Consider the following 55108-nt stretch of genomic DNA (forward strand, 5'->3'; position numbering starts at 1 on the left):
TCGAGGACATCCTGATCACGCTGGGCCGTCAGTACCACCTGATCCGCCTGCTGAAGGCGAACAGCCGGAGCACCTCCACGTTGTTCCTGTACCTCGTCCTGGACCGGGAACGGTCCAACCTCGCGCTCGCGAGGCACGGCCTCAAGGCCATCGAAGCCGGCCTGATCGTGTGAACGAGGTGACCGCCAGAGAATCGGCGGACTCCGGTGTGCTGCCCATGCGCAAGCGCGGTTCGGCGTTGTCGGCCGGGCTCGCGGTGGCGCCGCCGCTGGACGACGCCGGCAAGAAGACGGTGACCGAGGCACTGCAGGAGATCCACGGCCACATCGATCCCGTCACCATCAACGGGGTGCTGGCCGCGACGCGGGACGGCCTGGTGCTGTGCGCGCTCACCCGCGGCATCGAGAACGAGAGTGTCGCCGCCATGGCCGCGGCGGCGGCCGGGCTCGCGGCCCAGTTCATCGCGCGGGCCAAGGTCGGCGACCCGCGCGTGGTGTTCTTCGAGGGCGATTCCGGTCAGGTCGGCGTGTTCTCCGTGGACGCCGACACCTTGCTGGTGGTGTTCAGCAAACCGAACACCACCATGGGCATGTTCAACGTGGCGGCCAAGCAGGCGTTGGCGCTGCTGCAGGAGGCGATCGCCGGCCAGCGGTGACTCAGCCGCGACCCCGTCCGCACGGGGTCGCGGCCCGAGAAACTCGTTCGTACCCGTAACACCTGTCGGCCGTCCGGCGATCTGCCACGTATGTCCGAGGAAGATCAGTCGGTCGGCAACGACGTCGACGGCGTCGTGAACGGCACGTCGTTCCAGGCCGGGTCGGTCAGCGGCGACGTCTACGTGAACACTCCTGGCAAGCACTTGTGGCGCAGGCGTTCGAGCTACCTGGCCGTGCTCGCGGGCGCCGTCGTGGGCGCCGCGGTGCTGGCCGTGGTGACGCTGGTGGCACCGGACGAGCAGGCGGCGGGGACACCGGCCGCCGCCTCCACACCACCGGAGACATCTCCGACGTCGTCACCGCCCTCCGCGTCGGGCACGCCCGCTCCGCCGACGGTGGCCGGCGCCGCTCGTCCGGCGCCGGCGGGCTCGACACCGCGCCCCACGGCCAACACCCCGGACACGTCTGCTCCCGCGACCACGACCGTCGTCACCAGCGGCCCGCCACCCGCGGCCACCGGCGTGCGGTTCAGCGGCGAGCTGCGGTTCGGCAGCTTCCACCTGGATCTCGCGCAACCACGCGACGTGCCCGGCACGAACGTCTGGCCGCTCGCCCCGGACCGCCTGCACGGCGACGACGGGTACTGGCTCGCGGAGTGGCTCGGCGACGGCGTGCCGGGACAGGCCGAGTGCGTCGCCGAGCTCGGGAAGCGGGCGACGAGGGACGCGGAGCACCTGATCGCCGGCAGCAGGGTGTGTGGGAAGACCCCTGCCGGCCGGACGTTCCTGGTCGACGTCACCGTGCTGGACGGCTCCGCGATCACCGGTCGTGTCACCGTGTGGAACTAAGCAGCTTGCCCCAAATCATGCCCGTTGACCGCTTCGGTTTTTGGCGCGGGCGGCTAGATGTCGTTGGCGGCGATGTATCCGAAAGTCATGGCGGGCCCGATCGTCGACCCCGCACCCGCGTAGCTGTGTCCCATCACGGCCGAGCTGACGTTGCCCGCCGCGTACAGGCCCGGAATCACCGACCCGTCCGGCCGCAGCACCCGCGCCCGCGCGTCCGTCACCATGCCGCCCTTCGTCCCGAGGTCGCCCGGCACGATCTTGAACGCGTAGTACGGCGCCACCCACAGCGGCGCGAGGCACGAGTTCGGGAACACGGCCGGGTCGGTGTAGTAGTGGTCGTAGGCGCTGTCGCCGCGCTTGAAGTCGGCGTCCCTGCCGGTGAACGCCTGGTTGTTGAAGCGGCTCACGGTGTTCTTCAGCGCGGTGCCGGGGACGCCGATGGCCGACGCCAGGCCGTCGAGCGACCAGTTCTTCACCACGGCGCCGGACTGGTACCAGCCGTCGGGCAGCGGCAGGGTCGGGGCGATGTCGGCGAACAGGTACCTGTTGCGGTAGTTCTGGTCGACGATCAGCCACGCCGGGATGCACGGGTCGGTGGGGTTCTTGTCGTACATGACGTGCACGACGTCGCTGTAGGGCGCGGCCTCGTTGACGAACCGCTGACCCGCGGCGTTGATCATCAGGCCGCCGGGCAGCGTGCGTTCGGCGAGGCAGAAGTACGGCGAGCCGGGCGTCGGGATCGCCGGGCCCCACCAGGCGTCGTCCATCAGGTCGAACGCGGCACCGGCGCGCTGGCCCGCGCGGTGGCCGTCGCCGGTGTTCTCCTTGGCGCCGACCGTCCACTGCGTACCGATGGGCTGGCGCTGGTACTGGGCGCGCATGGCCGCGTTGTGCTCGAAGCCGCCGGAACCCATGATCACGCCACGCCGTGCGCGCACGAGTCCGCGTGAGGTCACGACTCCCTTGACGGCACCGTTCTCCACGAGCAGGTCTTCCAGCCCGGTGTTGAGCCACACCGGCACGTTCGCCTGCATCAGGCCCGCGCGCAGACCGCCGGCCAGCGCCTGGCCCATCGTCAACGGTTTCTGGCCCGCCAGAGCCGCTGCCGTGCCCCGTGCCAGCGCCGCTGCCGCCGTGGCCGCGCCCTTCGCGTTGACCAGGGCCAGCGCCAGCCACTTGTAGTCGGCGCCGTAGATGACCATGCCCGCGGGCGTGGCGAGGTACGGCGGGTTCAGGTTGGCGAGCTCGGCGCCGAGGACGCGGCCGTCGAGCATCTCCGGTTCGATCGACCGGCCCTTCGCGATGCCGCCGGGGTATTCCGGGTAGTAGTCGCTGTAGCCGTCCATGTGCCGGAAGCGCAGCGGGCTGTTGCGCATGACGAACGAGATCATCTGCGGCCCCTGGGCGAGGTACGCCTGCTGCCGCGCCACCGGGATGTCACCGACGACGGCCGCGAGGTACTGCCGGGCCTTCTCCGGGGTGTCGGGCACGCCGGCCGCGAGGATGATCTCGTTGTTGGGAATCCAGATGCCCGCACCGGATCTGGCCGCCGAACCACCGAAGGTCGGCGCCTTCTCCAACACCACGCAGCTCAGTCCGCGCTTGGCCGCGGTGAGGGCGGCGGTCATGCCGGCCGCGCCCGAACCGACCACCACGACGTCGAACTCGCCGAGGGGATCCGCGGAGGCGGCGGAGGTCTTGACGAGTCCGGAGGCCAGCGCGAGACCGGCTCCGGCGAGCACCTGACGGCGGTTCAGGTTCATCTTGTCGCTCCCGACATCGTCTTCCGGTGGTCCCAGCTGGCCGTCCTCGTCGGACGGAAGATCACGGCGACGCGCCTGGACATCGCCTTCCGCAACGCTTCCCGCGCGGTCTCGTCGTCACCGACCTCGCCGAAGTTGCGCGCCACCACGGCGTCCACGACCCGCCCGAGGTCAGGCGTGAACTCCGCGACGCCCTCCATGTGCACGCCGCGCAGCTGGTCGTAGGTCTCCCCCGCCTCGGCGAGCACGCTGCACCGCGGGTCTCGCCGCAGGTTCACGATCTTCTGCGACTTGCGGTCCGTGCAGAACACGATGTCGCCGTCCAGCACGGCGAACCACATCGGGGCGAGGTGCGGGAGGCCGTTGCGGCCGATCGTGGCGACGATCAACGTCTTCTGGCCGTCGAGGAACGCCGAGACCTCCTCCGGCGTCATCTTGATCAGATCACGCACGGTCCCTCAGCTTTCGCTTGTACAGCTTGCCGTTGGGGTCACGCGGGAGCTCGGCCAGGTACTCGATCGTGCGCGGCAGCTTGAACTTCGCGAGCCGGGTGCGCGCGAACTCCAGCAGCTCCTCGGTCAGCGCGTCGTCCGCGACGATCCCGTCCGCGGGCTGCACGACCGCCTTGATCTCCTCACCCCAGTCCGCGTGCGGCACGCCGAACACCGCCACGTCCGCGACCTTGGGGTGGCACACGAGCTCGCCCTCGATCTCCGCCGGGTAGACGTTCACACCGCCGGTGATGATCATGTCGTTCTTGCGGTCGCACAGGAACAGGTAGCCGTCCTCGTCCAGGTAACCGATGTCCTGCAACGTGAACAGCTTGCCCACGCGGGCGGCACGGGTCTTCTCCGCGTCCTTGTGGTACTCGAAGGTCGCGTCGCCCATCCGCATGTAGACCAGGCCTCGTTCACCCACCGGCAGCTCCGTGCCGTCCTCGCCGAGGATCTTGATCTCGGACGTCGGCCACGGCAGGCCGACGGATCCGGGCTTGTTCAGCCACTCCTGGGCGCTGATCGCGGTGCCGCCGCCCTCGGTCGCCGCGTAGTACTCGATCACGACCGGCCCCCACCAGTCGAGCATGCGGCGCTTCACCTCGAGCGGACAGGGCGCGGCGCCGTGGATCATCGCGCGCAACGACGACAGGTCGTACTTGGACTTCACGTCGTCGGGCAGCGCGAGCAACCGGTGGAACTGGGTCGGCACCATGTGGCTGTGGGTGACCCGGTGCCGCTCGATCAGCCGCAGCATCTCCTCGGGCGACCAGTGGTCCATCAGCACGGCGGTGTGGCCGAGCTGGAGGGAGATGACGACGAAGTTCAGCACGGCGGTGTGGTAGAGCGGTGACCCGCACAGGTGCACGTGCCCGTCGTGCGGCTTGATGCCGAAGATCCCGAAGAACCACGGCGCCGACGGCGGAACGACGTCCGGATCGTTCCCGGTCAACGGCCTGCGCACGCCCTTGGGCCGGCCCGTCGTGCCGGACGTGTAGAGCATCGGCGAGCCCGCGGTGCGCACGTCCGGCCGCCCCTCCGCGCCCGCGCCGAGATCGCGCAGCGGCAGGAATCCGGGGACGTCGCCGACGGAGTACTTCGCGTTGGCGGGCAGACCGGCCGCGGCTTCCGAAGCGGCGGCAGCGAACCGTTCGTGCCCCACGAAGGCCTTCGCACCGCTGTCCTGCACGAGGTACGCGACCTCGGCGCCGGTCAGGTGCCAGTTCGCCATGACGACGTAGAGGCCGGTCTGGTAGGCGGCGAAGTACACCGCCACCAGTTCGGCGCTGTTGGGCAGCATCAGCACGATGCTGTCGCCGGGTTCCAGCCCCAAGGCCTGGAACCCGCGCCCGTAGCGGTCGGCGTCCGCCGCCAGCTCTCGGTAGGTGATCTCGCGACCGCTCGGATCGACCAGCGCGGTCAGGTCCGGCTGGTCGGCAGCGATGTTCCAGAGTCCAGTGACCACACCCTCAAATTAGAACGCGTTTCACCTACTGGCAAGCCTCCGCGACGCACCTGATCGAGGCGACGTCGCGACAGCCGACGAGCAGCATCGTGACGCCCGCCTTCTCCCACCGCTTCACCTCGTCGCGCACGTGTTCCGCGGTGCCGACGATGGTGATCTCGGAGACCAGCTCGTCCGGAACCACCTGTGCCGCCTCGTCTTTGCGCCCGGAGAGGTACAGCCTGCCGATGTCCTGCACGACCTCGCCGTATCCCATGCGGGTGAACACCTCGGCGTGGAAGTTCATGCCGGGCGCACCCATTCCGCCGATGTACAAAGCGACGAACGGCTTGAGCATGGCCCTGACCGCGACCGGATCGTCCGTCACGACGACCTGACAGGTGGCCGCGACCTCGAAGTTCTCCCTGCTGCGGCCGGATTTCGCGAACCCCTCGGCCAGCCACTCGTCGTACATCCCGGCGAGCCTGGGCGCGTAGTAGATCGCGAGCCAGCCGTCCGCGATCTCCGAGGTCAGCGCCACGTTCTTCGGTCCTTCGGCGCCGAGCCAGATCGGCAGGTCGGCGCGCAACGGGTGCGTGATGGGCTTGAGCGGCTTGCCGAGACCGAGCGCGCCGGGCCCCTGGTACGGCAACGGGTAGTGCGGACCGTCGTTGGTGACCGGCGCCTCCCGCGCCATCACCTGGCGCAGAATGGACACGTACTCCCTGGTCCTGGCAAGGGGTTTCGCGAACGGGCGGCCGTACCAGCCCTCCACGACCTGCGGCCCGGACACCCCGAGCCCGAGCACGAACCGTCCACCCGAGAGGTGGTCCAGCGTCAGGGCGTGCATCGCGCAGGCGGCCGGCGTGCGCGCCGACATCTGCACCACGGAGGTGCCGAGCCGCACCCGTTGCGTCCCGGATCCCCACCACGCCAACGGAGTGAAGGCATCCGAGCCCCACGCCTCGGCCGCGAACACCGCGTCGAAGCCAGATTCTTCCGCCGCCGCCACGAGTTCGGCGGCGTTCGAGGGCGGACCGGCGCCCCAGTAACCGAGCTGCAGACCGAGCTTCATGCGGCCATCTTGCCACCATTTCGAGAACCTGTTTCACTTTGATCTGTGACCAAGCCGCTGAGTGCTCCACTTGACGTCGGCTTCGACTACACGCGCTCGACCGGCCCCACGCTGGGCCGGTTCCTCTCGGATCTGCGCCGCCGGAAGGTGACCGGGATCCGCGGTTCCGACGGCCGCGTGCACGTGCCGCCGCTCGAGTACGACCCGGTGACCGCCGAGCGGTTGACGGAGTTCGTGGACGTGGCGTCGACCGGTGTCGTGCGCGGGTGGTCGTGGATCCCCGAGCCGTTGGAGGCACAGCCGCTCGACCGGCCGTTCGCGTGGGCGCTGATCCAGCTCGACGGCGCGGACACGTCTCTGCTGCACGCCGTCGACGCGGGCTCTCCCGACCGGATGTCGACCGGTGCGCGCGTGCGGGTGCGCTGGCGTGCGGACCGCGTCGGCGCGATCACCGACATCGAGTGCTTCGAGCTCTCCGACGAGCCGTCGGACGAACCGGTCGAGGCCGACGACGTCACGATGGTGACCACGCCGGTGCACCTGCATTACACGCATTCGGCGTCCCCGACCGAGGACCCGTTCCTGCGGGGCCTCATGGACGGGCGGCTCATCGCCCAGCGCTGCCCGGCGTGCGAGAAGGTCTACTTCCCGCCACGACCGGCCTGCCCCACCGACGGCGTGCCGACGACGGACCAGATCGAACTGTCCGACCGCGGCACGATCACGACGTTCTGCGTGGTCAACGTGCCGTTCCTCGGCCAGCGCATCCCACCGCCGTACGTCTCGGCCTACGTGCTGCTCGACGGCGCGGACATCCCGTTCCTGCACCTGCTGCTCGGCGTCGCCCCCGAGGACGTGCGGATGGGCATGCGGGTGGAGGCGGTGTGGAAGCCGCGCGAGGAGTGGGGCCCGACGATGCAGAACATCGACCACTTCAGGCCTTCCGGCGAGCCGGACGCGCCCTTCGACTCCTACTCCCAGCACCTGTGAGGCTCGCATGCGTGACGTCGCGGTAGTGGGGTTCGCGCAGACGCCCTGCGTGCGCGAGACCGACGGCACCACCAACGGTGTCGAGATGCTGGTGCCGATCTTCCACGAGGTGCTCGGTTCGCTGGGGCTGACGAAGTCCGACATCGGTTTCTGGTGCTCGGGCTCCTCGGACTACCTGGCGGGGCGGGCGTTCTCGTTCGTGTCCGCGGTGGACGCGATCGGCGCCTTCCCGCCGATCATGGAGTCGCACGTCGAGATGGACGCGGCGTGGGCCCTGTACGAGGCGTGGGTGAAGCTGCTGTGCGGCGAGGTCGACACCGCACTGGTCTACGGCTTCGGCAAGTCGTCGGCGGGTCAGCTGCGGCGGGTCATGGCGATGCAGCTCGACCCGTACGTGGTCACGCCGTTGTGGCCGGACTCGCTCGGCCTGGCGGGCATCCAGGCGCGCATGGGGATCGAGGCCGGGCTCTGGGACGAACGCGCGATGGCCTCGGTGGCCGCGCAGAGCCGTGCCGCCGCTCTCTCGAACCCGCTGGCACAGCTGTCCGGATCGTTCGAGGTGGACGACCTGCTCGCAGCCGAGTACGTCGTGGATCCGTTGCGGCGCCACGACTGCGCGCCGATCACCGACGGCGCCGCGACGATCGTGCTCGCCGCTGGTGATCGCGCGCGGGAGCTGTGCGAGCGACCGGCGTGGATCACCGGGTTCGAGCACCGCGTGGACTCGCCGTCGTTCGGCACGCGCGACCTGACGACGTCTCCCTCCGCGGTGGCCGCGGGCAAGGCGGCCGGAGCCGACGGTATCGAGGTGGCCGAGCTGCACGCGCCGTTCACGCACCAGGAGATCCTGCTGCGCCAAGCGCTCGGACTCGGTGACGACGTTGTCGTGAACCCGTCCGGCGGGGTCCTGGCCGGCAACCCCATGTTCGCGGCAGGGCTGGCCCGCATCGGCGAGGCCGCCCGCCGGGTGCACGACGGAACGGCGTCGAAGGTGCTGGGACACGCCACGAGCGGACCGCTGCTCCAACAGAACCTCGTCTGCGTGATGGAAGGGCGGGCATAGATGCGACCGGCAGCTGTGGTCGGCACCGGCCAGACGCACCACGCCGCGAAGCGCCTCGACGTGTCGATGGCGGGCCTGTGCCGCGAGGCGATCGACCGCGCGATGGCCGACGCCGGCGTGGACTGGCCGGACATCGACGCCGTGGTGCTCGGCAAGGCGCCTGACCTGTTCGAGGGCGTGATGATGCCCGAGCTCTTCCTCTCGGACGCGCTGGGAGCGGTCGGCAAACCGTTGCTGCGCGTGCACACCGCGGGCTCGGTCGGTGGCAGCACCGGCAACGTGGCGGCGTCACTCGTCCAGTCCGGCGTGCACGACCGCGTGCTCGCGGTGGCGTTCGAGAAGCAGTCCGAGTCCAACGCGATGTGGGCGCTGTCCGTGCCGACGCCGTTCACGATGCCGGTGCACGCGGGCGCCGGCGGCTACTTCGCACCGCACGTGCGCGCGTACATCCGCCGTGCCGGAGCGCCTGAGCACGTGGGTGCGATGGTCGCGGCCAAGGACCGGCGCAACGGCGCCCTGAACCCGTACGCGCACCTGAAGCAGCCCGACATCACGGTCGAGTCGGTGCGCGCGTCGACGATGCTGTGGGACCCGATCCGTTACGACGAAACGTGTCCTTCCTCGGACGGCGCGTGCGCGGTGGTCATCTCCGCCGCGGAGACCTCCGGTCCTGCGGCGTGGATCCGGGCGACCGCGATGCGCACCGAGCCGACGACGTTCGCCGGACGCGACCAGGTCAACCCGCAGGCCGGGCGGGACGCCGCGCGGGCGTTGTGGAAGCAGGCGGGGATCACCGACCCGCTGTCCGAAGTGGACGCCGCCGAGATCTACGTGCCGTTCTCGTGGTTCGAGCCGATGTGGCTGGAAAACCTCGGCTTCACCGACACCGGGCAGGGCTGGAAGCTCACCGAGGCCGGCGAAACCGAGATCGGCGGGCGGCTGCCGGTGAACCCGAGCGGCGGCGTGCTCTCGTCGAACCCGATCGGCGCCTCCGGGCTGTTGCGGTTCGCCGAGGCCGCCATGCAGGTCATGGGCACCGCCGGGGAACACCAGGTCGACGGCGTGCGGACCGCTCTGGGTCACGCGTACGGCGGCGGTTCGCAGTTCTTCGCCATGTGGGTCGTCGGATCGGAGAGGCCATGAAGTTCACTGTCGGCATCGCCATGAGCCCGCTCGACCAGCTGACCGAGTTGGCCCAGTGCGCCGAGGAGTGCGGTTACGCCTCCATCGCCCTGCCGGACTCGCTCTTCTTCTCCGAGAAGGTGTCCGCCGACTACCCGTACACGCCCGACGGCTCCCGCATGTGGAACGCGGACACCCCGTGGGTCGACCCGTTCGTCGCGGCCGCCGCGATGGGCGCCGTGACGTCCCGGATCCACTTCTACACGCAGGTGCTGAAACTGGGCTCCCGCAACCCGTTGCTGCTCGCACGGCAGGTGGGTTCGGTCGCGCACATGACCGGCAACCGCTTCGGCCTCGGCGTCGGTCTCGGCTGGTCGCCGGAGGAGTTCGAGTGGTGCGGCGCGCCGTTCCGCAACCGCGGCCCGCGCGTCGACGAGATGATCGACGTGCTGAAGCTCGTGCTGGGCGGCGGAATGGTCGAGTACCACGGCGAGTACTTCGACTTCGACCGCCTCCAGATGTCACCGGCACCCACCTCCCCGGTGCCGTTCTACGTCGGCGGCCACTCCCCCGCGGCCTTGAAGCGCGCCGCCCGCGTCGGTGACGGCTGGACGTCCGCGATGATCAAGTTCGCGGACCTGAAGTCGGTGATCGCGCAGCTGGAGGACCTGGGGGCGTTCGAGCGGCCGTTCGAGATCCAGGCGGTGTGCGTCGACAGGTTCGGCCTCGACGGCTACCGGCAGCTCGACGAGATCGGCGTGACGGACGTGATCGTGGTGCCCTGGCTGTTCTACGGCGTCGGCTTCGACGGCGGCCTGGAGGCCAAGAAGGACGGACTTCGGCGCTTCGCCGACGAGGTGATCGGAGAGTTCGCATGACCGCGGTGACCTGGAAGGCTTCGAAGACCGAGACCCCGGCCCGCGTGGCGTCGTGGCGCTCGATGGACGCGGTGACGCGCGGCGCGAAGGACGAGTGGCTGGCGCTGTTCGCCGAGGACGCCGTCGTCGAGGACCCGGTGGGGCCGTCGATGTTCGACGCGGAAGGCAAGGGACACCACGGCAAGGACGCGATCGGCGCCTTCTGGGACCTCGCGATCGCCAACGTCGAACGGTTCGAGTTCGCGATGCACGACTCGTTCGCGGCCGGGTCCGAGTGCGCGAACGTCGGCGTGATCACCGCGTTCCTGCCCGGCGGAGCGCGAGTCGACACCGAGGGCGTGTTCGTCTACCGCGTCGGCGAGGACGGCTTGATCAAGTCGGTGCGCGCGTTCTGGGAAACCGAACGCGCGATGGCCACCCTTCGCCACTGAGGGCTCACTTGCGCCGCTCGAACTCGTGGGTAGCGGTGCCGCCACACTCTCTCATCCGCCGGTTCGCCTCGCCGAGCCCGTCGGCGAGGGCCTGGAGCTGGGCGGGCGTCAACGCGTCGATGAACAGCTCGCGGACCATGGCGACGTGGCCCGGCGCGGCTCGTTCGAGCAGAGCCATTCCCTCGTCGGTCAGGCGGGCGTAGACGGCGCGCACGTCGCTCTGGCAGTTGCGCCTGCACACCAGGCCTGCCTGTTCCAGCTGTCCGATCTGGTAGGTCAGCCCGCTCTTCGAGTTCTGCACCGCGTCAGCCAGTTCGGCCATCCGGAGCTCCCGGTCCGGAGCGCCGGACAGCCGGGCGAGGACCATGTACTGCAGGTGGGACAGACCCACGTCCCGTTTGAGCTGCTGGTCCAGCCGCTGGTAGAGCAGTGCGTGCGCGGCGATGAACGCGTTCCACGCACGTTTCTCCTCCTCGTTCAGCCACCGTGGGCGATCCATGTCACAGCCCCGTCCGTTGTTCAAATTTGTACTCAAGTGTAGCGTCCCAGTTGAGTTTAAATTTGAACTCTTCACCGGACCGGGAGTCACCATGCCGACCAGCATCCCCGCCGCCACCGTGCGGACCAGGGTTCGGATCCCGCTGCGCTTCACCGACGGCTACAACACCACCGCCGAGGTCGTCACCTTCCACGGCCTGGTCGACGGGGCCGAGCACCTCGCACTCGTTCTCGGCCGCCCATCCGCCGGTGTCCCACTGGTGCGGATGCACTCGGAGTGCCTCACCGGCGACGTGTTCGGCTCGGCCCGCTGTGACTGCGGCCCTCAGCTGCGGGAGGCCGTGCAGCGCATCGACGGCGCCGGCGGCGTGCTGCTCTACCTGCGCCAGGAGGGACGCGGCATCGGCCTGTACAACAAGCTCGACGCCTACGCCCTGCAGGACGCCGGCCTGGACACCTACCAGGCCAACCTCTCCCTCGGCCTGCCCGAGGACTCCCGTGACTACACCGCCGCCGCCCAGATGCTGGCCGCCCTCGGCGTCGCGGAGCTGAACCTCCTCACCAACAACCCCGACAAGGCCCAGCAACTGCGGGACCTGGGCGTCACCGTCGCCGAGGCCGTGCCGACCAGCGTGCACGCGACCCCGCACAACCTGCGCTACCTGCACGCCAAGGCGGAGCACACCCAGCACACCATCGTGTTGCCCAGCCTGACGAGCCTCGCCGGCTGAGCGGCACCCGTCACGCGTACTTGACCTGGAACTCCTTGATCCCGTTCAGCCACCCCGACCGCAGCCGCCGCGGTTCCGCCACCTGGCTGATGTTCGGCATGGCGTCGGCGATCGCGTTGAAGATCAGGTCGATCTCCAGCCTGGCCAGGTTCGCGCCGATGCAGAAGTGCGCACCGGAACCGCCGAAGCCGAGGTGCGGGTTGGGGTCGCGGGTGATGTCGAACCGCTCGGGGTGGTCGAAGACCTCCTCGTCGAAGTTCGCGGACGAGTAGAACAGCCCGACCCGCTGCCCTTCCTTGATCTCGACGCCGCTCAGCACGGTGTCCTGCATGGCGGTGCGCTGGAAGACGACCACGGGCGTGGCGAAGCGGACGATCTCGTCGGCGGCCGTGGCCGGGCGTTCCGCCTTGAAGCGCTCCCATTGGTCCGGGTGGTCGAAGAACGCCTTCATGCCGTGCGTGATGGCGTTGCGGGTGGTCTCGTTGCCGGCGACAGCGAGCAGCAGCACGAAGAAGCCGAACTCCTCCGACGCGAGTCCCGCACCGTCCACATCGGCCTGGACGAGTTTGGTGACGATGTCGTGGCGCGGGCACTTGCGGCGGTCCTCGGCCATCGTCCACGCGTAGCCGAGCAGTTCGGTGGCCGCGGCGAGCGGTTCGATCTCGAACTCGGGGTCGTCGTAGGCGATCATCTGGTTGGACCAGTCGAAGATCTTGCGGCGGTCCTCCTGCGGGATGCCGATGAGCTCGGCGATCGCCTGCAACGGCAGTTCGCACGCCACGTCCGTCACGAAGTCGCCGCTGCCCTTCTCCAGCGCCTCCGCCACGATGCGTTCCGCCCGGTCGTGCAGGGCGTCCTTCAGCGCGTTGATCGCCCTCGGGGTGAACCCGCGGGAGATGATGCCGCGCTGCTTCGTGTGCGTCGGCGGGTCCATGTTCAGCAGGAGCAACCGCTGCATCTCGATGTTGTCGCGCGGCATGTCGTCGCGGAAGCGGATGATCGCGGTGTTCTCCCGGGTCGAGAACACCTCGCTGTTGCGCGAGACCTCCTTGACGTCGTGGTGCCTGGTCACCACCCAGTAGCCCTCGTCGGGAAAACCGCCCTGACCGAACGGTTTGGAGTTCCACCAGATCGGCGCGGTCCGCCGCAGCTCGGCGAGCTCCTCCACGGGCAGACGACTCGCGTACATGTCGGGGTCGGTGAAGTCGAAGCCTTCCGGGATGCGCGGACTGCCCACAGGGACCTCCTAGATGGAACGCGTTCTATCTGATTCAAACACGCTTGCGCCTTGTGTTGAAGCCCCCAGGCCGCCAATCTGGAGCTGTACAGGAACGTGTTCTAGTTTCTAGGCCGAGGAGGCTCGCGTGGGCAGTCCGGTGATCGTGGGAGCGGTGCGCACGCCCATCGGCAGGCGCAACGGCTGGTTGTCGGGCCTGCACGCCGCCGAGCTCCTCGGTGCGGCACAACGAGGTCTGCTCGACCGGACCGGGGTAGATCCGTCCACTGTCGAACAGGTCATCGGCGGCACGGTGACGCAGGCGGGCGAGCAGTCGAACAACATCACCCGCACGTCGTGGCTGCACGCGGGCCTGCCGCAGACCACCGGCTGCACGACCGTGGACGCGCAGTGCGGCTCGGCCCAGCAGTCCACGCACCTCATCGCCGGGCTGATCGCGGCGGGGGCGATCGACGCCGGGATCGCGTGCGGGGTCGAGGCGATGAGCAGGGTGCCGTTGCGGTCGAACATCGGCGAGGCCGGCATGCCCCGCCCCGAGTCGTGGGCGATCGACCTGCCCAACCAGTTCGTCGCCGCCGAACGGGTCGCGGCACGGCGCGGCATCGGGCGCGAGGAGGTCGACAGGTTCGGCGTCCAGTCGCAGAACCGCGCGCGGGCGGCGTGGGCTGCGGGGAGGTTCACCGCTGAGGTCGTGCCGGTGAAGGTCGGCGAGGACCTCGTGGACACCGACCAGGGCCTGCGCGAGACGTCGCTGGAGGCGCTGGCCGCGTTGAAGCCCGTGGTGCCCGACGGGGTTCACACGGCCGGGACGTCGTCGCAGATCTCCGACGGCGCGTCGGCCGTGATGGTGGTGGACGAGGAGTTCGCGAAGGCGCACGGGCTGCGGCCGCGGGCGCGGATCGTGACGCAGTGCCTGGTCGGATCCGATCCGTACTACCACCTGGACGGACCGGTGGACGCCACCGCGCGGTTGCTGGAGCGCAGCGGCATGAAGATGGCCGACATCGACCTGTTCGAGGTCAACGAGGCGTTCGCGTCCGTGGTGCTGTCGTGGGCGGCGGTGCACCGGCCGAACCTGGACCGGGTCAACGTCAACGGCGGCGCTATCGCGATCGGTCACCCGGTGGGCAGCACCGGCACGCGGTTGATCACGACCGCGTTGCACGAGCTGGAGCGCCGCGACGCGACCACGGCGTTGATCACGATGTGCGCGGGCGGGGCCTTGGCCACCGGCACGATCATCGAACGGATCTGAGGTCGGCCGCCGGGTACGGCGTCCGCCTGCTCTCGTGCTGGAACCGGCGGTAGAAGTCCTTCATCACCGCGGCGACCTCGTTGTGGCGGTTCAGGACCGCGGCGACCCGCGGCGGAACCCCCTGTGACCGCAGCGCGCAGGCGAACCACATGACCAGGTGCGTCGCGGTGTAGTGGCGGTCGTAGTCCTGGTTCTCGGCGAAGAACGCGATCTCCTCCTCGGACAGGTCGAACGCGGAGGAGATCGCGAGGCCGAAGTCGGCGAAGTACAGGCGTTCGCCGTCGGTCAGGACGTTCTGGAAGTGGCCGTCGAAGTGCAGGAGTCCGCGGGAGTTCATGAACTCGACGCCGGTGCGCAGCTCCCGTTCGACCATCTCACAGGCCGGTTCGAGGTCGTCCTGGCCGTTCAGCCAGTCGTGCAGGTTCTGCGGGATGTACTCCAGGAACAGCGCGATGCTCGACTTCGACGCGCGCAGTGCCTCGAGCCGGGGACTGATCACCGGGCCCCAGTAGCCGATCGCCTGATCCAGTTCCCCGGACAGCGTCTGGCCGGGGTGCGGCAGAACGCGCCAGTGGTACATCAGCGGGAAGCCGTCGCGCTCGCCCTTCAGGACCCAGTTCGTGGTCATGGTCTGCACGGCCAGTTCGCGCCACGCCCCGAAACCCACCGCCCCGACCAGCCCGACGCCGTAGTGCAGGTGCACGGGCAGGTCGTAGAGGTTCGCGGTCGACCCGGCGTTCTCCGGCCGCAGCTCCAGATCGGTCAGCGGCAACCGCTTCACGAACACCCGCGTGCCCGCGACGTCCAGCACCGCCGTCGGCCCGCCGATTCCCGATCCGTTCGGCTCGGCCCGTGCCAGCAGGTCGCTCAGCTCGTCATCGCTCAGCCGCGACAACGCGGCCGCGACGGAGGTGTGGGTGGTCAGGCGGGTCACCTGATCGAAGTTACCCACCGGAGGTCGTGGACGCGGAGTTCAGTCGCCCGGCCAGTCGCTCGACGTCGGCGTGCCGGTGCTGGCCCGCGTACAAGGCACGCGCCCGCCGCCACGCCGCACGAGCCTCCTGGTACTGCCCGGCCGCGGACCTGCTCAGCCCGAGCCGGTCCAGCGTGTCGGCACAGTCGTACGACGCACCCGCGGCGTCGTACAACGCCACCGCCTCCTCGAAGTGCCGCACGGCGAGCGCGTACTCGCCCGCGCGGTGCTCGATGTAGCCGAGGCTGTCCAGGATCCGCCCCTGCGCGTCCCGGTCGGCGTGCACGCGGGCGAGCTGCAGCGCGGCGGTGCAGTGGCGGCGGGCCTGCTCCAGGTCGTCCAGCCGGGCCGCGTACCAGCCGGCCTGGTTGAGCGCGTGCGCCTGGCGCATCGGGACGTCGAGATCGCGCAGGATGCGCAACGCGTCGGTGGCGTGCAGCAGCGCCATCCTGTCGTCGCCGCGCTGCTCCCACACCCACGCCAACGCCTGGTGCGCGTCGGGGTGCCCGGACGTGTCCGGTTCGTGCAACGCCTTGTGCAACTCCTCCGTGGCTTCGCTCAGGTTGCCGGCCCTGGCCAGTGCCGCACCGAGCCGCCAGGAACAAACGGCCCGTGCACTCGGCACGGCCTCCTCTGCGGCAGCGGCACTGGCCCGTTGCCACACGGCGAGCTGGTCCTGGATGTGCCCGCGCCGCCGCTGGAAGCTGTCCAACGCCCACGCCAGCTGCCACACCGCGGGACCGGCCGCGATGCTTTGGGCGGCCATGAGGCACGGATACTCGGCTTCCAGCCACGCCAGGGCCTCCGCCTCGTCCGCGAAGGCGTCGTGCACCGGATCGCCGATGCCGCTGGGAGTGCCGTACGGGTAGAGAGTCCGTTCGGCGGCGAGCCCGCGGCGCACGTAGTGATCGATCACCCGGTGCAGCGCCGCGCGATCGGCCTCCTGCGCGCACTCCGCGGCGTAACCGCGGACGAGGTCGTGCATCAGGTACCGGCCGGGGCTGTACCGCCGCACCAGATGCCCGGATTCCAGCTGCCGCAACACTTCGCCGGCCCGTGCGATGGACAGCCCGAGCAACGCGGCGGCCGCATCGGTGCCGATGTCCGGGCCGGGCGCGAGGCCCAGCAGGCGGAACGCCTCCGCTTCGGCGGGCGGCAGCGCCCGGTAGGACGTCTCGAACACGGCGCGCAGCCCGGTGCCCGGTTCGTCCAGCGCGGCCACGCTGTCGGCCTCCCGCAGCTCGTCCACCAGCGAGCTGAGCGGGAAATCTGGCTGGCCTGCCGCGCGAGCGCCGACGAGACCGACCGCGAGTGGCAGGCCGGCGCACCACCGCAGCAACTCGTCGACCGCCGCGGCTTCGTCGTGGAGCCGTTGCCGGGACAGGTGACCGGTCAGCAGGTCACGCATCTCGCCCTCGGTCAGCACGTCCAGTGGCACTGCCGGGACGCCGTGGGAAGCCGCCATCCCGGTCAGCCGGTGCCTGCTGGTGATCACGACCGTGCAGCTGTCCGTGCCCGGCAGCAGCCCGGTGACCTGGGTGGCGTCGCGGGCGTCGTCCAGCACGATCAGCAGGCGTTTGGCCGCGACCACACTGCGGTACAACGCTGCTCGCGCGTCCGGGTCGGCGGGCACGGACGAGCTCGGCACCCCGAGCGCTTCGAGGAACCCCCGCACCACGGCCGTCGGCGTCACCGGTGGTGCCGACGGATCGAAGCCGTGCAGGTCCTGGTAGAGCTGGCCGTCCGGGTAGCGGTCGGCGACCCGGTGTGCCCAGTGCAGTGCAAGCGTCGTCTTCCCGATCCCGGACGGTCCCACGACGGCCAGCACCGGGGAGTCGTCCAGGCACTTCTCCATCCTGGCGAGCTCGTCGGCCCGGCCGACGAACAGACGTGGCGCGGCGGGCAGTTGCCGTGGAGCCGGCACCGAGCGCTCGATCTGCGGGTCACCGGTGAGCACCTGCCGGTGCGCCTCCTGCAACAACGCGCCCGGATCGGTGCCCAGTTCCTCGGCGAGCCGCAGCCGCATCACCTGGTAGTGCCGCAGTGCGTCCGCCTGCCTGCCGTCGCCGTGCAGCGCGAGCACGAGCTGGCTCGCCAGCCGTTCGTCGAGCGGATGGTCCTCCGCCAACGTCGTCAGCTCGGCGACCAGCGCGCCGTGTCCACCCAGCCGCAGGGCGATGTCGTTGCGCCGCAACAACGCCGACCACCGCTGCTGTTCGAGCGAGCGGCGCACCGACTCGGCCCATTCGCCGTCCACCCCGTCCAGTGCCGGCCCGCGCCACAACGCCAGCGCTTCCTCCACCACCGCCAGGTCGTCCGACCGCGCGAGAGCCCGGAAGCGGTGCAGATCCACCGCCTCTTCCGGCACCGGCAGGACATAACCCGCTCTGGTGCGGTGAATGCGCACGCCCGGCACGTCGGCGAACACCTGACGGAGCCGGTAGAGGTAGGCGTACAACGTGTCGCGCGCGTGCTTGGGCGGCCGATCACCCCACACCCGTTCGCACAACAGATCCAGCGGCACCGGACGACTGCGGTCCACCAGCAACGCGGCCAGCACACAACGCTGACGGGCGGGTCCGACGTCGACGGGCGCTCCCGCCACCCGCGCCTGAACCTCACCGAGAATTCCGAAGATCACTGACACCCCGTTCCCCCTCGTCAGTCTGGATAACGACTCGGAGCGTCGCCGGCAAGACCGTTTCCCCGGATCGGCCGCACCAGATCCGGCCCAGATTCCTGCCAGATCACCACGCCACGCTGGTGTCGCTCGAATTCGCCAGCTCGATCGACAAGGGGGAATTGCGTTGCGAACAGCGAGAACACGGATTGCCGCAGTGGCACTGGCACTGGGATTCGCGGTGGCGGGGGCACTGGCGGCGGCCGCACCCGCCGCCGCGGCCGCCGCGCCGTGCGTCACGGCGAGCGAGGTCGGTGCGCTCGGCACGCGTGAAGCCAGCGTCTCCAACAGCGCCGGCGGCCGGTTCAGCGGCACGGTGAACTGGACCGGCACGCTGGAGGCCGAGCTGTGGTCGGGCCGCATCAGCGACGCGGCCGCCACGAAGTCGTACAGCGTCGGCGAGATCCGCTGGCACCAGGGCTACGACAACTGCCAGGGCGGCGTCCGGTGGGAGCCCGAGTACCGGTACTCGAAGCTCGGCACCGCGCAGAACGGCAAGTCGGTCTACCCGGTGTCGTGGTCCCGCGGCGCCCACGTGAAGGACGTGCATCTGCAGGTGTGCACGTATCGCCAGGTCGCGCCGGTCGGCTGGGCCTGCTCGAGCTGGGGGTGAGCGAGATGGTGACGAGGATTCTGGCGGGGATCGGCAGCGCGGTCGCGTTGCTGTTGTCGGGAACGGCGGTCGCGTCTGCGGACGTGAGTGCGGCAGCGTGCGACTGGGGTGCCACCCGGCCGTACAAGTACCAGGACGAGTTGCGGGGCACGGCGTACTCGACCGGCTGCAAAGGCGGTTCGTTCAAAGGGGTGCTGCAGCACAACCACCCGGTGTGGGGCTGGAGCGGGCTCGACGACGTGGGCTGGACGGGCAACAAGACCGTGCTGCTGACGAAGATGTGCGACAACAAGTCGAACTACCAGTACCGCACCATGATCAGTGCGCGGAACAACGGCGGCGGCTGGACCTACCGGTACAGCCCCGTCGTGAAACTGGTCTGCTGAACCGTGTGCATGAACCGGCGCCAGAGGGTGATCCACTCCGGCGCCGGTTCGGCGGTTGACAGGCCCTCAGCAGGTTGCCGCAGCCCAGCTGTGCTCCCAGCGGTGGATGACTGCCGTTGAGGGCGATCCACGGGGTGAGCGCCAGAACTGGGCCGCGACGCTGCACTAGGCGCCGTAGACCGGGACCGGGTGGTCGGTGGCGACCAGCTTGCGGACCACCTCGCCCAGCTCGTCCGGTGACCACCGCTCGCCCTTGTCGATCTCCGGCCCGCGCTGCCAGCCGTGCACCACGCACACGCGGCCGCCGTCGACCTCGAACATCCGCCCGGTCACGTCGCCGGCCTCCTCGCTGCCGAGCCACACCACCAGCGGCGAGATGTTCTCCGGCGCCATCGCGTCGAACCCCTCCTCCGGCGCCGCCATCATGTCCGCGAACGTCGCCTCGGTCATCCTCGTGCGGGCCGCCGGGGCGATGGCGTTGACCGTGACTCCGTAGCGGGCCAGTTCGGCGGCCGCGACCAGCGTCATCGAGGCGATGCCCGCCTTCGCGGCCGAGTAGTTCGCCTGTCCGACGCTGCCGAAGAGTCCCGCACCGGACGACGTGTTGATCACCCGCCCGCTGACCGCACCACCGGCCTTGTGCACGGCACGCCAATGCGCGGCGGCGTGGTGCAGCGTCGCGAAGTGGCCCTTCAGGTGAACGCGGACCACCTCGTCCCACTCGTCCTCGCCGCAGCCGACGATCATGCGGTCACGCACGATGCCCGCGTTGTTCACGAGCACGTCCAGCCCGCCGAACTCGGCCACCGCGGTCTCGACCACCCGCTGCGCGCCTGCCCAGGTGCCCACGTCGTCGGTGTTGACGACCGCCCGCGGCCCGATCAGCTCGGCCACCTCGCCGGCGACCTCCGCGGACAGGTCGTTCACCACGACCCGTGCCCCGGCGGCACCGAACGCCAGTGCGTGGGCACGGCCGATGCCACGCCCGGCCCCCGTCACGATCACGACCCGGTTCATGAGGAACCCCCATCGGCTGCGGTCAGGAACGCGGGTGCTTCTCCCCCGCCATGAACGACCAAAGTCGCGCCACTCACGTAGGACGCCAGCGGCGAAGCCAGGAACACCGCACACGCGCCGACCTCGTCCGGTGACGCGAGCCTGCCCAACGGCACGGTCTTCTCGACAGCGGCGATCCCAGCCTCGGAGCCGTAGTGCAGGTGCGACTGTTCCGTGCGCACCATGCCCACCGCCAACGCGTTGACCCGCACCTTCGGGGCCCACTCGACCGCCAGCGACGCGGTCAGGTTGTCGAGTCCGGCTTTCGCGGCTCCGTAAGCAGCGGTTCCCGGTGAAGGTCTGCGACCGGAGACACTGCTGACGTTCACGATCACACCGCCGGACGGCTGAGACTGCATCACCACGTTCGCCACCTGCGACACCAGCAGCGGTGCCAGCAGGTTCAGCTCCACGATCTTCTGGTGGAACCGCGGAGAAGCCTTGTCCGCCAACGCGAACGGTGCTCCGCCCGCGTTGTTGACGAGCACGTCCAACCGGCCGTGCTGCTCAACGATCCCGTTCACGAGCTGGGAGACCTGGTCCGCATCACGGACGTCACACGGCACGAACGACGCGCCCTCGACCTCAGCGGGACGCCGGGCGCAGGTCACCACCACCGCACCCGCCGAGAGGAACGCACGGGTGATCCCGAGACCGACTCCCCGCACCCCGCCCGTCACGAGCACGACTGCTCCGTCGAGGTCCAGTTCCACAAGCACCTACCCCGGTCGCTCCGGCACTGCTAAATTACCAAGCAATCGCTTGGTTCGGAAGGCGGCGCGATGGGAATCTCCAGCAGCCACACCGAAAACGGCATCATCGAAGTCACCATCGACTATCCCCCGGTCAACGCCGTCCCCTCCCGCGGCTGGTTCGAGCTGGCCAAGACGATCACGTACGCGGGCGAGGACCCCGAGGCGCGGGTCGTGATCCTCAGGGCGGAGAACCGCGGCTTCTGCGCGGGCGTCGACCTGAAGGAGATCCAGCGGTCCACGGGGTACGACGCGCTCGTGGCCGCGAACAGGGGATGTGCCAAGGCTTTCGCGGCCGTCTACGACTGCGAGGTGCCGGTGATCGCCGCGGTGAACGGCTTCTGCCTCGGCGGCGGTGTCGGGCTGGTCGGCAACGCGGACGTCATCGTGGCGTCCGACGACGCCACGTTCGGGCTGCCCGAGGTCGACCGCGGGGCGCTCGGCGCGGCCACCCACCTGGCCCGGCTCGTGCCGCAGCACCTCATGCGGACGCTGTACTACACCGCCCGCAACGTCAGCGCGCAGACCCTGCACCACCACGGCAGCGTCATCGAGGTCGTGCCCCGCGCGCAGCTCGACGACGCTGCCCGCGAGCTGGCCAAGGAGATCGCGAAGAAGGACCCCGCGGTGATCCGCGCGGCCAAGGAGGCGATCAACGGCATCGACCCGCAGCGCGTGCACACCAGCTACCGCTACGAGCAGGGCTTCACCTTCGAGCTGAACCTCACCGGTGTGTCGGACCACGCCCGGCAGGCCTTCCTGGACGGAAACCATGCGCGACAAGCGAATGACAGCTGACGAGGTCGTCAGCCAGATCAAGGACGGCATGACCGTCGGCATCGGCGGCTGGGGTTCGCGGCGCAAGCCGATGGCCCTGGTCAAGGCGATCCTGCGGTCCGCGATCAAGGACCTGACCGTCGTCACGTACGGCGGCCCGGACGCCGGGCTGCTCTGCGCGGCGGGCAAGGTGCGCAAGCTCGTCTACGGCTTCGTCTCGCTCGACTCCATCCCGTACGACCCGTGGTTCAAGCGGGCGCGCGAGACCGGCGCGATCGAGGTGCTGGAACTCGACGAGGGCATGTTCCAGACGGGCCTGCGGGCCGCCGGACACCGGCTGCCGTTCCTGCCGATCAGGGCTGGACTCGGTTCCGACGTGCTGAAGTACGCGCCCGAGCTCAAGACCGTCCGGTCGCCCTACGACGACGGCGAGGAGCTGGTCGCCATGCCCGCGTTGAAACTCGACGTGGCGCTGGTGCACCTCAACCGCGCGGACAGGCACGGCAACGCCCAGTACCTCGGGCCGGATCCGTACTTCGACGACCTGTTCTGCCTGGCCGCGGACCGGCGGTACGTCTCGTGCGAACAGATCGTCGAGACGTTCGACGGGCCACCGCAAACCCTGCTGCTCAACCGGATGATGGTCGACGGCGTGGTGGAGGCACCGGGTGGGGCGGCGTTCACCAGCTGCGTCCCGGACTACGGCCGCGACGAGGCCCTCCAGCGCGAGTACGCCAACGCGGCCAGCGACCTGGAGCAGTGGCCGGCCTTCTACGAGAGGTTCCTGGGATGAGCGACATCACGCGAGCGGAGGTCTGCGTCGCCGCCTGCGCCGACCTGTTCGCCGGTGCCGGTGAGACGCTGGCCAGCCCGATGGGCCTCATCCCGTCCCTCGGCGCGAAACTCGCCCGTCTGACGACCGAGCCCGACCTGCTGCTCAGCGACGGCGAGGCGTTCCTGCTCACGCCGGAGTCCACTGTGGAGGGCTGGCTGCCGTACCGGAAGGTGTTCGACATCGTCGCGCACGGCCGCCGGCACGTGGTGATGGGCGCGAACCAGGTCGACAGGTTCGGCAACCAGAACATCTCCGCGATCGGCGACCACGCGAGGCCCACGCGGCAGCTGCTCGGGTTCCGCGGCGCGCCGGGCAACACGGTCAACCACCGCACGAGCTACTGGGTGCCGCGGCACAGCCCGCGGGTGCTGGTCGAGGCGGTCGACGTGGTCTCCGGCGTCGGCTACGACCGCGCCGCTGGCCCGTTCCACGACGTCCACCGGGTCGTCACGAACCTGGCCGTGCTCGACTTCGACACCCCGGACCACTCGATGCGCCTGGTCTCGACCCATCCCGGTGTGTCGGTCGACGAGGTGCAGAAGCAGACGTCGTTCCCGCTCGTGGCCGACGAGGTCACCGAGACCCGGTTACCGACCGACGAGGAGCTGGAGCTGATCAGGACCAGGCTCGATCCGCAGGGCAAGCGGGACAAGGAAGTCCCGTCGTGAGGACCGCGTTCACCGAGCTGGTCGGGGTGAGGCACCCGGTCGTCCAGACCGGCATGGGCTGGGTCGCCGGGCCACGCCTGGTGTCCGCGACCGCCGAGGCCGGAGGGCTCGGCATCCTCGCCTCCGCCACCATGACCTACTCCGAGCTCGAAGCCGCGATCAAGGAAACCCGAGCCCGCACGACACAGCCGTTCGGCGTGAACCTCCGAGCCGACGCCCACGACGCGCCCGAACGGATCGACCTGCTGATCCGCGAGCAGGTGAGGGTCGCTTCCTTCGCGCTGGCCCCGAAACCCGACATGATCGCCAAGCTGAACGACGCCGGTGTCGTCGTGATCCCGTCGATCGGCGCGGCCAGGCACGCGGAGAAGGTCGCGAAGTGGGGCGCGCACGCGGTGATCGTCCAGGGCGGTGAGGGCGGTGGCCACACCGGTGGCGTGGCGACGACGTTGCTGCTCCCGAGCGTGCTGGACGCCGTCGACATCCCGGTCGTGGCGGCCGGCGGGTTCTTCGACGGACGGGGCCTCGCCGCCGCGCTCGCGTACGGCGCAGCCGGCATCGCGATGGGCACGAGGTTCCTGCTCACCCAGGAGAGCACCGTCCCGGACGCGGTGAAACAGGCTTACCTGCAACGGGATCTGAACGGCACGGTGGTGACCACCCGCGTCGACGGCCTGCCGCACCGGGTGCTGCGCAGTGATCTCGTCGAGCACCTCGAACGGTCGGGCAAGCTCAGCAGCCTCGTCCGCGCCGTCACGAACGCGGCCAGGTTCCGCGAGCACACCGGGCTGTCGTGGCGCGCGATGATCCGCGAGGGCCTGGCCATGAAGCACGGCAAGGACCTCACGTGGTCGCAGGTGATCATGGCCGCGAACACGCCGATGTTGCTGCGCGCCGGGCTGGTCGAGGGCAGGACCGACGCGGGCGTGCTCGCGTCGGGTCAGGTCGCCGGTCTGCTCGGCGACCTGCCGACGTGCGAAGAGCTGATCAACGGCATCGTCACCGACGCCGAGAAGATCATCGCCAGAATGGGACAGAGTCTCAGAGACGTTCGATGATCGTCACGTTCGCCTGACCGCCGCCCTCGCACATGGTCTGCAACCCGTACCGGCCACCGGTCCGCTCCAGTTCGTGCAGCAACGTGGTGAACAGCTTCGTGCCGGTCGCGCCGATCGGGTGCCCCAGCGCCAAAGCGCCCCCGTTGACGTTCACGCGCGCCAGATCCACCTTGAGCTCCTTGGCCCAGGCCAGCGCCACGGACGCGAACGCCTCGTTGATCTCGAACAGGTCGATGTCCGAGATCGACATCCCGGCCCGTTCCAGCGCGTACTTCGTCGCGCGGATCGGCGCGGTCAGCATGTAGATCGGGTCGGAGCCGCGAGCGGAGATGTGGTGCACCCGAGCCCGCGGCGTCAGCTTGTGCTCGCGCACCGCCCGTTCCGACACGACCAGCACCGCCGAGGCACCGTCGGAGATCTGCGACGACAACGCCGCCGTCGTGCGCCCGCCGGGCCGCAACGGTTGCAGCGCCGCCATCTTCTCCGCACTGGTGTCCGGACGCGGGCACTCGTCGGCCGCGACACCGTTGACCGGCGCGATCTCGCGGTCGAACCGGCCCTCCTTGATGGCGGTGATCGCCCGCAGGTGGCTCTGCAGCGCGTACTCCTCCAGCTCGCGCCGCGACAGGTCCCACCGCACGGCGATCAGGTCGGCCGCGCGGAACTGGTTGACCTCCTCGTCGCCGTACCGGTGCTGCCAGCCCTCACACCCCTCGAACGGGCTGCCCACCTGCGGCATGGCCGTCATGGCCGATCCGATCGGCACCTGCGACATGTTCTGCACGCCGCCCGCGACGATCACGTCGGCCGTGCCGCTCATCACCGCCTGCGCCGCGAAGTGCAGCGCCTGCTGGCTCGACCCGCACTGCCGGTCGACGGTCACGCCCGGCACCTGCTCCGGGAAACCCGCGGCCAGCCACGAGGTCCGCGCGATGTCGCCCGCCTGCGGGCCGACCGTGTCGACGCAGCCGAAGATCACGTCGTCCACGTCCGTCGGGTCGACGTCGACGCGGTTGAGCAGCGCCGTGATCACGTGTGCGCCGAGATCGGCGGGGTGCACGCGGCTGAGTTCGCCGCCGCGCCTGCCCGCCGGAGTCCGCACAGCCTCGATGATGTACGCCTCGGCCACGAGGGCCCTCCTTCTACGTCTTCGAGTTCGTCCGGCGTCCCGTGGCGATGCCGTCGAGCAGGATTGCGAGGTACTGGTCGGCGACCGCGTCCGGGGACAGGCCGCCGTCCGGCCGGTACCACCGCACGGCCACCCACACCGTGTCGCGGATGAACCGGTAGGCGAGATCCACGTCGAGATCGGCGCGGAACACTCCCGCGCCCATGCCGTCCTCCAGCAGCACCGTCCAGAGCTTGCGGAACTCCACGTTGCGGTCGTCGAGGTAGGAGAACCGCTCCAGCGGCATGAGGTGCTTGGACTCGTTCTGGTAGATCGCGACCTCGGCGTGCCGGGTGTCGATCGCCTCGAACGACGCCACGACCAGCGCTTTCAGCGTCTGCTTCGGCCCGAGGCCGGCGTCGACGATCTCGGCGTACCGCGTGAACAGCTCGTCGAGGAAGCCCCGCAGGATCTCGTCCACCATCGACTCCTTCGAGTCGAAGTGGTGGTAGAGACTGCCGGACAGGATGCCCGCCGCGTCCGCGATGTCGCGTACGGTCGTCTGCCCGTACCCGCGTTCGGCGAACATCTTCGCCGCCAACGCGAGCAGCTCCGCCCTTCGGTTGCTCACCGGTCGTTCCTTCCTCATGGGTGCTGACTGCTCACCGAGACGACCTCACCCGTCAGGTACGACGAGTAGTCGCTCGCGAGGAACACGATCACATTCGCGACCTCCCAGGGCTCGGCGGCGCGCCCGAAAGCCTCACGGGACGCCAGCTCCGTCAGCAGCTCCTCACTGGTGACCTTGGCGAGGAACGGGTGCGCAGCCAAGCTCGGGGCGACCGCGTTCACCCGGATGCCGTGCTCGGCGACGTCCATCGCGGCACACCTGGTCAGCGCCATCACGCCCGCTTTCGCTGCCGCGTAATGGGCTTGACCCTTCTGAGCGCGCCAGCCGATCACACTCGAGTTGTTGACGACGACACCGCTTCGTTGGACGACCATTTGGCGCAGCGCGGCCCTGGTGCAGCGGAAAGTGCCGTTGAGCGTGACGTCCAGGACCCGCGACCACTCGTCGTCGGCCATCTCCAGCACGGACTTCTCGCCACCGAGGCCCGCGTTGTTGACCATCACGTCGATCCGGCCGAACCGTTCGACCGTCTCGTCGACCAGCGCCTGCACCTGCTGCTCGTTCGTGACGTCGCACGGGATCGCGTGGTCGGAGCCCAACGCTTCGTGGGTCTCCTTCAGCCGGCGTTCGTGCCAGTCGCTGATGATCACCGTGGCGCCTTCTTCGAGGCACCTCTTCGCGGTCGCCGAGCCGATGCCGGTGCCCGCCGCCGCGGTCACGACGACGACCTTGTCCTTGAGCAGGTCGTGTCCGCTCACCTGTGTTTGTTTCATCTGGGCAGCCCCAGGATCCGGTGGGCGATGATCTCACGCTGGATCTCGTCCGAGCCGCCGTAGATCGTCTCGGCTCTGCTGAACAGGAACATCCGCTGCCACTCGTTGCCGTCGATCATCGACTCCGGTCCCAGTGCGTCCATGGCGAGCTCGCCCAGCCTGCGGTGCCAACCCGACCAGAAGAGCTTCAGCACGGACGCCTCCGGGCCGGGTTCGTCGTTCAGGGTTCTCAACGTGTGTGAGCGCATGACGTGCAGTTCGAGCCACGCCCTGGTGAGGCGTTCGTCGTCGGGTGCCTGCGCCATGATCGCGTCGAGCTGGCGGCGGAAGCTCACCTGGTGGCCGAGCATCGCGGTGCCGCGCTCGAAGCCGAGCGTGGCCATGGCGATCTTCCAGCCCTCGCCCGGCTGCCCGACGACGTTCTCCTTCGCGGTCACCGCGTTGTCGAAGAAGACCTCGTTGAACTCGGACGTGCCGGTGAGCTGGCGGATCGGCCGCACCTCGACGCCCGGCTGGTCCATGGGCACGAGCAGGTACGAGAGGCCCTGGTGCCGCTTCGAACCCGGTTCGGTGCGGCACAGGACGAAGATCCAGTCCGAGTAGTGCGCGTTCGACGTCCAGATCTTCTGCCCGTTGATCACCCACCGGTCGCCTTCGAGGGTGGCCCTCGTCTGGACCGAGGCGAGGTCGGAACCGGCGTTCGGTTCGGAGTAGCCCTGGCACCACAGCTCGTCGAGGCTTTTGATCCTGGGAAGGAAGCGTTCCTTCTGCTCCGGCGTGCCGAACGCGATGAGCGTCGGACCGAGCAGTCCCTCCCCCACGATGTCGACCTTCGCGGGCGCGTCGGCCTCGGCGTACTCCTCGTGGAAGATCACCTGCTCCTCGACGCTGCGCTCGCCGGGCCAGCCGAGGCACGTCCACCCGTGCGCCGCCAGGTGCCGGTGCCACCGCAGCCGGCCCTCGAACGCCTCGTGCTCGCGGCCGGGTCCACCCAGGCCGCGCAGCTCAGCGAACTCACCGACGAGGTTGGCGGACAACCATTCCCGCACCTCGCGCCGGAAGGACTCCATGCGCCATACTCTAACCTACCAAGCACTTGCTTTGGAGGGCCCGTGGAGGCTTCTGTCGCCGTAGATCCAAGCAGGCAAACGGTTTCAGCCGTGCTCGACCGCGCTGCTGCTTCGTACATCGACGCGGAGGCGTTGGTGGACGGGGAGGTTCGCCTCACCTGGCCGGCGCTGCACGCGTCCGTGCTGAACGCGGCCCGCGCGCTGATCGGCATGGGCGTGCGGCCGGGCGACCGGGTGGCGTTGTGCGCGCCGAACTCGCACCACTGGGTGATCGCGGCCCTCGGGGCGTTGCACGCGGGCGCGGCCCTGGTGCCGATCAACACCAGGTTCACCGCCACCGAGACGCTCGACGTGCTGCGGCGCAGTGCCGCGCGCGCGTTGATCGTGGCAGCCGAGTTCCTCGGTCGAGACCGGCTGGCCGAACTCCGCGCGTTGTCCCCGGACCTGCCTCCGGTCCTCGTCCGGCTGCCGACCGAGTGGGTCGCTCCCGACGTCGATCTGCCCGACGTGGTGCCGGATCAGCTCTGCGACGTGATGTACACGTCCGGCACGACCGGGCGCAGCAAGGGAGCGATGAGCGCGCACCGGCAGTCGCTCGGGGTGGCCGCGGCGTGGGCGGAGTGCGGTGAGCTGACGTCCGCCGACCGGTACCTGGTCGTCAACCCGTTCTTCCACACGTTCGGCTACAAGGCGGGGATTCTGGCCTGTCTGCTGACCGGCGCGACGATCGTGCCCCAGCCGGTGTTCGACGTCGTCGAGACCATGCGGCTGATCGAACGGGAGCGCATCACCGTGCTGCCCGGCCCGCCGACGATCTTCCAGACGTTGCTCGACCACCCCGAGCGCGGCTCGTTCGACCTGTCGAGCCTGCGGCTGGCGGTGACCGGCGCGGCGGTGGTGCCGGTGGCGATGATCGAGCGGATGCAGTCCGAGATGTCGCTGACCGTGCTCACCGCCTACGGACTGACCGAGGCCGTCGTCGCCACCATGTGCCGTCCCGGCGACTCGCCGGAGACCGTCGCGCACACGTGCGGGCGACCGCTGGCGGACTTCGAGCTCCGGCTGGGCGAGCAGGACGAGGTGCTGCTGCGCGGCCCGAACGTGATGCTCGGCTACCTCGACGACCCGGACGCCACCGCGGCTGCTGTCGACGCGGACGGCTGGCTGCACACCGGGGACGTCGGACGCGTGGACGAGCGCGGCTACCTCTCGATCACCGACCGGCTCAAGGACATGTACATCTGCGGCGGTTTCAACGTCTACCCGGCCGAGATCGAACAGGCTCTGGCGCGGCTGCCGGGAGTCGCGGAGTCCGCGGTGGTCGGGATGACCGACGCACGACTCGGCGAGGTCGGCGTCGCGCACGTCGTGACGTTGCCGGGTTTCTCGCTGACCGAGGACCAGGTCATCGAGTTCTGCCGGGAGCGGCTGGCGAACTACAAGGTCCCGCGCGCGGTCCAGTTCCACCCCGTGCTCCCCCGCAACGCCGGCGGCAAGGTCCTCAAACACCAACTGCGCAAGGAGAACGCGTGACAGTGGAGTATGAGCGGCGGGACGCGGTCGCCGTCGTGACCATGAACCGCCCGGAGTACCGCAACGCGCAGAACTCGGCGATGACCTACGCGTTGGACGAGGCCTTCACCCGCGCGGTCGACGACCCCGAGGTCAAGGTGATCGTCCTGGCCGGTGCCGGCGACCACTTCTCCGCGGGTCACGACATCGGTTCACCCGGCCGCGACGTCGACATCTCGTTCGAGCGCAAGGCCGTGATGTGGTGGGACCACGTCGGCCGTGAGGGTGGCGATCTCCGGTTCGCCCGCGAGATGGAGGTCTACCTCGGCATGTGCCGGCGGTGGCGGGAGATCCCGAAGCCCGTGATCGCGATGGTGCAGGGCGCGTGCGTGGCGGGCGGGCTGATGCTGGCCTGGGTGTGCGACCTGATCGTGGCCTCCGAGGACGCGTTCTTCGCCGATCCCGTGGTGCGCATGGGAATTCCGGGCGTCGAGTACTTCGCCCACCCGTGGGTGCTCGGCCCACGCGCCGCGAAGGAGGTGCTGTTCACCGGCGACCGGTTCTCCGCCCAGCGCGCCTACGAGTGGGGCATGGTCTCGCGCGTGGTGCCGCGTGCGTCGTTGGAGAGCAGTGTCTTCGAGCTGGCGGGACGGATTTCCGCAATGCCGCAGTTCGGGTTGGCGTTGGCCAAGAAGGCGGTGAACCAGTCCGAGGACCTGATGGGCCTGCGAGCCGGGATGGACTCGGTGTTCGGGCTGCACCACTTCGCGCACGCGCACAACGCCGAGGTCAGCCCGGACGCGTTGGCGGGCATGGACGCCCGTGCGATGAAGAAGGCCTCCGGCTGATGGACCTCTCGCTGGACGCCGCGACGATCGAGTTCCAGGCGGAGGTGCGCTCGTGGCTCGCGACGCACGTTCGTCCTCTGTCCTCGATGGACACTCCTGACGGTTTCGAGGAGCACCGCGCGTGGGAACGACAGCTCGCTTCAGCGCGCCTGTCGGTGGTCTCGTGGCCCGCTGAGTTCGGTGGCCGTGAGGCTTCGCTGTTGCAGTGGCTGGTGTTCGAGGAGGAGTACCACGCGGCGGGCGCGCCGGGCCGCGTCTCGCAGAACGGCATCTTCCTGCTGGCACCGACGTTGTTCGCTTTTGGCACCGACGAGCAACGTGCGCGGATCCTGCCCGCGATGGCGCGCGCCGACGAGGTGTGGGCACAGGCCTGGTCGGAACCGGAGGCGGGGTCGGACCTGGCGTCGTTGCGCAGCACCGCGGTCCGGTGCGACGGCGGGTGGCTGCTGCGCGGCCAGAAGACCTGGAGCTCGCGGGCGGCGTTCGCGGACCGGGCGTTCGGCCTGTTCCGCACCGGCCCCGGCGAACGCCACCGCGGCCTGACCTACCTGCTGTTCGACCTGCGCGCTGAGGGCGTTTCCGTGCGCCCAATCGCTCAGCTCGACGGCGAACCGGGGTTCGCCGAGATCTTCCTGGACGACGTGTTCGTGCCTGATCACGACGTCGTGGGTGCCGTCGGCGACGGCTGGCGCGTGGCGATGAGCACGGCGGGCAACGAACGTGGCCTGACCTTGCGCAGCCCGGGCCGGTTTCTCGCGGCTGCCGGGCGACTGGTCGAGCTGTACCGGAAGAACCCGGACCCGGCACTGCGCGACCGGGTCGTGGACGCGTGGATCGGGGCCCAGGCGTACCGGCTGCACACGTTCGGTGCGTTGAGCAGTCCCCCGTCGGGACCTGCCGCCAGCGTGACGAAGGTGTTCTGGTCGGAGCTGGACGTGGCGCTGCACGAAACGGCGCTCGACCTGCTCGGCGAGGCAGCGCCGGGGTGGCGCGACGGGTGGTTGTTCTCGCTGGCCGGGCCGATCTACGCCGGGACCAACGAGATCCAGCGCAACGTGATCGCCGAGCGGATTCTGGGGTTGCCGCGATGAACTTCACGCTGTCGGAGGAGCAGACGGATCTTGCCGGGGTGCTGCACGGGTTCTTCGCTGCCGGGCGGCGGGACTTGGCCTCGGTCGTCGACGAGGTCACCGATCCGGTGGACCTGGTGGTGGTGTTCGAGGAGGTGGGGCATCACGCGGTGGCCGGGCCGCTCATCGAGACGTTGGCCGTGGTGCCGGCGCTGGTGGGAGGGCTCGGCGGCGGGGCTGGGCTCGGCAGCGGGGCTGAGCACGGCAGCGGGGCTGGGCTTGGCGGCGGCGCTGGGGCTGGGGCTGGGGCTGGAAGCAAAGCCGGTACCTGGTCCGTCGCGTTCCCTCCTGTCGTCCCCCACGCCGTCGAAGCCGACCACTACCTCCTCGTCGAAGGCGACACCCTCCGCGAAGCCTCCCCCGCCACCGAACTGTCCTCCGTGGACCCCACTCGGCGCCTCTTCGAACTCACCGCCGGCCCGGTCATCGCCACCGAAGTGCCCACCCACGCCTTCGACCTCGGTGTCCTGATGTGCGCGGCCCAGCTCCTGGGCCTCGGCCGCGCCATGCTCGAGATGACCACCGCCCACGTCCTGGCCCGCACCCAGTTCGGCAAGCCGATCGGCGGGTTCCAGGCGGTCAAGCACCACCTCGCGAACGTCCTGATAGGCCTGGAACTGGCCCGCCCTCTGGTGCACGGCGCCGCGGTCACCACGACCACCCGTGACGTCTCGGCCGCCAAGGTCGCCACCTCCGACGCGGCCTGGAACGCGGCCCGCATCGCCCTTCAGCTGCACGGCGCGATCGGTTACACCGCCGAGCACGAGTTGAGCCGGTTCCTGTTGCAGACCCGTGCGCTGCGCACCGCGTGGGGTAGCCCGTCCCTGCATCGAGCGCGCGTGCTGGAGGCGTTGTGACACCGGAACAACTCGCCCTGCGTGACGCCGTCCGCGGTCTGCTCGACAAGCACTCCGACGTGCGCGCCGCCATCGAGACCCCGCACGGCTACGACAAGGACCTGTGGGCCAGGCTGACGGACATCGGTGTGCTCCCGATTCCCGAGCAGTACGGCGGATCCGGCGCGACGTTCGACGAAACCCGGATTGCGCTGGAAGAGCTCGGCCGCACCCTCACGCCGAGTCCGCTGCTGGCCTCGGCCATCGCCGCGCACGCGCTGCTGACGTCCACCGGCGCCGAGTTCCGCGGGCGGCTGCTGAGGCGGATCGCCGAAGGTGCCGTCGCGACCCTCGCGTGGGACTCGGTGGCGGTGACGGCCACTCCGGCGATCGACTACCCCGAGGTCAACGCGGCCAGCGACTACCTCGACGGTGCCGCGCGGTACGTGCTCGACGGCGACCTCGCGGAGATCCTCCTCGTGTCCGACGGCGAGTTCCTGTACGAGGTCGACCCGGCGACACTCAGCCGCGAGCACACGCCGACGATCGACCAGACCCGCCGCCTGGCCACCGTCCACCTCTCCAACGCTCCGGCGCTCCGCGTCGGCCGGTGGTCACCCGAGATCCGGGACTTCGCGCTCGCGGCCCTGAGCGCGGAACAGGTCGGCGCGGCCGCAAGAGCGCTCGAGCTGACCGTGGAGTACACGAAGACACGGGTCCAGTTCGGCAAACCGATCGGGTCGTTCCAGGCGTTGAAGCACCGCATGGCCGACCTGCACGTGCTGGTCGAGACCGCGCGGTCGGCGGCGCTCGCGGCGAACGACGAGGTGTCCGCGGCCGTGGCGAAGGTCTACTGCTCCGAGGCGTTCTTCTCCGTCGCCGCCGAGATGGTGCAGCTGCACGGCGGCATCGCGATCACCTGGGAACACGACGCGCACCTGTACTTCAAACGGGCTCACGGGAGCCGCCAGTTGTTCGGCAGTCCTCAAGATCACATTCGTCGCCTCACCCGTTTCGCCCACCGGTAGTGGTTCAGCTACCTAGACTCCGGCGTCGTGGACGAACGAATCCTTGATCCCGACGGCGCGCGGGAGCGGCTGGCCGCGTGGAAGGGCCGGATCGACAAGCTCGCGGCCGACACGAAGTCGATGAGCGCGCAGCTGCAGGGATTGCGGATCGTCGCGAAGGACCCCGCGGGCATGGCCGAGGTCACGATCGACTCGACCGGCGCGATGACGGACCTCAAGCTCACCGACCGGATGACCGGCGCCCGTCCTGAGACCGTGGCGGCGACGATCATGGCCACGCTCGCCGACGCGCGCAAGCAGCTCGCGGAACGGTCCAAGGAGATCGTCGCGGAGACCATCGGCACCGAGACGGCGGCGGGGCGCGCCATCGTGGAGAGCGTCGGGCGGCAGCTCGGCGCCGACGAGGCGAAGCCGAGGCCGGCGGCGGCGGACGACGACGACAACGACGGCCGCAGCTACGTCGAGGAGCGCTGGTGACCGGGTTCAACGTCGAGTCCGAGCAGCTGCGGTCGCACGCCGGCAGCATCGACGCGATCAAGCAGCGGTTCGCCAGGGTCAAGGCCGCCAGCGCGCACATCACCGCGGACGACCAGGCGTACGGGCTGCTGTGCGGGTGGATCTCCGGCGTCCTCGAGGGCAGGCACACCGAGATCGACGACGTGATCGCCACCGTCGAGAGCAACCTCGAGCTCGTCTCGAAGGAGCTCCGCGCGAGCGCGGACGAGTACGCCGCGGCCGACCAGGCCAACAGCGACCGGATCAAGTCGGCGGGAGGGGCGCGGTGACGGAGGGTTCGCTCGTCGCGCCGGTCCAGTCGTCCCGCGAGGCGTGGACGGGGTCGAGCCTCGCGGACGGCATCGAGGGCCTCGTCGACGCGATCAAGAGCGAGGGCTGGGTCGACGACGCGCTCGCGGGGACGTCGCTCGCCGTCGACGTCGCGGCGAGCGTGCTCGACCCGATCAGCGCGTTGCTGTCCAACGGCCTCGGCTGGGCGATCGAGTACTTCGACCCGTTGCGCGAGGTGCTCGACGACCTGACCGGCAAGCCGGACGTCGTCAGGTCGCACGCCGCGACCTGGAACAACATGGCGACCGAGCTCGCCGACATGGCCACCGACCTGCGCGCGGACCTGGAGAGCGACCTCATCGGCTGGGAGGGCGACGCGTCCGAGGCCTACCAGCGGCTGATGGTCAACAACGTCGACGCCATCGGTGGCCTGTCCGCGATCGCGGCGGCGATGGCGGCCGCGACCGAGGGCGCGGGCGGACTGGTCGAGATGACCCGCGAGATCGTCCGCGACCTGATCGCCGACCTGGTGGCCAGGGTGATCGTGTGGGCCGTCGAGGCGATCTTCGTCGTCACGATCCCGGTGATCGCGGCCCAGATCGTGGCGGCCGTCGTCAAGTGGGCCGCGCGCATCCTCACGTACACGACGGGCCTGATCAACAGCCTGACCAACCTCACGAAGCTGCTGAACGGATAAGGCCTCGATGACCCCGAAACCCAAGAATCCGGGCGGCGGCGGCACCCCTGGGCACGGCGGCGGCACCCCGCCGAAGAAGAAGCCCTCGCAGCAGCACGGCAACATCAACGCGGGCGCCGGCCTGTCCAGCGCGACCAAGGCCGCCAAGGCCACCGCGCAGGCGGGCACGCCCGGCGGCGGCAACAACTCCGGCACCCCGGCGAACAAGCCCGGCAACCAGCAGGGCAACAACCAGCCGACGAAGAAACCGCTGCCGCCCAAGCCGACCACGCCGCCCAAAGCGGACGACATCCACCACAGCGATGCGTCCAAAGAGCACATCATCCACGGTGACGGTGGCAAACAGGGCGGCCACATCGCGGGCACCGGGTTCTCGAACAAGACCGAGTTCCCGAAGGGCTGGGACGAGGCCAAGATCCTCGACGCCGCGCACCAGGTCACCCAGCAGGGCCCACCGGTGACCGGGCCCAAACCCACCAAAGACGCCGACGGCAACCCGGCGTGGGCGTACAACTACGAGGGCATGGTCGACGGCGTTCTCGTCAGGACGACAGTGCTGTCCAACGGCGAGATCCGCACGTCGTTCCCGCCGGACGCCACGAACCCCGGCGTGATCCTCAACCCGCCCGCGCCCACGCCTGCGCCGCAGGGAATTCCGCAGGGCAACCCGCCGCGCTACAGCAACCCCGCCGCAGGTGGTGACGGCAGCTGGACCTGGGAGGGCCCGAAGGGCGACCGTGTCATCAGGATCGTCCAGGACGATCAGGGTAACGTCACCAAAACCGATCTCGGCCCGTACAAGAAGAAGTGACGCACATGGATGTGAAGACGTACGCGACGGTCACCGACCTGTGCGCGCGGCTCGCGGGCCGGTTGGAAGACGACACCCTGCGTTCGGTGCGCGAGGACTACTTCGGCGGCGAGCCCGCGCAGGCCGAGGCGACACTGCTGCTGTCCATGGCGTACGAGAACATCGGCATCACGGCCGAGGAACGCGCGTTGATCGCGTCCACATTGGATGATCCGGACAGCCCCGACCTCGCCGCGGTGCCGAGCATCGACGAGGTGCCACCGGTGCCGTACCGCTTCAGCGCTCAGGCGCCCGCCTCCGCCCCGGACCCGAGCAAGGCCGACGTCGTGCTGTCCGCCGACGCCGCCCGCCACGGCGGCCGCCGGTTGCGCCGGGCGTGGCGCGAACCGCTCGACGGCGCCCCGGACACGGCGAAGTGGGTGTACGTGCTGCAGACGTCGGAGACCGCGAACCTGCTGGGCGCGTTCGCCGGCCTCTCCGGACGGTTGTGGGTGGTGCTGAAGGAGAAGTGGCCGCTGGAGGTCGTGGTGGAGGGCAGGCTGCTGCCGCCGTACCAGGCTGCCGCGGTGACGGTGGCGCCGCAGGTCTGGAGCCTCTAGGCCAGGCGTTCCAGGAGGCGCTGGAACTTCGGGCACTCCATGTGGCTCGGCGCCGCGCAGGCCGCCGCGTGCCGCAGCCCGTCCCGCATCACGGTGAGCCGCCGGATGGTCGCGTCCAGCTCGTCCGCCTTGCTCGTGAGCAACGCGCGGTCGAGCTGCGGGCGGCCGTCCGGCGCGAACATCCGCGCGATCTCGTCGAGCGTGAAGCCCGCGGCCCGGCCGACCGAGATCAGCGCCAGCCGCTGGAAGACCTCCTTCCCGAACACGCGCGTGAGGCCCCGCCGGCCCACCGAGCCGATCAGGCCGCGCTCCTCGTAGTAGCGCAGGGTCGAGGCGGGGACGCCGGAGCGCCGCACCACCTCGCCGATTCCGAGTTCTTCCACCACACTTGACCTCAAGCCGACTTGAAGTAGGACGGTAGGAGCATGACACCTGAGGTCAACAGCGAACAGGCGGCACTGTGGAACGGCCCCGGCGGGCACGGCTGGGCCGCGGCACGGGACATGGTCGACGTGGTTCTCCAGCCGTACGAGGACCTGCTCGTGGCGGCCGCGACCGAGCGCCCGCGCACCGGAGTGCTCGACGTCGGGTGCGGCACCGGCGGCGTGACTAGGGCGATCGCGGCGGCGCTCGGTGACGTGCCGTGTCTCGGCGTGGACATCTCCGGTCCGCAGATCGCCGTCGCCCAGGAGACCGCCCGTGCGCGGTTCGTGGAGGCGGACGCGCAGATCCACCCCTTCAAGCCCGAGTTCGACCTGATCGTGTCGCGGTTCGGGGTCATGTTCTTCGACGACCCGGTGGCGGCGTTCCGCAACCTCCGCAACGCTGCCAAGCCGGGCGGCGAGCTGCGGGTCGTCGTCTGGCGCGACAAAGACGAGAACCCGTTCATGACGGCCGCGGAACGGGCCGTCGCACCGCTGATGCCGGACCTGCCGACGTTCGACCCCGACGGGCCCGGGCCGTACGGGCTCGCGGACCCGGGCAGGGCCCGCAAGATCCTCGACGAGAGCGGCTGGACCGGGATCGAGTTCCGCGAGGTCGACCTGACCTGCTCGATGCCAGAGGACGTGCTGCCGCAGTACCTCACGATGCTCGGACCGGTCGGCCGGGCGCTCCAGACGATGGACGAGCAAAAACGCGACGAGGTCCTCAAGACCGTGCTGCGCGCGTTCGACCCGTTCGTCGAGGACGGGCAGGTCAGCTTCCCCAGCGCCGCTTGGGAGATCAAGGCCCTAAATCCACTCTGACTGGCGCTGCCAGGTCAAGAGGTTGTCCAGGACCTCGCCCGACCAGCCGCGGGTGTCCAGCTCGGCGTGCCTGGCGTAGCTGCCGCGGTAGAACAGCAGCGGCTGCGCATCACGCAGCGGGCCGAGCTCGACGACCGAGCCGATCACGATGTGGTGGTCGCCGGCGTCGTGCACCACCGACACCTCGCAGTCGACCCACGTGAGGGCGCCGTCGAGCACCGGGGCACCGGTGGCCGACGGCGTCCACGACACGCTCGCGAACTTGTCCGCGCCCGCCTTGCCGAACACCGTCGACACGTCGCGCTGGTCCTCGGCGAGCACGTTCACGCAGAACGAGCCCGAAGCCGCTATCGCCGCCCAGCTGCGGGATGTCCGTTGTGGACAGAACAGCACCAGCGGCGGGTCCAGTGACAACGCGGCGAACGACTGGCAGGCGAACCCCACCGGACCGTCCGGGGACATGCCGGTCACCACGGTCACCCCCGTGCAGAAGTGACCGAGAACGGAACGGTAGTGGGCCGCTGTTTCCGACCGCATCACTTCTGGTGGCCGACGCTGAAGTCGTGTCCCCACAGGCTCACCGCCGTGCTTTCCCGTGCGATCCAGTCCTCATCGGACACCTGCCGTCCCTCGCAACCGAACTCGACGTCGAACCCGCCGGGTGTCTTCATGTAGAACGACAACATCAGGTCGTTGACGTGCCGGCCCAAAGTCGCCGACATCGGCACCTTGCGCCGCAGCGCGCGGTCCAGGGTCAGGCCGACGTCGTCGGTGTTCTCGACCTCGACCATGAGGTGGACGATGCCGGAAGGTGTCGGCATCGGCAGGAACGCGAGGCTGTGGTGGCGCGGGTTGCAGCCGAAGAACCGCAGCCACGCGGGCGGCCCGTCCGCGGGACGCCCGACGAACTGCGGGGGCAGGCGCATCGAGTCGCGCAACCGGAAGCCGAGCACGTCGCGGTAGAAGTGCAAGGCGGCCTCGTCGTCCGAAGTGGACAGAACGACGTGACCGAGGCCCTGCTCCTCGGTCACGAAGCGGTGGCCGTACGGAGAGACCACCCGCCGGTGTTCCAACGCTGCCCCGTGGAACACCTCGAGCGTGTTGCCGGACGGGTCGTCGAACCTGATCAGGCCGTTGACGCGCCGCTCGGCCAGGTCCTCGGCGGTGCCCTCGACGTAGGACACCCCGGCCGACGCCAGCCGCTTCGCCACTTCCTCCAGTTCGGCTTCGGTCGCCGCCTCCCAGCCCGACGCCTGCAGCCGGTCCTTCTCCCCCGGCACGATCACGAGCCGCGCCGGGAAGTCGTCCATCCGCAGGTACAACGCGCCGGGCGTGGAACCCTTGCCCTCGACCATGCCGAGGACCTTCAGTCCGAACTCGCGCCACCGGTCCAGGTCGGTGGCCTCGATCCGGAGGTAGCCGAGCGATCGGATGCCCATCACGCCTCCGTGAGAAAATCGAGGGCGAGCCGGTTGAACTCGTCGAACTTCTCCAGCTGTGCCCAGTGCCCGCAGCCGCCGAACACGTGCAGCTGGGCCCGCGGGATCAGCTTCAACGCGAGCAGCGCGCCGTCCAAGGGATTCACCCGGTCCTCGCGGCCCCACACGAGCAACACGCGTTGGCGCAGCTTGTACGCCTCGCGCCAGAGCATGCCCTGCTCGAAGTCCGGGCCGGCGAACGACTTGCCGAGCGCGGCCATGGCGCGCAACGACTCCGGCTGCCGGGCCGCCTCGAACCGTTCGTCGATCAGCTCGTCCGTGATCAGCGTCTGGTCGAACACCATGATCCGCAGGAACTCCTCGATCTTCTCCCGCGTCGGTGTGCGGGCGAACGCGCTGAGCTTGCGCACGCCCTCGGTCGGATCCGGGGAGAAGACGTTCACCGACAGGCCGCCCGGTCCCATCAGGACCAGCCGCCCGGCGCGTTTGCCGTGGTCCAGGGCGAACCGGACCGCGGTGCCGCCGCCGAGCGAGTTGCCCAGGATGTGCGCGCGTTCGACGCCCAGCTCGTCGAGCTTGTCCTTCAACGCCCGCGCCGCGAACGTGAAGTACTGGTCGTGCTCGGCGGGTTTGTCCGACTGGCCGTAGCCCGGCAGGTCGACCGCGAGCACGCGGAACGACTTCGCGAACACCGGGATGTTGCGGGCGAAGTTGCTCATCGCCGACGCGCCGGGCCCGCCGCCGTGCAACAGGACCAGCGTCTCGGAGTTGTCCGTTCCCGCTTCGTGGTGGTGCAGCCGCACGTTCATCAACGCCCCCTCAGAACAGCCCGTCGCGGACCTGGATGCCGAGCTCTCCCTTGCCGTACAGGACGAGCACGCGCTCCGGGTCGTTGGCCGCGTGCACGCGTGCGCCGTGCGCATCGCGCCAGAACCGGGGCAGCGGCCCACCGGCGTTGATCGCCTTGCCGCCCGCGCTCTCGAAGAGCCGGTCGATCGCGGAGATCGCCCGCGCGCTGCCGAGGACCTGGTCGCGCCGGGCCCGCAGGCGCAGCTCGAGCGGGATCTTCGTGCCGGCGACGGCGTGTTCCCACTCGTCGTTGATGTTCTTCTCCAGCTGCCACCACGCGGTGTCGATGTCGTTGGAGGCGGTCGCGATCCGCACCTGCGCGAACGGGTCCTCGACGGACTTCTCGCCCATGTAGGCGGCACGGACGCGTTCGCGGGTCGCACCCACGTGCACGTCGTACGCGCCGTACGCCATGCCGATCATCGGTGCGGTGATCGCGAACGGGTGGATCGACCCGTACGGCATGCGGAACAACGGACCTGGGTTGACGTCCTGGCCAGGACAGATGCATCGCGCCGTGTGCAGCATGCTCAACGTGCGGTGCTCGGGCACGAACACGTCCTCGACCACGATGTCGTTGCTGCCGGTACCGCGCAGCCCGACCGTGTCCCACACGTCGTTGATCGTGTAGTCGGCGATCGGCAGCAGGAACGTGCGGAAGTCGACGGGCTTGCCCTCGTCGTTCATCACCAGCCCGCCGAGCAGCACCCACGTGGCGTGGTCACAGCCCGACGAGAAGCTCCACTTGCCGCTGAACCGGAACCCGCCCTCGACCGGTGTGGCCCTGCCGACGGGCGCGTACGACGACGAGATCCGGGTGTCCTGGTCCTCGCCGAACACCTCGTCCTGAGCCTTCACGTCGAACAGCCCGACGTGCCACGGGTGCACGCCCAGCACGGACGCGACCCAGCCCGTCGACCCGCACGCGCTCGCGATCAGCCTGACCGCCTCGTAGAACGCGAGCGGGTGCGTCTCGAACCCGCCGTAGCGGACGGGCTGGAGCATCCGGAAGAACCCGGTCTCCTGCAACGCCTTCACCGACTCCGGCGGCACCTTGCGCAGTTCCTCCGCTTCTGCCGCGCGATCGCGCAGGGCAGGCAGCAGCTCCCGCACCTTGCCGAGGATTTCCTCGCTCATCGGACGTTCTCCCTGCTCAGCTCCAGTGCGATGTCGATCAGCTGGTCCTCTTGCCCGCCGACGAGCTTGCGTTCGCCCGCGCGGACGAGGATGTGCGCGCCGGACACGCCGTAGCGTTGTGCCTGCGTGTACGCGTGCTTGAGGAAGCTGGAGTAGACGCCCGCGTAGCCCATCATCAGCGCCATCCGGTCGAGCAGGCACTCCTCGGGCATGACGGGCCGGACGACGTCCTCGGCCGCGTCCACGATCTTGAAGAAGTCGACGCCGGTGGAGAACCCCAGCTTGTCGCAGACCCCGACGAACGCCTCCAGCGGCGTGTTCCCCGCGCCCGCGCCGAAGCCGCGCACGCTGCCGTCGATCTGCTTCGCGCCCGCCCTCGCCGCGGCGACGGAGTTCGCGACGCTCAGCCCGAGGTTCTCGTGGCCGTGGAACCCGACCTGGGCGTCGTCCCCGAGCTCGTCGACCAGCGCCGCGACCCGATCGGACACCTGTTCCAGCACCAGGGCTCCCGCCGAGTCGACCACGTAGACGCACTGACAACCGGCGTCCGCCATGATTCGCGCCTGCTTCGCCAACGCTTCCGGCGGCTGCGAGTGCGCCATCATCAGGAACCCGACGGTCTCCAGCCCGCGCTCGCGGGCGAGCTGGAAGTGCTGCACCGAGACGTCGGCCTCGGTGCAGTGCGTGGCGATCCGGACGATCGACGCACCGTTGTCCTGGGACACCAGGATGTCGTCCTTCACGCCGACACCCGGCAGCATCAGCACGGCGATCTTCGCCTGCTGCGCCGTCTCGGCCGCGACCTTGATCAGCTCCTGCTCCGGCGTGAGGCTGAAGCCGTAGTTGAACGAGGAACCGCCCAGCCCGTCGCCGTGCGTCACCTCGATCACCGGCACCCCGGCGCCGTCCAGTGCCGCCACGATCGAGCGGACGTCCTCGACGGTGAACTGGTGTCGTTTGTGGTGCGAGCCGTCACGCAGTGACGTGTCGGTCAACCGCAGCTGCACGAGCGATCTCCTCCCCCACCTTGGTCGCGGCGGCCGTCATGATGTCGAGATTTCCCGCGTACGGCGGCAGGAAGTCGCCGGCGCCCTCGATCTCCACGAAGATCGCCACCCGGCCGGCGTCGTACTGCGGTTCCCTCAGCAGCCGGAAACCCGGTACGTACGAACGGATGTCGGTCTCCATCCGCGCGATCGAGTCCGTGATCGCCTCGGTGTCGGCGTCCGCCGGGATCGCGCAGAAGATCGTGTCGCGCATGATCATCGGCGGGTTCGCCGGGTTCAGCACGATGATCGCTTTACCCCTCGAAGCTCCCCCGATCGCCTCGATGCCCTTGCTGGTCGTGCGGGTGAACTCGTCGATGTTGGCCCGCGTCCCCGGTCCCGCGGACACCGACGCCACGCTCGCGACGATCTCCGCGTACTCCACCGGGACAACGCGGGAAACGGCGTGCACCATCGGAATCGTGGCCTGGCCGCCGCACGTGATCAGGTTGATGTTGGGGGCGTCCTGGTGCTCGCCGAGGTTCACGGGCGGCACGACGTACGGCCCGACCGCCGCCGGTGTCAGGTCGATCGCCCGGATGCCCGCCTCCGCGTAACGCGGGGCGTTGGCCCGGTGCACCGCCGCGGACGTCGCCTCGAAGACGATGTCCGGCAGCTCCTCCTGACGCAGCAACCACTCCGCGCCGTCGACCGAGACCTCAAGGCCCAGCGACGCCGCGCGCTTCAGCCCCTCGCTGGCCGGGTCGATGCCCACCATCCAACGAGGTTCCAGCACGTCGGAGCGCAGGAGCTTGTAGAGCAGGTCGGTGCCGATGTTGCCGGAGCCGACGATGGCCGCCTTCACCCAGTCACCTCACTCGAATTTCAGGTCGACAGAACCAAGTCCGGCGAACTCGGCGTGGAACTCGTCGCCAGGCCGGGCGTCGATGGCGCGCGTGCACGAACCCGGCAGCACGATGTCGCCCGCCAGCAACCGGACGCCGAACGAGGCGACCTTCCCGGCGAGCCACGCCACCGCGATCGCCGGGTCGCCCAGCACCGCGTCACCACGGCCCTCGGCGACCACCTCACCGTTGCGGCGCAACGTGGCCGCGACCGCACCGATGTCTATTTCGGACGGACGGACGCGTTCGGAGCCCAGCATGAACCCGGCCGACGACGCGTTGTCCGCGATGGTGTCCTGCAGGCCGATCCGCCAGTTCTCGATCCGGCTGTCGATCAGCTCGATGGCCGGCGCGACGAACTCGGTGGCGGCCAGCACGTCCTCGACCGTGCAGCCCTCGCCCGGCAGGTCGCGCGCGAGCAGGAACGCGATCTCCACCTCGACCCGCGGGTACAGGTACGCCGACGCGTCCGCCGTGCCCGCGAGCTGCATGTCGTCGAGCAGGTGGCCGTAGTCGGGCTCGTCGACGCCCATCATCTGCTGCATCGCCAGCGACGACAGGCCGACCTTGTGGCCGATCACGTCGCGGTTGCGGTGCCGGACGTTGAGCAGCTGGATCTCGTAGGCGTCCACCACGTCGATGTCCGGATACAGCTCGACCAGCGGTTTGATCGGCACGCGGTCGCGTTCGGCCACGCGCAGCAACTCGGCCGCCGCTTCCCTGGACTGGATCGTCAGCACCTGGCCTCCCCTGCACCTGATGATTCGGCGACATGAAGCCCCGCACGGCGGCCGGAGAAGACGCAGTCGGCGAGCGAGAGCCCGCTGACGTAGGACTCCGAGCACACCCCGACGGCCGACCTGCCCGCCGCGTACAGGCCGGGAACTCCTCGCACCTCACCGGTGTCCTCGTCGACGACGAGCCCGCCGAGCGTGAGCATCGGGCAGGGATAGCCGAAGCCGGCGCGCACCGACACGTTGATCAACGAGTAGGGCGGCGTCCCGAACGGCTGTGCCGCCTCGTCCTGGGGAGTGCCGATTCCCGCCTTGGCCGCCACCTCCTCGACCGTCGGTGCCGTGACCATGCCGCGGTTCAGGAAGTACCGGACCTGCCACCGTTGGAACGGCGAGGTCTGCGTCTTCACCTGGGCCCGTGCGACGCGCAGGACGTCGTCGTCGACGAGCAGCCACGCCTTGCCGCCGCGTTCGATGATCTCGCTGCCGATGGCGGCGCCGTACCGGGTCGTGTCACCGAACCTGCGGCCCTCGGAGTCCACGAGAACACCGCGTTGCAACGCACTGGGTGGCGTGATGAACCGCCACACCGAGATCTTGTCCATCCGCGCGGTCTTGCCACCGGCCTCGACCCCGAGCCGGATGCCGCCGCCGTCGTCACCGGGTGTGCCGAGCGCGAGACCGCCCCGGTAGGCGGGGCCAAGCTCGCGGATCGTCGCCCGGTCGGCGATGAAACCGCCCGCCGAGATCACCACTCCGCGCCGCGCGGTCACCGTCAGCGGGCGGCCGAACCGGCGTTCCAGCCACGCCGCCAGCCCGAACAGCTTCCTGCCGACCGGCGGGTAGTAGATCCACGGCTTGGCGCCGGCCCTCGACAACGCGCTGTGCAGGGCGCGTGGCAAGCCGGTCAGGGTCCGGCAGTGCACGCCCGCGACCCGGCCGTCCTCCAGGACGAGCTCGACCGCGCGGGTCTGCGTCATGATCCGGACGCCCGCGCGCCGGGTCGCCTCCGCCAGACGGGTGAAGAAGGCCTTGCCCGACGTGCCTTTCGCCTTCGTCCGGTGTCCGCGCGGTACCGGGTCCGGCCCAGAATCATCGAACACCGCGTCCTCGCTGCCGGACTGGTAGAGGTAGTAGTCGTCGGTCGGGTACGAGGTCTTGAACGGGCACAGAGCCGAGGAGAACGGCACGCCCTGGTCCTCCAGCCAGGCCAGCGACTTGGCGCTGTCCTCGCAGAACCGCCGCAGCGTCGCCTCGGACACCGCGTCCCTGACCTCGTGCTTCAGGTAGGCGAACATCGCCTCGGCCGAGTCGGTGACACCGGCTTCGACCTGCTGCCGCGTCCCGCCGCCCGCGTACACGACGCCGCCGGACAACGCGGTCGCGCCACCACCGGCGAACCGGTCCAGGACCACCACGGACGCACCGGCTGCCGCGGCCTCGATGGCGGCGCACGCGCCGGCCGCACCGAAGCCGACGACGACCACGTCAGCGGTGACCTCCACGCAACCCTCCAGAAACAGGTTCCCAGAACGTGTTCTCAGCGAGTCGACTTGCCTGGAACTCCTACACCATAGCGCCAAACCGGCTCAGAACTATAACCTGTTCTAGTCTGAAGCCTCGGGGAGGTGCGATGTACGACGTGATCGTCGTCGGCAGCGGCGCGGCGGGCATGACAGCCGCGCTCTGCACCGCTCAACACGGCCTGCGCACCCTTGTCGTCGAGAAGGCCGAGCACTTCGGCGGCTCGACCGCTCGGTCCGGCGGCGGCATCTGGGTCCCGAACAACGCGGTGCTCGCCGCCAACGGCGTACCCGACTCACCGGAGCGGGCGAGCACCTACCTGGCGCACATCGCCGGCGAGGTGCCGGCGGACCTGCGCGAGGCGTTCCTCGACGCGGGACCGGCGATGCTCGCGTTCGTCTGCGCCCACACACCGCTGAAGTTCCGCTGGGTCCGCGACTACGCCGACTACTACCCGGAAGCGCCCGGCGGACAGCCGCGCGGCCGGTCGGTCGAACCGCTGCCGTTCAACACCAAGCTCCTCGGCGAGGAGCTCAAGGACCTCGAACCGCCGTACGTGCCGACCCCGGCGGGCATCGTGATCACCCAGACCGACTACCGCTGGCTGACGCTGATCGGCAGGCACCCGCGCGGCCTGGTCACCGCCGCGAAGGTGTTCGCCCGCCGGTTCCTGCCGGGCAGGCGGCTCACCATGGGCCAGGCGCTGGCAGCAGGACTGCGCGCCGGGCTCAAGGCGCTCAACGTCGAGATCAGGCTCAACACGGCGATGACCGACCTGCACCACGAGAACGGCAAGATCGCCGGAATCACGGTCGGCAACAAGCTGATCCTCGCGAAGAACGTCGTGCTGGCCGCGGGCGGGTTCGAGCACAACGAACGCCTGCGCAAACAGCACCAGGACATCGGTACCGAGTGGACGGTCGGCGCCAGCGCCAACACCGGCGACGGCATCGAGGCCGGCATCAGGGCGGGCGCGGCGGTCGGCCTGATGGACGACGCGTGGTGGGGCCCGTCGGTCCCGTTGCCGCGCGGCCCGTACTTCCTGCTCGCCGAACGCTCCCTGCCCGGCTGCCTGCTCGTGGACAAGACCGGCCGCAGGTTCGTCAACGAGGCAGCGCCCTACATCGACGTGGTCAACGCGATGACCGGCGACACCTGGCTCGTCTTCGACCACACCTACCGCAGCCGCTACCCGTTCTGCGGCCTCCCGCCGCGCCGCCCGCTCCCCCGGCGCTGGCGCGACGTCGTACTCACCGCCCCCAGCCTCGAAGAACTCGCCCAAGAGGCCGACCTGCCCGAGCTCATCGACACCGTCCGGCGGTTCAACACGCTCGCCTACGACGGCAAGGACTCCGACTTCCGCCGCGGCGACAGCGCGTACGACCGCTACTACGGCGATCCCCGCAACCACCCGAACCCCAACCTCGCGCCGCTCACGACCGGGCCGTTCCACGCGGTGAAGATCGTACCCGGCGACCTCGGCACCAAGGGCGGTCTGCGCACCGACACCCGAGCGCGGGTGCTGCGCGAGGACGGTTCGGTGATCGAAGGCCTGTACGCGGCGGGCAACACCAGCGCGTCCGTCATGGGACACACCTACGCGGGAGCGGGCGCCACCCTCGGACCGGCGATGACGTTCGGTTATCTCGCCGGCCTCGACATCTCTGGAGGAACGCGATGACGCAGGACACCGTGCGGACGATCGACACCGGCGCACCTCCGGCGCGGTTCGCACGCGGCTGGCACTGCCTCGGCCTGGCCGAGAGCTTCCGCGACGGCGAACCCCACGCCGTGGAGGCGTTCGGCACCAAGCTCGTCGTGTTCGCGAGCGAGGACGGCAAGATCAACGTGCTCGACGGGTACTGCCGGCACATGGGCGGCGACCTCACCCAGGGCACGGTCAAGGGCAGCACCATCGCCTGCCCGTTCCACGACTGGCGCTGGGCGGGCAACGGCCGGTGCGTCGACATCCCTTACGCCAAAAGGGTTCCGTTGCGGGCGCGCACGCGGTCGTGGATCACGCTGGAGGAGAACAAGCAGCTCTTCGTGTGGAACGACCCGCAGGGCAACCCGCCGCCGGAGCACGTGACGATTCCCCGCATCGAGGCGGCGTTCAGCAACGAGTGGAGCAACTGGACGTGGGACTCGGTGGTGATCGACAACGCGAACTGCCGCGAGATCATCGACAACGTCGTGGACATGGCCCACTTCTTCTACATCCACTTCGCGTTCCCGACGTACTTCAAGAACGTGATGGAGGGCCACATCGCCTCGCAGTACCTCACCACGCGCGGACGCCCGGACGTCGCGATGGGCTCGAACTACACCGGTGACGTGGAAGTCCGGTCGGAGGCCTCGTACTACGGGCCGTCGTACATGATCGACTACCTGTGGAACGACTACAAGGGCATCGAGATCGAGACGGTGCTGATCAACTGCCACTACCCGATCTCGCCGACGTCGTTCAAGCTCCAGTGGGGCGCGATCGTGAAGAAGCTGCCGGGCGTCGACGACGTGCACGCGGACAAGATCGCGGCCAAGTTCGCGCGCGGCATCGGCGTCGGGTTCCTGCAGGACGTGGAGATCTGGCAGAACAAGTCGCGCATCGACAACCCGTTGCTGTGCGAGGAGGACGGGCCGGTCTACCAGCTGCGGCGCTGGTACGAGCAGTTCTACGTCGACGTCGAGGACGTCACCGACGACATGGTGCGGCGCTTCGAGTTCGAGGTCGACACCTCTCGTGCGGTCGAGGTCTGGGAGAAGGAGGTCGCCGAGAACCTGGCCAGGAAGCAACCGGCACCTCAGGAGCAGGCGACGTGAACGAGCGCGACGAGTTCCTGGTCGGCGGGATGGTGCCGGTCCGGTGCGACTGCGGCAACCGGGTGCTGGTGAAGAAGAACAGCCCGCAGCACACCAGCGTGCAGTGGCTGTCCGACACCCGCGACTGCCCGGAGATCTGCGGTCCGAGGTCCGCTTTCGTGCCGACCTGTCTGCGGCTGCGGGACAGCATCGAGAAGGCGGTTCGCGAGGGAACGCTGGAGGTCGCCGATGGCTGAGGTGCACCGGCTGCGGGTCGACGCCGTGATCGAGGAGACCGCCGACGCGCGCTCCTTCGTGTTGTCCGGGGCGGACTTCGCGGTGAAGCCCGGCCAGTTCCTGACCGTGCGGGCGGGTGACGTCGCGCGCTGCTACTCCCTGTCCAGCGCGCCGGGTGAGCCGTTGAAGATCACGGTCAAGCGCACGCCGGACGGGTACGGCTCGGTGTGGATGTGCTCCTCGGTCGAGGTGGGCGCGGAGCTCGACGTGCTGGCGCCGGCCGGGGTCTTCACGCCGTCGTCGCTGGACTCCTCGTTGCTCGCGTTCGCGGCGGGCAGCGGGATCACGCCGGTCATGTCGATCATCAGGGCGGTGCTCGGTCAGGGCTCCGGCCGCGTGTTCCTGGTGTACGCCAACCGCGACGAGGCCTCCGTGATCTTCGCTCGTGAGCTCGACGAACTCGCTCGCGCGCATCCGGACCGGCTGACCGTCGTGCACTGGCTGGAGTCGGTGCAGGGACTGCCGCACGTGGCGGGGTTGCGGGCGTTCGTGCGGACCTGCGACGAGGCGTTCGTGTGCGGGCCCGCGCCGTTCATGGAGGCCGCGCGCAAGGCGCTGCACGACGTTCCGGTCGTGCACGTCGAGAAGTTCGTGTCCCTGTCCAGCGATCCGTTCTCCGAGGTCGTGGCCGTGGCGGACGACCGGCCGGACGCCGTGGTCGAGGTGTCGCTGGACGGTGAGCGGCACCGGTTTCCGTGGCCCGCGCGGCAGAAGCTGCTCGACCTGTTGCTGGAGAAGGGACTCGACGCGCCGTACTCGTGCCGTGAGGGTGCGTGCAGCGCGTGCGCGTGCCGGCTCGTCGACGGCGAGGTCAAGATGCTCAACAACGACGTGCTCGATCCCGAGGACATCGCCGACGGCATCGTGCTGGCGTGCCAGTCGGTTCCGGTCACCGACACCGTGAAGATCACCTACGAGTGAGGGGCGCCTGATGCCGATCGACCCGGCCGTCGCTGTGGGGGCCGAACTCCCCGAGATCAAGTTCGCCTGGACGCAGTCCGACGTGCTGCTCTACCACCTGGCGCTGGGCGCGACGGAACTCCGGTACGTCTACGAGCAGGGACTGCGGGTGCTGCCGACGTTCGGTGTCGTCGCGCCCCGGTTCCACGAGACCGCTGCCCCCGTCGTGTCGTTCCCCGGTGTCGACATCGACCTGGCTCGGGTGCTGCACGGGACGCAGGAGATCACCGTGCACGGCCCGCTGCCGTCCGAGGGCGAGGCGGTGCTGCGGACGCGGATCGCGGACGTGTGGGACAAGGGGAAAGCCGCGGTGATCGTGCAGGAGTCGACGGCCGTGACGCCGGACGGGACCGCCCTGTACACGACCCGGTCCAGCATCTTCGCCCGCGGCGAGGGCGGGTTCGGCGGCGATCGTGGCCCGTCGGGCAAGGTGGAGGTGCCGGAGCGCGAGCCCGACTTCGTGATCGAGACGCCGACGTTGCCCCAGCAGGCCTACCTCTACCGGTTGTGCGGTGACCGGAACCCGCTGCACGCCGATCCGGAGTTCGCCCGCCTGGCCGGGTTCGACCAGCCGATCCTGCACGGCCTGTGCACGTACGGCGTGGTGTGCAAGGCGGTGATCGACGCGGTGCTCGACGGGCCGGAGCAGGTGCTGTCGTTCGGCGCGAAGTTCGCCGGTGTCGTCTACCCCGGCGAAACGCTGACGACTCGGGTGTGGCGGGACGGTCCGCGGCTCGTGCTCACGACCTCGGCCGGGGACCGTCCCGTGCTCGCTGACGCGGTGCTCAGCCTCGCATAGCCCACTGCTGGTTGGTGCCGCCGTGGCAGTCCCAGAGAATCAGCTTCGTGCCGTTGGCGGTGCCACCGGCGTTGGCGTCCAGGCACCGGCCTGACTGCACGCCGGAGATGGTGCCGTTCGAGTTGACGTTCCACTGCTGGTTCGCACCGCCGTGGCAGTCCCAGATGATCACCTGGGTGCCGTTGGCGGTGCCCTGACCGTTGGCGTCGAGGCACTTGTTGCCGAAGACCTGCAGCCTCTTGTCCGCCGTGTAGGTCCAGCGCTGACGGTCGGCGCTCTGGCAGTCCGCCAGTTGCACCTGGGTGCCGTTGGTGGTGGCAGGCACGTCGACGCACCGGTTGGACTGGCTGCCGACGATCTGCCTGCCCGGCTGCGAGGCGACGGGTGCGTAGGCGGCCGCGGTGATGTTGGCCTGCACCGCGTCCTCGGTGGCGTTCGTCGGGTAGCCGGAGGTGAGCACGCCCTCGAAGAACGTGCCGGCGCCGGTGACGCTGTTGTCACCGCCGATGCCGAGGAGGATCGCGCCCTGCTTCCTCATCGGGTGGTAGCCCTGCGGCCGCGGACCGTCGAACATGGTCGACAGGCTGCCCGACTGCGCGTTGCCGCCGCGGATCGCCCAGTGGTTCGGCTCGCCCTTGACGATCGCCGTCACGAAGCGGTGGTTGATCGTCGGGTTCCTGTTGTAACCGGCGTTCACACCGGAGAACAGGCCCCACTCCAGATCGGCCATGACCCAAGGGCCGGGACCGTCGCCGTAGCCCCACTGCTTGCTGGATCCGAAGTAGACGGTCTCCATGATCGCGGGCCTGTCGGCGGTGTTGGTCGTCTGCGCGTTGCCGTAGTCGAAGCAGCACCACTGGTTGTAGTGCTGGCCGTCGACGACGGCGTAGATGCCCTCCGGCTGGTCACCGGTCGCGACGCCGTTCGTCTTGTTGTTGCGGTAGCCGGTGCCCGGCGTGATGCGGACGCCGTAGGCCTTCTGGCCGCCGACCGTCACCGGCGCTGCCTTCGCGTCGGCGAGCCTGTCCCATCCGCCGGGCTCGGGGCCGGGGAACCCGCCCGGTGGCGCCTGGGTGAGGTGGTTACCGCGACCGGACTGGTCGTAGATGACGCTGATGAGACAGGTCGCGGTGGCGCAGAACGCGTCCTGGGCGGCGCTGTCGGCGACACCGCCCGCGCTGAGCACACCGATGTCCCGGGTGGTGTTGTCCGACCGCCTGACCTGATAGAGCGGACCGTTGTAGTTGCCGTACAACGCTCTCGTGGTGCTGTGCGCGGCCACACACGGCGTACCACCGGTGGCGTAGATGTCGCACGGACCGGATCCCGCCGCGCGTGCGCTCGGCTCTGCAGGAACAGCGAGGGCGGTGGCGAGCACGAGTGCCGCCGCAACGGCGGTGGTGGAGCGGCCTAATCGACCTTTCATGGCTGTCGATGCCTTCCCTGGCGCGCCCTGGGTCGAACCGGTTCGTCAAACCCAAGGGCTGGGGCTGAGTACCGTCAACTGCACAACATCCCGCAGTTGACGGCGCTCAGCAAGACACTCGCATCGAACGAAAGCGACCGTGGTCGAACCGGTTCGATTATCGCGCCAGCACCAGCCCGCTGGTCGGCACGCCGGTGCCCGCGGTGACCAGGACGTGCTCGACGTCTCCGACCTGGTTCACCGCCGTGCCCCGCACCTGGCGCACGCCCTCGGCGATACCGTTCATACCGTGCAGGTAGGCCTCGCCGAGCTGGCCGCCGTGCGGGTTGAGCGGCAACGCGCCGTCCAGCTCCAACGCACCGGACGCGACGAAGTCCTTGGCCTCGCCCTTGCCGCAGAAGCCCAGTTCCTCCAGCTGGACCAGCACGAACGGCGTGAAGTGGTCGTAGAGCACGGCCACGTCCACATCGGACGGACCGATGCCGGACCTCTCCCACAGGCCGCGCGCCACCACGCCCATCTCCGGCAGGCCGGTCAGGTCGTCGCGGTAGTAGCTCGTCATCGTGAACTGGTCGACGCTGCTGCCCTGCGTGGCGGCCTTGACGTGCGCGGGCTTGTTCGGGAGATCGCGGGCGCGTTCCCGGGACGTGACCACGAGCGCCACTCCCCCGTCGGTCTCCTGACAGCAGTCGAGGAGGTGGAGCGGTTCGGCGATCCACCGCGAGTTCTGGTGGTCCTCGAGGGTGATCGGCCGGTTGTGGAACCACGCGTGCGGGTTCGTGGCGGCGTGCTTGCGGTCGAGCACGGCGACCCGGCCGAAGTCCTCGCTGGTGGCCCCGTACTCGTGCATGTAGCGGCGGGCGAACATGGCGACCATCGCGGCCGGGGTGCCCAGGCCCATCGGGTACGACCAGCTGTTGTCGATGTTCGCCGCGGCCGCGGTCTGCACCTGGCCGAACCGGTGGCCGGAGCGTTCGTTGAACGCCCGGTAGCAGACGACGACCTTCGCCGCACCGGTCTCGACGGCCATCGCCGCCTGCTGCACGGTCGCGCACGCCGCCCCGCCGCCGTAGTGGACGCGGCTGAAGAACGTCAGCTCCGGGATGCCGAGCTCCCGCGCGACCGCGATCTCGGCGTTGGTGTCCATGGTGAAGCTGACCAAGCCGTCCACATCGGACGGTGTGAGCCCGGCGTCGTCGAGGGCCGCTCTGACGGCCTCGGCCGCCAGCTGGAGCTCGCTGCGGCCGGAGTTCTTGGAGAAGTCGGTCGCGCCGATTCCGACGATCGCGGCGTTCACGCGGGCACCTCGATCTTCACGGTTCCGGTGACGTGGTCGCCGTGAGCGGTCCTGCCGACCACCTCGATGGTCAGGTCCTGCTCCTCGCGTTCCACCACCTGGCCGAAGAACTTCAACGTGTCGTAGGCGAAACACGGCGCGCCGAGCCTGATGTTCACCTGACGCACCAACGCCTCCGGGCCCGCCCAGTCCGTGACGTAGCGCTGCACCAGCCCGGTCGTCGTCAGGATGTTGATGAAGATGTCCTTCGACCCGCGCTGGATCGCGAGGTCCCGGTCGTGGTGCACGTCCTGGAAGTCGCGCGTGGCGATCGCCGTGCTGATCACGAACGTGGGCGTGGCCTCGACGTGCCACTCGGGCAGCGAATCACCGATCCGCACAGGTCCTCCAGCTCGGCATCGTCAGTTCGTCGTCGACCTTCGTGAACACGACCTCGACCCGTTGCCCGATGCTCGGCTCGCCGTCGAGCTCGCCCAGCATCCGCACACCCTCGTCGAGCTCGACCAGGGCGATGACGAACGGGGTCTGCTTGCCCGGCACCTGCGGGTGGTGGTGCACGACGTAGCTGTAGACCACGCCGCGTCCGTCCGAGACGAGGTACTTCGGTTTGGTGGCACCGCATTCCGGGCACATCGGGCCCGGCGGGTGGCGCAGGAGGCCGCAGCCGCCGCACCGCTGGATGCGGAGCTCGCCCTGCCGGCAGCCTTCCCAGAAGTACTCGGTGTCGCGGTTGACGGAGGGCCGGATGACATGGGTCTTGGGGGCTTCCGGTTGCGCCGCGGGAGCTTCGGGCGCGGAGGCGGGTTGGCCGGCGGGGCGGAACTTCAGCACCCGGAACCGCATCTCCGCCACCGGTTCGTCGCCGACGTACCAGGTGCTCCTGGTGGTCACGAACCAGCCTTCGCCCAGCCCGGTCCTCTTCGGCCCGGTCACGTCCTCCAGCGTCGACGTCACCGACAGGTGCTCGCCGATCTTGAGGTACCGGTGGTAGGTCTGGTCGCTGTTGGTCGCGACCACCGACGTGTACCCGGCCTCGTCGAGGATCGCCATCATCGCGCCCAATGGGTCGTCCGCGCTGCGCTGGCCGTGCAGACCGCCCATCGTCCACACCTGGACCATCGCGGGCGGCGCGACCTCGGTGTAGCCGGGGTGCTGGTCGCCGATGGCCTCCAGCCAGTTGTTGATCATCGGCAGGTTGACCGGGTCGCGCGCGAGCCGTGGTGCCGACTCGCCCCGTTCGGCGATGCGCGCGGCCTCCTTCTCGATGTCGATCATCGCACCACCCGTGGCAGACCGAGCCCGATGTTCGCGATCAGCTCGCGCTGGATCTCGTTCACTCCGCCGCCGAACGTCAGCACGAGGTTGCGCCGTGCCTGCACGTCCAGCCACCGGACGAGCTCCGCGTCGCCGCCGTGACGTCCGACCAGCTCCTCCAGCAGTCTGCCGACGCGCTGTGTGCGGTCCGCGGCGAACACCTTGGTGGCGCTGGCGTCCGCCACCTCGACCTCGCCCGAAGCGACCTGCCAGTTGAGCAGCTCGTTCACGCGGTGCACCGCTTTCGCCTCGGCCAACGCCCGTCGCACGTCCGGTTCGTCGAGCAACTTCCGTTCGGCGGCCCAGCCGTGAACCCGTTCGATCAGCACACCGACTCGTCCGGACGGGCCGAGCATGACGCGTTCGTGGTTGAGCTGGGTGGTGATCAGCCGCCAGCCCTTGTTCTCCTCGCCGACGCGCCTACCTTCGGGCACATGGACGTCGTTGTAGTAGGTGGCGTTGACGTGGTGCGCGCCGTCGCACGTGATGATGGGCGTCCACGAGTAGCCGGGATCCTTCGTGTCCACGATCAGGATCGTGATGCCCTTGTGCCGCGAGTCGGGCGTGCCGGTGCGGCAGGCCAGCCACACGTAGTCGGCGTCGTGCCCGCCCGTCGTGAACGTCTTCTGGCCGTTGACGACGTAGTGATCGTCTTCCCGGACGGCCTTGGTGCGCAACGCGGCGAGGTCCGTGCCCGCGTCCGGCTCGGTGTAGCCGATGGCGAAGTGGAGGTCGCCCGCGAGGATGCGCGGCAGGAAGAAGTCCTTCTGCTCCTGCGTTCCGAACGCCTGCAACGTCGGTCCGACGGTCTGCAGCGTCACGTACGGCAGGGGGACGTCCGCGCGCGCCGCCTCGTTGACGAAGATCTGCTGCTCGACCGGCCCGAAGCCCTTGCCGCCGTACTCCCGCGGCCAGCCGACGCCTAGCCGTCCGTCGCGGCCGAGCCTGCGCACGAGCTCCCGGTAGGTCGTGCCGTGGCGTTCGGTCAGCATCGCCTCGCGTTCCGCGTCGGACATGAGGTTCGCGAAGTACTCGCGCAGCTCGTCCCGCAGCTTTCGCTGTTCGGCGGTGAGGTCAATGAACATCGATGGCCCCCAAGCGGTGCTCCACTCCGCCGACGAACCGCGTCAGCTCCTTGGCCATGCCGTAGTACCGGTGCATCGGGTAGGTGATGTCGAGGCCGAGTCCGCCGTGCAGGTGGTGGCACGTGTGGACGGCGGGCAGCGCCTCGGCCGCGAGCCAGTAGGCGGCGGTGTCGAGATCGTTGTCGTCGAGGCTCCAGC

The 55108-nt window shown here is 69.5% G+C and carries 61 protein-coding genes (2 of these 61 only partly in view); 32 read left to right on the forward strand and 29 right to left on the reverse strand.

Translation table 11 applies throughout. The features are described from left to right. The 3 genes from AOM45_RS06335 to AOM45_RS06345 form a co-directional block, all read left to right on the forward strand. A protein-coding gene (locus tag AOM45_RS06335) for a hypothetical protein (protein WP_030469745.1) crosses the window boundary here: on the forward strand, positions 1 to 173 show its 3' end. Its footprint begins 202 nt before the window's first position; the window shows 173 of its 375 coding nt (coding positions 203–375); the start codon falls outside the window, past its left edge; its stop codon occupies positions 171 to 173. Between the two features lie 5 nt (positions 174 to 178). Next, positions 179 to 655, forward strand: coding sequence for a roadblock/LC7 domain-containing protein (locus AOM45_RS06340; RefSeq protein ID WP_030469746.1), 477 nt, complete (start codon positions 179 to 181; stop codon positions 653 to 655). 90 nt (positions 656 to 745) lie between these two features. Then, a complete protein-coding gene (locus tag AOM45_RS06345) occupies positions 746 to 1504 on the forward strand; it encodes a hypothetical protein (protein ID WP_030469747.1) in 759 nt (252 codons plus the stop codon). 53 nt (positions 1505 to 1557) lie between these two features. Here AOM45_RS06345 and kstD read toward each other — a convergent pair whose 3' ends face one another. The 4 genes from kstD to AOM45_RS06365 are packed head-to-tail and all read right to left on the reverse strand — an operon-like array spanning position 1558 to position 6280. Then, positions 1558 to 3267, reverse strand: coding sequence for a 3-oxosteroid 1-dehydrogenase (kstD, locus tag AOM45_RS06350; RefSeq protein ID WP_030469748.1), 1710 nt, complete (start codon positions 3265 to 3267; stop codon positions 1558 to 1560). Continuing rightward, positions 3264 to 3719 carry a pyridoxamine 5'-phosphate oxidase family protein gene (locus AOM45_RS06355; RefSeq protein ID WP_201779907.1) on the reverse strand — a complete coding sequence of 152 codons (456 nt, stop codon included), beginning with the start codon at positions 3717 to 3719 and terminating at the stop codon, positions 3264 to 3266. The genes kstD and AOM45_RS06355 overlap by 4 nt, the downstream gene beginning before the upstream one ends. After that, on the reverse strand, positions 3712 to 5226 hold the full coding sequence (locus tag AOM45_RS06360; RefSeq protein WP_030469750.1) for an acyl-CoA synthetase: 1515 nt from the start codon (positions 5224 to 5226) through the stop codon (positions 3712 to 3714). The genes AOM45_RS06355 and AOM45_RS06360 overlap by 8 nt, the downstream gene beginning before the upstream one ends. A gap of 25 nt (positions 5227 to 5251) precedes the next feature. Further along, positions 5252 to 6280, reverse strand: a complete 1029-nt coding sequence (locus tag AOM45_RS06365; RefSeq protein ID WP_030469751.1) for an LLM class F420-dependent oxidoreductase — start codon at positions 6278 to 6280, stop codon at positions 5252 to 5254. Positions 6281 to 6325: 45 nt separating this feature from the next. Here AOM45_RS06365 and AOM45_RS06370 point away from each other — a divergent pair, with 45 nt between their 5' ends. From AOM45_RS06370 to AOM45_RS06390, 5 genes are read left to right on the forward strand one after another with little or no spacing between them, the layout of a single operon-like run. Next, positions 6326 to 7270: a Zn-ribbon domain-containing OB-fold protein gene (locus tag AOM45_RS06370; RefSeq protein WP_030469752.1), complete on the forward strand. Its 945-nt coding sequence runs from the start codon at positions 6326 to 6328 to the stop codon at positions 7268 to 7270. Between the two features lie 7 nt (positions 7271 to 7277). Then, entirely contained in the window at positions 7278 to 8333 is a 1056-nt protein-coding gene (locus AOM45_RS06375) for a thiolase family protein (RefSeq protein ID WP_030469753.1), read from the forward strand. After that, entirely contained in the window at positions 8334 to 9476 is a 1143-nt protein-coding gene (locus AOM45_RS06380; RefSeq protein ID WP_035911542.1) for a thiolase family protein, read from the forward strand. Beyond that, positions 9473 to 10333, forward strand: a complete 861-nt coding sequence (locus AOM45_RS06385) for a TIGR03619 family F420-dependent LLM class oxidoreductase (RefSeq protein ID WP_030469755.1) — start codon at positions 9473 to 9475, stop codon at positions 10331 to 10333. The genes AOM45_RS06380 and AOM45_RS06385 overlap by 4 nt, the downstream gene beginning before the upstream one ends. Beyond that, on the forward strand, positions 10330 to 10764 hold the full coding sequence (locus tag AOM45_RS06390; RefSeq protein ID WP_030469756.1) for a nuclear transport factor 2 family protein: 435 nt from the start codon (positions 10330 to 10332) through the stop codon (positions 10762 to 10764). Before AOM45_RS06385 ends, AOM45_RS06390 begins: the two co-directional genes overlap by 4 nt. A 4-nt stretch (positions 10765 to 10768) precedes the next feature. On the opposite strand, the gene AOM45_RS06395 is transcribed toward AOM45_RS06390, so the two are convergent. Further along, positions 10769 to 11263, reverse strand: coding sequence for a MarR family winged helix-turn-helix transcriptional regulator (locus AOM45_RS06395; RefSeq protein ID WP_051784028.1), 495 nt, complete (start codon positions 11261 to 11263; stop codon positions 10769 to 10771). 91 nt (positions 11264 to 11354) lie between these two features. Between AOM45_RS06395 and AOM45_RS06400 the strand changes: the two genes are divergently transcribed. Next, on the forward strand, positions 11355 to 11993 hold the full coding sequence (locus AOM45_RS06400; protein ID WP_030469758.1) for a GTP cyclohydrolase II: 639 nt from the start codon (positions 11355 to 11357) through the stop codon (positions 11991 to 11993). 10 nt (positions 11994 to 12003) lie between these two features. Here the strand turns inward: AOM45_RS06400 and AOM45_RS06405 are convergent, their stop codons facing one another. Further along, the gene (locus tag AOM45_RS06405) at positions 12004 to 13230 is read right to left on the reverse strand and encodes a cytochrome P450 (RefSeq protein ID WP_030469759.1); all 1227 of its coding nucleotides are present in this window, start codon (positions 13228 to 13230) and stop codon (positions 12004 to 12006) included. A 127-nt stretch (positions 13231 to 13357) separates the two neighbouring features. Here AOM45_RS06405 and AOM45_RS06410 point away from each other — a divergent pair, with 127 nt between their 5' ends. Continuing rightward, complete coding sequence (locus tag AOM45_RS06410; protein WP_030469760.1) at positions 13358 to 14485, forward strand: steroid 3-ketoacyl-CoA thiolase; 1128 nt, start codon at positions 13358 to 13360, stop codon at positions 14483 to 14485. Here AOM45_RS06410 and AOM45_RS06415 read toward each other — a convergent pair. Both AOM45_RS06415 and AOM45_RS06420 read right to left on the reverse strand, forming a co-directional pair. Further along, positions 14469 to 15419 (reverse strand): BUD32 family EKC/KEOPS complex subunit, encoded by a 951-nt coding sequence (locus tag AOM45_RS06415; protein ID WP_201779908.1) that lies wholly within the window; start codon positions 15417 to 15419, stop codon positions 14469 to 14471. The two genes, AOM45_RS06410 and AOM45_RS06415, sit on opposite strands and share 17 nt — an antisense overlap. A gap of 10 nt (positions 15420 to 15429) precedes the next feature. Then, a complete protein-coding gene (locus tag AOM45_RS06420) occupies positions 15430 to 18105 on the reverse strand; it encodes an AfsR/SARP family transcriptional regulator (protein WP_030469762.1) in 2676 nt (891 codons plus the stop codon). Positions 18106 to 18295: 190 nt separating this feature from the next. Between AOM45_RS06420 and AOM45_RS06425 the strand changes: the two genes are divergently transcribed. Both AOM45_RS06425 and AOM45_RS06430 read left to right on the forward strand, forming a co-directional pair. After that, positions 18296 to 18751 (forward strand): hypothetical protein, encoded by a 456-nt coding sequence (locus AOM45_RS06425; protein WP_030469763.1) that lies wholly within the window; start codon positions 18296 to 18298, stop codon positions 18749 to 18751. A gap of 5 nt (positions 18752 to 18756) precedes the next feature. Next, positions 18757 to 19137, forward strand: a complete 381-nt coding sequence (locus AOM45_RS06430; protein WP_156094045.1) for a hypothetical protein — start codon at positions 18757 to 18759, stop codon at positions 19135 to 19137. A gap of 165 nt (positions 19138 to 19302) precedes the next feature. Here the strand turns inward: AOM45_RS06430 and AOM45_RS06435 are convergent, their stop codons facing one another. After that, complete coding sequence (locus tag AOM45_RS06435) at positions 19303 to 20154, reverse strand: SDR family oxidoreductase (protein ID WP_030469765.1); 852 nt, start codon at positions 20152 to 20154, stop codon at positions 19303 to 19305. Next, positions 20151 to 20912 carry an SDR family oxidoreductase gene (locus AOM45_RS06440; protein WP_156094046.1) on the reverse strand — a complete coding sequence of 254 codons (762 nt, stop codon included), beginning with the start codon at positions 20910 to 20912 and terminating at the stop codon, positions 20151 to 20153. Before AOM45_RS06440 ends, AOM45_RS06435 begins: the two co-directional genes overlap by 4 nt. Positions 20913 to 20975: 63 nt before the next feature. Here AOM45_RS06440 and AOM45_RS06445 point away from each other — a divergent pair, with 63 nt between their 5' ends. From AOM45_RS06445 to AOM45_RS06460, 4 genes are read left to right on the forward strand one after another with little or no spacing between them, the layout of a single operon-like run. After that, the gene (locus AOM45_RS06445; RefSeq protein ID WP_030469849.1) at positions 20976 to 21743 is read left to right on the forward strand and encodes an enoyl-CoA hydratase family protein; all 768 of its coding nucleotides are present in this window, start codon (positions 20976 to 20978) and stop codon (positions 21741 to 21743) included. Next, positions 21718 to 22515 (forward strand): CoA transferase subunit A, encoded by a 798-nt coding sequence (locus AOM45_RS06450; protein ID WP_030469767.1) that lies wholly within the window; start codon positions 21718 to 21720, stop codon positions 22513 to 22515. The genes AOM45_RS06445 and AOM45_RS06450 overlap by 26 nt, the downstream gene beginning before the upstream one ends. Further along, positions 22512 to 23225 (forward strand): CoA-transferase subunit beta, encoded by a 714-nt coding sequence (locus AOM45_RS06455; RefSeq protein ID WP_030469768.1) that lies wholly within the window; start codon positions 22512 to 22514, stop codon positions 23223 to 23225. Before AOM45_RS06450 ends, AOM45_RS06455 begins: the two co-directional genes overlap by 4 nt. Next, on the forward strand, positions 23222 to 24283 hold the full coding sequence (locus AOM45_RS06460) for an NAD(P)H-dependent flavin oxidoreductase (RefSeq protein WP_030469769.1): 1062 nt from the start codon (positions 23222 to 23224) through the stop codon (positions 24281 to 24283). Before AOM45_RS06455 ends, AOM45_RS06460 begins: the two co-directional genes overlap by 4 nt. Here AOM45_RS06460 and AOM45_RS06465 read toward each other — a convergent pair. Genes AOM45_RS06465 through AOM45_RS06480 form a run of 4 tightly spaced genes read right to left on the reverse strand, consistent with a single transcriptional unit; the run spans position 24267 to position 27865 of the window. After that, positions 24267 to 25412, reverse strand: coding sequence for an acetyl-CoA C-acetyltransferase (locus AOM45_RS06465; protein WP_030469770.1), 1146 nt, complete (start codon positions 25410 to 25412; stop codon positions 24267 to 24269). The two genes, AOM45_RS06460 and AOM45_RS06465, sit on opposite strands and share 17 nt — an antisense overlap. A gap of 13 nt (positions 25413 to 25425) precedes the next feature. Beyond that, positions 25426 to 26040 carry a TetR/AcrR family transcriptional regulator gene (locus AOM45_RS06470; RefSeq protein WP_030469771.1) on the reverse strand — a complete coding sequence of 205 codons (615 nt, stop codon included), beginning with the start codon at positions 26038 to 26040 and terminating at the stop codon, positions 25426 to 25428. Beyond that, positions 26037 to 26795: an SDR family oxidoreductase gene (locus AOM45_RS06475; protein WP_030469772.1), complete on the reverse strand. Its 759-nt coding sequence runs from the start codon at positions 26793 to 26795 to the stop codon at positions 26037 to 26039. Before AOM45_RS06475 ends, AOM45_RS06470 begins: the two co-directional genes overlap by 4 nt. Next, the gene (locus AOM45_RS06480; protein WP_030469773.1) at positions 26792 to 27865 is read right to left on the reverse strand and encodes an acyl-CoA dehydrogenase family protein; all 1074 of its coding nucleotides are present in this window, start codon (positions 27863 to 27865) and stop codon (positions 26792 to 26794) included. The genes AOM45_RS06475 and AOM45_RS06480 overlap by 4 nt, the downstream gene beginning before the upstream one ends. 42 nt (positions 27866 to 27907) lie before the next feature. Between AOM45_RS06480 and AOM45_RS06485 the strand changes: the two genes are divergently transcribed. Genes AOM45_RS06485 through AOM45_RS50605 form a run of 10 tightly spaced genes read left to right on the forward strand, consistent with a single transcriptional unit; the run spans position 27908 to position 36112 of the window. Beyond that, the gene (locus tag AOM45_RS06485) at positions 27908 to 29398 is read left to right on the forward strand and encodes a FadD3 family acyl-CoA ligase (RefSeq protein ID WP_051784030.1); all 1491 of its coding nucleotides are present in this window, start codon (positions 27908 to 27910) and stop codon (positions 29396 to 29398) included. Next, positions 29395 to 30225: an enoyl-CoA hydratase gene (locus AOM45_RS06490; protein WP_030469775.1), complete on the forward strand. Its 831-nt coding sequence runs from the start codon at positions 29395 to 29397 to the stop codon at positions 30223 to 30225. The genes AOM45_RS06485 and AOM45_RS06490 overlap by 4 nt, the downstream gene beginning before the upstream one ends. Beyond that, positions 30225 to 31316 (forward strand): acyl-CoA dehydrogenase family protein, encoded by a 1092-nt coding sequence (locus tag AOM45_RS06495; protein WP_030469776.1) that lies wholly within the window; start codon positions 30225 to 30227, stop codon positions 31314 to 31316. Before AOM45_RS06490 ends, AOM45_RS06495 begins: the two co-directional genes overlap by 1 nt. After that, a complete protein-coding gene (locus AOM45_RS06500; protein WP_051784031.1) occupies positions 31313 to 32212 on the forward strand; it encodes an acyl-CoA dehydrogenase family protein in 900 nt (299 codons plus the stop codon). The genes AOM45_RS06495 and AOM45_RS06500 overlap by 4 nt, the downstream gene beginning before the upstream one ends. Continuing rightward, positions 32209 to 33219, forward strand: coding sequence for an acyl-CoA dehydrogenase family protein (locus AOM45_RS06505; protein ID WP_030469778.1), 1011 nt, complete (start codon positions 32209 to 32211; stop codon positions 33217 to 33219). Before AOM45_RS06500 ends, AOM45_RS06505 begins: the two co-directional genes overlap by 4 nt. Before the next feature lie 27 nt (positions 33220 to 33246). Continuing rightward, a complete protein-coding gene (locus tag AOM45_RS06510; RefSeq protein ID WP_030469779.1) occupies positions 33247 to 33696 on the forward strand; it encodes a YbaB/EbfC family nucleoid-associated protein in 450 nt (149 codons plus the stop codon). Further along, positions 33693 to 34004, forward strand: coding sequence for a type VII secretion target (locus AOM45_RS06515; RefSeq protein ID WP_308202526.1), 312 nt, complete (start codon positions 33693 to 33695; stop codon positions 34002 to 34004). The genes AOM45_RS06510 and AOM45_RS06515 overlap by 4 nt, the downstream gene beginning before the upstream one ends. Then, on the forward strand, positions 34001 to 34702 hold the full coding sequence (locus AOM45_RS06520; protein ID WP_030469781.1) for a WXG100 family type VII secretion target: 702 nt from the start codon (positions 34001 to 34003) through the stop codon (positions 34700 to 34702). The genes AOM45_RS06515 and AOM45_RS06520 overlap by 4 nt, the downstream gene beginning before the upstream one ends. Positions 34703 to 34709: 7 nt before the next feature. Continuing rightward, on the forward strand, positions 34710 to 35513 hold the full coding sequence (locus AOM45_RS06525) for an EndoU domain-containing protein (protein ID WP_030469782.1): 804 nt from the start codon (positions 34710 to 34712) through the stop codon (positions 35511 to 35513). A gap of 5 nt (positions 35514 to 35518) precedes the next feature. Then, positions 35519 to 36112, forward strand: coding sequence for a hypothetical protein (locus tag AOM45_RS50605; protein ID WP_051784043.1), 594 nt, complete (start codon positions 35519 to 35521; stop codon positions 36110 to 36112). On the opposite strand, the gene AOM45_RS50610 is transcribed toward AOM45_RS50605, so the two are convergent. After that, positions 36109 to 36495, reverse strand: a complete 387-nt coding sequence (locus tag AOM45_RS50610; protein WP_051784044.1) for a helix-turn-helix domain-containing protein — start codon at positions 36493 to 36495, stop codon at positions 36109 to 36111. The genes AOM45_RS50605 and AOM45_RS50610 overlap by 4 nt on opposite strands. Before the next feature lie 42 nt (positions 36496 to 36537). Between AOM45_RS50610 and AOM45_RS06540 the strand changes: the two genes are divergently transcribed. Beyond that, on the forward strand, positions 36538 to 37359 hold the full coding sequence (locus AOM45_RS06540) for a class I SAM-dependent methyltransferase (RefSeq protein ID WP_030469783.1): 822 nt from the start codon (positions 36538 to 36540) through the stop codon (positions 37357 to 37359). Here the strand turns inward: AOM45_RS06540 and hsaB are convergent. The 8 genes from hsaB to AOM45_RS06580 are packed head-to-tail and all read right to left on the reverse strand — an operon-like array spanning position 37345 to position 44914. Next, the gene (hsaB, locus tag AOM45_RS06545) at positions 37345 to 37896 is read right to left on the reverse strand and encodes a 3-hydroxy-9,10-secoandrosta-1,3,5(10)-triene-9,17-dione monooxygenase reductase subunit (RefSeq protein WP_030469784.1); all 552 of its coding nucleotides are present in this window, start codon (positions 37894 to 37896) and stop codon (positions 37345 to 37347) included. The two genes, AOM45_RS06540 and hsaB, sit on opposite strands and share 15 nt — an antisense overlap. After that, positions 37896 to 38798 (reverse strand): iron-dependent extradiol dioxygenase HsaC, encoded by a 903-nt coding sequence (gene hsaC, locus AOM45_RS06550; RefSeq protein ID WP_030469785.1) that lies wholly within the window; start codon positions 38796 to 38798, stop codon positions 37896 to 37898. Before hsaC ends, hsaB begins: the two co-directional genes overlap by 1 nt. Continuing rightward, positions 38798 to 39607, reverse strand: coding sequence for a 4,5:9,10-diseco-3-hydroxy-5,9,17-trioxoandrosta-1(10),2-diene-4-oate hydrolase (hsaD, locus tag AOM45_RS06555; protein WP_030469786.1), 810 nt, complete (start codon positions 39605 to 39607; stop codon positions 38798 to 38800). Before hsaD ends, hsaC begins: the two co-directional genes overlap by 1 nt. Positions 39608 to 39617: 10 nt before the next feature. Continuing rightward, positions 39618 to 40784 (reverse strand): 3-hydroxy-9,10-secoandrosta-1,3,5(10)-triene-9,17-dione monooxygenase oxygenase subunit, encoded by a 1167-nt coding sequence (gene hsaA, locus AOM45_RS06560; protein ID WP_030469787.1) that lies wholly within the window; start codon positions 40782 to 40784, stop codon positions 39618 to 39620. After that, a complete protein-coding gene (gene dmpG / locus AOM45_RS06565; protein WP_030469788.1) occupies positions 40781 to 41791 on the reverse strand; it encodes a 4-hydroxy-2-oxovalerate aldolase in 1011 nt (336 codons plus the stop codon). Before dmpG ends, hsaA begins: the two co-directional genes overlap by 4 nt. Then, a complete protein-coding gene (locus AOM45_RS50615; protein WP_030469789.1) occupies positions 41757 to 42635 on the reverse strand; it encodes an acetaldehyde dehydrogenase (acetylating) in 879 nt (292 codons plus the stop codon). Before AOM45_RS50615 ends, dmpG begins: the two co-directional genes overlap by 35 nt. A 9-nt stretch (positions 42636 to 42644) precedes the next feature. Beyond that, entirely contained in the window at positions 42645 to 43415 is a 771-nt protein-coding gene (locus AOM45_RS50620; protein WP_030469790.1) for a 2-keto-4-pentenoate hydratase, read from the reverse strand. Continuing rightward, the gene (locus tag AOM45_RS06580; RefSeq protein ID WP_035911548.1) at positions 43409 to 44914 is read right to left on the reverse strand and encodes an FAD-binding protein; all 1506 of its coding nucleotides are present in this window, start codon (positions 44912 to 44914) and stop codon (positions 43409 to 43411) included. The genes AOM45_RS50620 and AOM45_RS06580 overlap by 7 nt, the downstream gene beginning before the upstream one ends. A 128-nt stretch (positions 44915 to 45042) precedes the next feature. Here AOM45_RS06580 and AOM45_RS06585 point away from each other — a divergent pair, with 128 nt between their 5' ends. Genes AOM45_RS06585 through chsH3 form a run of 5 tightly spaced genes read left to right on the forward strand, consistent with a single transcriptional unit; the run spans position 45043 to position 49788 of the window. After that, positions 45043 to 46614, forward strand: coding sequence for an FAD-dependent oxidoreductase (locus AOM45_RS06585; protein WP_030469792.1), 1572 nt, complete (start codon positions 45043 to 45045; stop codon positions 46612 to 46614). Next, positions 46611 to 47753: a 3-ketosteroid-9-alpha-monooxygenase, oxygenase component gene (locus AOM45_RS06590; RefSeq protein WP_030469793.1), complete on the forward strand. Its 1143-nt coding sequence runs from the start codon at positions 46611 to 46613 to the stop codon at positions 47751 to 47753. Before AOM45_RS06585 ends, AOM45_RS06590 begins: the two co-directional genes overlap by 4 nt. After that, on the forward strand, positions 47750 to 47989 hold the full coding sequence (locus tag AOM45_RS06595) for a hypothetical protein (protein WP_030469794.1): 240 nt from the start codon (positions 47750 to 47752) through the stop codon (positions 47987 to 47989). The genes AOM45_RS06590 and AOM45_RS06595 overlap by 4 nt, the downstream gene beginning before the upstream one ends. Beyond that, complete coding sequence (locus AOM45_RS06600) at positions 47982 to 48950, forward strand: ferredoxin--NADP reductase (RefSeq protein WP_030469795.1); 969 nt, start codon at positions 47982 to 47984, stop codon at positions 48948 to 48950. The genes AOM45_RS06595 and AOM45_RS06600 overlap by 8 nt, the downstream gene beginning before the upstream one ends. A 10-nt stretch (positions 48951 to 48960) precedes the next feature. Next, entirely contained in the window at positions 48961 to 49788 is an 828-nt protein-coding gene (gene chsH3, locus AOM45_RS06605) for an enoyl-CoA hydratase ChsH3 (RefSeq protein WP_030469796.1), read from the forward strand. Here chsH3 and AOM45_RS06610 read toward each other — a convergent pair. The 6 genes from AOM45_RS06610 to AOM45_RS06635 form a co-directional block, all read right to left on the reverse strand. Beyond that, positions 49775 to 51214 carry an arabinofuranosidase catalytic domain-containing protein gene (locus AOM45_RS06610; RefSeq protein WP_051784032.1) on the reverse strand — a complete coding sequence of 480 codons (1440 nt, stop codon included), beginning with the start codon at positions 51212 to 51214 and terminating at the stop codon, positions 49775 to 49777. The genes chsH3 and AOM45_RS06610 overlap by 14 nt on opposite strands. 157 nt (positions 51215 to 51371) lie before the next feature. Next, positions 51372 to 52511 (reverse strand): lipid-transfer protein, encoded by a 1140-nt coding sequence (locus AOM45_RS06615; protein ID WP_030469798.1) that lies wholly within the window; start codon positions 52509 to 52511, stop codon positions 51372 to 51374. Further along, positions 52508 to 52891 carry a MaoC family dehydratase gene (locus AOM45_RS06620; RefSeq protein WP_030469799.1) on the reverse strand — a complete coding sequence of 128 codons (384 nt, stop codon included), beginning with the start codon at positions 52889 to 52891 and terminating at the stop codon, positions 52508 to 52510. Before AOM45_RS06620 ends, AOM45_RS06615 begins: the two co-directional genes overlap by 4 nt. Continuing rightward, positions 52878 to 53783, reverse strand: a complete 906-nt coding sequence (locus tag AOM45_RS06625) for a Zn-ribbon domain-containing OB-fold protein (protein WP_030469800.1) — start codon at positions 53781 to 53783, stop codon at positions 52878 to 52880. Before AOM45_RS06625 ends, AOM45_RS06620 begins: the two co-directional genes overlap by 14 nt. Beyond that, a complete protein-coding gene (locus AOM45_RS06630; RefSeq protein ID WP_030469801.1) occupies positions 53783 to 54910 on the reverse strand; it encodes an acyl-CoA dehydrogenase family protein in 1128 nt (375 codons plus the stop codon). Before AOM45_RS06630 ends, AOM45_RS06625 begins: the two co-directional genes overlap by 1 nt. After that, positions 54900 to 55108 carry the final stretch of an acyl-CoA dehydrogenase family protein gene (locus AOM45_RS06635; protein ID WP_030469802.1) on the reverse strand. The gene runs 754 nt beyond the window's last position, so 209 of the gene's 963 nt are visible here — the last part of the coding sequence; the start codon falls outside the window, past its right edge; its stop codon occupies positions 54900 to 54902. The genes AOM45_RS06630 and AOM45_RS06635 overlap by 11 nt, the downstream gene beginning before the upstream one ends.

The organism is Lentzea aerocolonigenes (assembly GCF_000974445.1).
Lineage (GTDB): Bacteria > Actinomycetota > Actinomycetes > Mycobacteriales > Pseudonocardiaceae > Lentzea > Lentzea aerocolonigenes.

What these genes read in the sequence shown, in the direction of transcription:
- AOM45_RS06480 (WP_030469773.1), bottom strand. Translation starts at nt 27,865, where the DNA reads ATGGAGTCCTTCCGGCGCGAGGTGCGGGAATGGTTGTCCGCCAACCTC.
- AOM45_RS06610 (WP_051784032.1), bottom strand. Translation starts at nt 51,214, where the DNA reads ATGAAAGGTCGATTAGGCCGCTCCACCACCGCCGTTGCGGCGGCACTC.
- hsaA (WP_030469787.1), bottom strand. Translation starts at nt 40,784, where the DNA reads ATGAGCGAGGAAATCCTCGGCAAGGTGCGGGAGCTGCTGCCTGCCCTG.
- AOM45_RS06470 (WP_030469771.1), bottom strand. Translation starts at nt 26,040, where the DNA reads ATGAGGAAGGAACGACCGGTGAGCAACCGAAGGGCGGAGCTGCTCGCG.
- AOM45_RS06495 (WP_030469776.1), top strand. Translation starts at nt 30,225, where the DNA reads ATGGACCTCTCGCTGGACGCCGCGACGATCGAGTTCCAGGCGGAGGTG.
- AOM45_RS06385 (WP_030469755.1), top strand. Translation starts at nt 9,473, where the DNA reads ATGAAGTTCACTGTCGGCATCGCCATGAGCCCGCTCGACCAGCTGACC.
- AOM45_RS06585 (WP_030469792.1), top strand. Translation starts at nt 45,043, where the DNA reads ATGTACGACGTGATCGTCGTCGGCAGCGGCGCGGCGGGCATGACAGCC.
- hsaB (WP_030469784.1), bottom strand. Translation starts at nt 37,896, where the DNA reads ATGCGGTCGGAAACAGCGGCCCACTACCGTTCCGTTCTCGGTCACTTC.
- AOM45_RS06500 (WP_051784031.1), top strand. Translation starts at nt 31,313, where the DNA reads ATGAACTTCACGCTGTCGGAGGAGCAGACGGATCTTGCCGGGGTGCTG.
- AOM45_RS06445 (WP_030469849.1), top strand. Translation starts at nt 20,976, where the DNA reads ATGGGAATCTCCAGCAGCCACACCGAAAACGGCATCATCGAAGTCACC.
- AOM45_RS06380 (WP_035911542.1), top strand. Translation starts at nt 8,334, where the DNA reads ATGCGACCGGCAGCTGTGGTCGGCACCGGCCAGACGCACCACGCCGCG.
- chsH3 (WP_030469796.1), top strand. Translation starts at nt 48,961, where the DNA reads ATGCCGATCGACCCGGCCGTCGCTGTGGGGGCCGAACTCCCCGAGATC.
- AOM45_RS06475 (WP_030469772.1), bottom strand. Translation starts at nt 26,795, where the DNA reads ATGAAACAAACACAGGTGAGCGGACACGACCTGCTCAAGGACAAGGTC.
- AOM45_RS06365 (WP_030469751.1), bottom strand. Translation starts at nt 6,280, where the DNA reads ATGAAGCTCGGTCTGCAGCTCGGTTACTGGGGCGCCGGTCCGCCCTCG.
- AOM45_RS06430 (WP_156094045.1), top strand. Translation starts at nt 18,757, where the DNA reads ATGGTGACGAGGATTCTGGCGGGGATCGGCAGCGCGGTCGCGTTGCTG.
- AOM45_RS06455 (WP_030469768.1), top strand. Translation starts at nt 22,512, where the DNA reads ATGAGCGACATCACGCGAGCGGAGGTCTGCGTCGCCGCCTGCGCCGAC.
- AOM45_RS06450 (WP_030469767.1), top strand. Translation starts at nt 21,718, where the DNA reads ATGCGCGACAAGCGAATGACAGCTGACGAGGTCGTCAGCCAGATCAAG.
- AOM45_RS06525 (WP_030469782.1), top strand. Translation starts at nt 34,710, where the DNA reads ATGACCCCGAAACCCAAGAATCCGGGCGGCGGCGGCACCCCTGGGCAC.
- hsaC (WP_030469785.1), bottom strand. Translation starts at nt 38,798, where the DNA reads ATGGGCATCCGATCGCTCGGCTACCTCCGGATCGAGGCCACCGACCTG.
- AOM45_RS06630 (WP_030469801.1), bottom strand. Translation starts at nt 54,910, where the DNA reads ATGTTCATTGACCTCACCGCCGAACAGCGAAAGCTGCGGGACGAGCTG.
- AOM45_RS06395 (WP_051784028.1), bottom strand. Translation starts at nt 11,263, where the DNA reads ATGGATCGCCCACGGTGGCTGAACGAGGAGGAGAAACGTGCGTGGAAC.
- AOM45_RS06345 (WP_030469747.1), top strand. Translation starts at nt 746, where the DNA reads ATGTCCGAGGAAGATCAGTCGGTCGGCAACGACGTCGACGGCGTCGTG.
- hsaD (WP_030469786.1), bottom strand. Translation starts at nt 39,607, where the DNA reads ATGAACGTGCGGCTGCACCACCACGAAGCGGGAACGGACAACTCCGAG.
- AOM45_RS06435 (WP_030469765.1), bottom strand. Translation starts at nt 20,154, where the DNA reads ATGAACCGGGTCGTGATCGTGACGGGGGCCGGGCGTGGCATCGGCCGT.
- AOM45_RS50605 (WP_051784043.1), top strand. Translation starts at nt 35,519, where the DNA reads ATGGATGTGAAGACGTACGCGACGGTCACCGACCTGTGCGCGCGGCTC.
- AOM45_RS06400 (WP_030469758.1), top strand. Translation starts at nt 11,355, where the DNA reads ATGCCGACCAGCATCCCCGCCGCCACCGTGCGGACCAGGGTTCGGATC.
- AOM45_RS06390 (WP_030469756.1), top strand. Translation starts at nt 10,330, where the DNA reads ATGACCGCGGTGACCTGGAAGGCTTCGAAGACCGAGACCCCGGCCCGC.
- AOM45_RS06540 (WP_030469783.1), top strand. Translation starts at nt 36,538, where the DNA reads ATGACACCTGAGGTCAACAGCGAACAGGCGGCACTGTGGAACGGCCCC.
- AOM45_RS06375 (WP_030469753.1), top strand. Translation starts at nt 7,278, where the DNA reads ATGCGTGACGTCGCGGTAGTGGGGTTCGCGCAGACGCCCTGCGTGCGC.
- AOM45_RS06590 (WP_030469793.1), top strand. Translation starts at nt 46,611, where the DNA reads ATGACGCAGGACACCGTGCGGACGATCGACACCGGCGCACCTCCGGCG.
- kstD (WP_030469748.1), bottom strand. Translation starts at nt 3,267, where the DNA reads ATGAACCTGAACCGCCGTCAGGTGCTCGCCGGAGCCGGTCTCGCGCTG.
- AOM45_RS06600 (WP_030469795.1), top strand. Translation starts at nt 47,982, where the DNA reads ATGGCTGAGGTGCACCGGCTGCGGGTCGACGCCGTGATCGAGGAGACC.